Here is a 57,671-nt window from a genome sequence, read left to right on the forward strand (position 1 = left end):
GTCGGCGAGCTCCTGCGCGTCTTCACCTTCCTCAGCCGCGAGGAGATCGAGGCACTGGAGTCGCGGCACGCGGAGAAGCCGTTCCTGCGCGAGGCGCAGAAGACGCTCGCGGACGCCGTCACGACCTTCGTCCACGGAGCGGAGGAGACCGAGCAGGCCAAGGCCGCCGCGGGCGCCCTCTTCGGCGGGGGCGACCTGACCGCGCTGAGCCCCGCGACCCTGGCGGCCGCGCTCCGCGAGGCGGGGGTCGCCTCGGTCGAGCGGGGTGACGGACTTCCGACGGTGGGGGACCTCTTCGTCTCGACCGGTCTGGTCAAGAGCCGCAGCGAGGCCCGCCGCACGGTCACCGAGGGCGGTGCCTACCTCAACAACGTCCGGGTCGACGACGCCGAGGCGACCGTCACCGACGCCGACCTGCTCGGCGGGTCCTGGCTGGTGCTGCGCCGCGGCAAGAAGAAGTTCGCCGGGGTCGAGGTCCGCTGACGCGATGACCGACGCGCGCTGGGTGTCCGAGCTCGAGGAGCTGGCCCGCGCGCGTCTGTCGCCGCCGTTGTTCGCCTACCTCGCCCAGGGCGCGCGCGACGGACGCACCGCCTCCCGGGCCGTCGAGGCCTGGCGCGACGTCGTCCTGCACCCGCACGTGCTGCGCGACGTCACCGAGGTCGACACCTCCGTCGAGCTCCTGGGGCGACGACACCCCACCCCGGTCGGGGTCGCGCCGTCGACGTTGCAGCGCGTCGTCCACCCCGACGGCGAGCTCGCGATGGCGCGCGCGGTCGCTGCCTCCGACGGCCTCGTGGTCGTCTCGAGCAACGCCGGGACGCCGTTCGCCGAGATCGGCGCGACCGGCGTCACGTGGTGGGTGCAGTGCTACCTGCCCGAGGACCGCTCCCTCGCCGTCCCGCTGCTGCGCCGGGCGGTCGACGCCGGAGCCTCGGCCGTCGTGCTGACCGCCGACACCCCGGTCGTCGGCACGAAGTACCCGGGCTCGCCGGAGGCCGACGTGATCTGGGACGTCGTCGACCCCGCCGTGCTGCGCGTCAACTTCGACCCCGGGTACGAGAGCGCCCCGGGGGCCGGCAAGGCGCGCGACCTCGGCGTCCGCGACATGGAGTGGCTCGGGTCGCTGATCGGGCTGCCCGTGGTGGTCAAGGGAGTGCTGCGCCCCGACGACGCCGACCGCGTCGTCGAGGCGGGAGCGGCCGCGGTGTGGGTGTCCAACCACGGGGGCCGCCAGCTCGACCGCGCGCCGGCCACCGCGGCGGTGCTGCCCGCGGTCCGTGCTGTCGTCGCGGGCCGGGCGCAGGTCTACGTCGACGGGGGAGTCCGCGACGGGCTCGACGTCCTCACCGCACTGGCCCTCGGGGCCGACGCCGTCTTCCTGGGCCGACTGCCCCTCTACGCCCTCGTGGACGGAGAGCCCGGGGTGCGCCGGATGCTGGCCGAGATGACGGCCCAGACCACCGAGTCGATGCGCCTCGCCGGGGCCCGCGACGTCGGCGACACGCGGGACCTGACCGGCCCCTGATCGGCCAAACCGCCTCTGACCTGCGGAAACGTCGCAGGAAGGCCGGTGTGGCCCCCGTCACGCCGATTCGATTTGGCGTTCTCCCGGAAGTCCCCTAATGTTCTCTTTGTCGCCAGGGAGCGGCGGGAGGCAAGACCGAGAGGTCGGGCCACCGGCCCCCGAGCGGCCACCACTCTCTCACCGTCAGGTGATCGAAGGCCAGCAAGATCGAGGCCGACGAGAATCTGGCACGAAGGTGTGCTCGAGATGGTGCATCAGCTACCGGTACCAGACCCTGACCAGGGCGAGGCTGGTGTGCGTCTGATGTTTGAGAACTCAACAGTGTGTCATAGTCGACGGATTAGTTTGTATGTCCTGTCCTCTTTCTTGAGGGTTTGGATGGTTTTTTTCGGCAATGATTCTGGCGAAAGCTAGTGTCGTCGTCGGGTTTGAATTGTTTGTAGAGGTTTCTACGGAGAGTTTGATCCTGGCTCAGGACGAACGCTGGCGGCGTGCTTAACACATGCAAGTCGAGCGGTAAGGCACTTCGGTGTACACGAGCGGCGAACGGGTGAGTAACACGTGAGTAATCTGCCCCTCACTCTGGGATAAGCACTAGAAATGGTGTCTAATACCGGATACGACCGATCTCCGCATGGGGTGTTGGTGGAAACTTTTGTGGGTGGGGGATGTGCTCGCGGCCTATCAGCTTGTTGGTGGGGTAATGGCCTACCAAGGCTTCGACGGGTAGCCGGCCTGAGAGGGTGACCGGCCACACTGGGACTGAGACACGGCCCAGACTCCTACGGGAGGCAGCAGTGGGGAATATTGGACAATGGGCGGAAGCCTGATCCAGCAACGCCGCGTGAGGGATGACGGCCTTCGGGTTGTAAACCTCTTTCATCATCGACGAAGCTCGACGTTCAGTCGGGTGACGGTAGGTGGAGAAGAAGCACCGGCCAACTACGTGCCAGCAGCCGCGGTAATACGTAGGGTGCGAGCGTTGTCCGGAATTATTGGGCGTAAAGGGCTCGTAGGCGGTTTGTCGCGTCGGGAGTGAAAACACTGGGCTTAACCGAGTGCTTGCTTTCGATACGGGCAGACTTGAGGCATTGAGGGGAGAACGGAATTCCTGGTGTAGCGGTGAAATGCGCAGATATCAGGAGGAACACCGGTGGCGAAGGCGGTTCTCTGGCAATGTTCTGACGCTGAGGAGCGAAAGTGTGGGGAGCGAACAGGATTAGATACCCTGGTAGTCCACACCGTAAACGTTGGGCGCTAGGTGTGGGGCCTATTCCATGGGTTCCGTGCCGCAGCTAACGCATTAAGCGCCCCGCCTGGGGAGTACGGCCGCAAGGCTAAAACTCAAAGGAATTGACGGGGGCCCGCACAAGCGGCGGAGCATGCGGATTAATTCGATGCAACGCGAAGAACCTTACCTGGGTTTGACATACACCCTGCCGCTCCAGAGATGGGGCTTCTTTTGGGGGTGTACAGGTGGTGCATGGCTGTCGTCAGCTCGTGTCGTGAGATGTTGGGTTAAGTCCCGCAACGAGCGCAACCCTCGTCCTATGTTGCCAGCAAGCCCTTCGGGGTGTTGGGGACTCATAGGAGACTGCCGGGGTCAACTCGGAGGAAGGTGGGGATGACGTCAAGTCATCATGCCCCTTATGTCCAGGGCTTCACGCATGCTACAATGGCCGGTACAAAGGGCTGCGATCCCGTGAGGGGGAGCGAATCCCAAAAAGCCGGTCTCAGTTCGGATTGGGGTCTGCAACTCGACCCCATGAAGTCGGAGTCGCTAGTAATCGCAGATCAGCAACGCTGCGGTGAATACGTTCCCGGGCCTTGTACACACCGCCCGTCACGTCACGAAAGTCGGCAACACCCGAAGCCAGTGGCCTAACCACCTTGTGTGGGGGGAGCTGTCGAAGGTGGGGCTGGCGATTGGGACGAAGTCGTAACAAGGTAGCCGTACCGGAAGGTGCGGCTGGATCACCTCCTTTCTAAGGAGCACACACCCCGCACGTTCAACGAAGTCGCCGCGTCTTGTGGTGGTGGGTTTGGGTGGCATTGGTGGTGTCTCACTAGTGGAACCGTCGATGAATGTCCATCGGTGATGGATGCTGACCGTTAGTACTGCTTGCAGGTTCTCCTTCGGGAGGGTGTGTGGGTGTGGAAGGTGGTGGGTGTTCGGATCGGTTGGGTTTGGCACACTGTTGGGCCCTGAGACATCAGGCCCAGTCACCCGAGCAAGGCTCTCACCGGCAGTGGTTGGTGGGGGTGGGTGGTATGGCTGGTTGGTTTCTTGGTGTTTGACTTGTTGATAGTGGACGCGAGCATCCGCCCGCACGTGATCGCATCGGTGCCGGCCTCTTACGGGGGGTTGGGTTGTCGGTGGGATCTCATGGTGTGGGCGATGTTTTGTAGTGTTATGCGCTGATGCGTGCATGCAGGTTGTGTGCGTGTTGGTGTGTGTCTTTGTGTTGTGTTTGTTGAAGGTTTGTATTGGCAAGCATTGAAGGGCACATGGTGGATGCCTTGGCATCAAGAGCCGATGAAGGACGTTGGAGCCTGCGATAAGCCCTGGGGAGTTGGCAACCGAGCTGTGATCCGGGGGTGTCCGAATGGGGAAACCCGGCTGGAGTCATGTCCAGTCACCTGCACCTGAATAAAATAGGGTGTGTGGAGGGAACGTGGGGAAGTGAAACATCTCAGTACCCATAGGAAGAGAAAACAAAAGTGATTCCGAGAGTAGTGGCGAGCGAAATCGGATGAGGCCAAACCTATTCCGTGTGATACCCGGCAGGGGTTGCGGGATGGGGGTTGTGGGAGCATTCGTGGTCATCTGCCGGTGACTGGGACAGTAAGAAAATCGCGTGGAAGTTGAAGTCCGTTGGAAAGCGGCGCCGTAGAGGGTGATAGCCCCGTAGTCGTAAAACGTGATCTGTCTGTAGTGTTTCCCAAGTAACACGCCACTCCTGAAATGGTGTGTGAATCTGGCGGGACCACCCGTTAAGCCTAAATACTTCTTGATGACCGATAGCGGACAAGTACCGTGAGGGAAAGGTGAAAAGTACCCCTGGCGGGGAGTGAAATAGTACCTGAAACCGTGTGCCTACAATCCGTCAGAGCCCGGCCGTCCACCAGCCATGGTGGGTGTGGGGGTGATGGCGTGCCTTTTGAAGAATGAGCCTGCGAGTTTGCGTTGTGTTGCGAGGTTAACCCGTGTGGGGAAGCCGTAGCGAAAGCGAGTCCTAATAGGGCGTTTGAGTAGCATGATCAAGACCCGAAGCGGAGTGATCTATCCATGGGCAGGTTGAAGCGCGGGTAAGACCGCGTGGAGGACCGAACCCACTTAGGTTGAAAACTGAGGGGATGACCTGTGGATAGGGGTGAAAGGCCAATCAAACTCCGTGATAGCTGGTTCTCCCCGAAATGCATTTAGGTGCAGCGTTGCGTGTTTCTTGCCGGAGGTAGAGCACTGGATAGCCGATGGGCCCGACCAGGTTACTGACGTTAGCCAAACTCCGAATGCCGGTAAGTGAGAGCGCAGCAGTGAGACTGCGGGGGATAAGCTCCGTAGTCGAGAGGGAAACAGCCCAGACCATCAGCTAAGGCCCCTAAGCGGTGACTAAGTGGAAAAGGATGTGGAGTCGCAGTGACAACCAGGAGGTTGGCTTGGAAGCAGCCACCCTTGAAAGAGTGCGTAATAGCTCACTGGTCAAGTGATTCCGCGCCGACAATGTAGCGGGGCTCAAGTCATCCGCCGAAGCTATGGCATTCACACTCCCTTGGATGGGAACTCGGCCACTGGGTGGTTGGGTGTGTGGGTGGGTAGGGGAGCGTCGTGTCGCGAGTGAAGCTCCGGAGTGATCCAGGGGTGGACGCGACACGAGTGAGAATGCAGGCATGAGTAGCGAATCACGGGTGAGAAACCCGTGCGCCGAATGATCAAGGGTTCCAGGGTCAAGCTAATCTGCCCTGGGTAAGTCGGGACCTAAGGCGAGGCCGACAGGCGTAGTCGATGGACAACGGGTTGATATTCCCGTACCGGCAAAGTAGCGCCCATGACGAGCCCGGTGATGCTAACCATCTGAAGCCACATCGACCGATCCCTTCGGGGTGAGGAGGTGTGGTGGAGCGTGGGATCCGATCCGGTAGTAGTCAAGCGATGGGGTGACGCAGGAAGGTAGTCCAGCCCGGGCGATGGTTGTCCCGGGGTAAGCAGGTAGGGCGTGGTCCAGGCAAATCCGGTCCGCTGACTTTGATGTCGAGCTTGAGATGTGATGCCGAGCCATTATTGGTGAAGTGGATGATCCTATGCTGTCGAGAAAAACCTCTAGCGAGCTACGCGCCGCCCGTACCCCAAACCGACTCAGGTGATCAGGTAGAGAATACTAAGGCGATCGAGTGAACCATGGTTAAGGAACTCGGCAAAATGCCCCCGTAACTTCGGGAGAAGGGGGACCCGAACCGTCAACACCTTCGCGGTGGGTAGCGGGGAGGGTCGCAGAGACCAGGCCCAAGCGACTGTTTACTAAAAACACAGGTCCGTGCGAAGTTGTAAGACGATGTATACGGACTGACTCCTGCCCGGTGCTGGAAGGTTAAGAGGACCTGTTAGACCACGCAGTGGTTGAAGCGGAGAATTTAAGCCCCAGTAAACGGCGGTGGTAACTATAACCATCCTAAGGTAGCGAAATTCCTTGTCGGGTAAGTTCCGACCTGCACGAATGGAGTAACGACTTGGGCGCTGTCTCAACCATGGACTCGGCGAAATTGCACTACGAGTAAAGATGCTCGTTACGCGCGGCAGGACGGAAAGACCCCGGGACCTTTACTATAGTTTGGTATTGGTGTTTGGTTCGGCTTGTGTAGGATAGGTGGGAGACTTTGAAGCAGCCACGCCAGTGGTTGTGGAGTCATCGTTGAAATACCACTCTGGTCGTACTAGATGTCTAACCTAGGTCCATGATCTGGATCAGGGACAGTGCCTGATGGGTAGTTTAACTGGGGCGGTTGCCTCCTAAAAAGTAACGGAGGCGCTCAAAGGTTCCCTCAGCCTGGTTGGCAATCAGGTGGCGAGTGTAAGTGCACAAGGGAGCTTGACTGTGAGACAGACATGTCGAGCAGGGACGAAAGTCGGAACTAGTGATCCGGTGTCGGCATGTGGAAGCGACATCGCTCAACGGATAAAAGGTACCCCGGGGATAACAGGCTGATCTTCCCCAAGAGTCCATATCGACGGGATGGTTTGGCACCTCGATGTCGGCTCGTCGCATCCTGGGGCTGGAGTAGGTCCCAAGGGTTGGGCTGTTCGCCCATTAAAGCGGCACGCGAGCTGGGTTTAGAACGTCGTGAGACAGTTCGGTCCCTATCCGCCGCGCGCGTTGGAAACTTGAGAAAGGCTGTCCCTAGTACGAGAGGACCGGGATGGACGAACCTCTGGTGTGCCAGTTGTCCCGCCAGGGGCACGGCTGGTTGGCTACGTTCGGAAGTGATAACCGCTGAATGCATCTAAGCGGGAAGCACGTTTCAAGATAAGGTTTCCCACCCCCTTTGAGGGGTTAAGGCCCCCAACAGACTATTGGGTTGATAGGCCGGAGGTGTACAGCAGCAATGCCCAGCCGACCGGTACTAATAGGCCGAGGGCTTGCCTTACAAATCTTCAACCAACATCACACAAAGAACAACATCTGTTGTTGTCGTGTTCGCGTCCACTACACAAGTTTCCACACCACCCACTCCACGGGCTCCCAGGGAGCCGGCACGGGGTTTGGGAGGGTTGTGGACATAGAGTTACGGCGGCCATAGCGGCGGGGAAACACCCGGTCCCATACCGAACCCGGAAGTTAAGCCTGCCAGCGCCGATGGTACTGCAATCGCGAGGTTGTGGGAGAGTAGGACGCCGCCGGACAAGCATTGGGTAGGGGCCACCGAAAGGTGGCCCCTACTCTGTTTTCGGCACTCCCGTCGTGGGAGCATCGAGCAAGCACTGCACGACCGAACAGAAGAGGGTGACGAGATCGTGGCTGAGGACCGACGCGGACCGCGAGGCCAGGGCAAGCCCGCCGGCAGCGACCGGCGTGGTGCCCGCACGGACACCGGGCGAGGTGGCCAGTCCCGATCAGGGACCGGCCGCGGAGCGCCCGCCGCCGGCGGACAGCGCCGCGACGCGTGGAAGCGGCCCGCCGACAAGCAGGTCGAGCGCACCGTCGACCAGGCCGTCTACGACGGCCCCGAGCTCCCGCCCGGCGTCACCGGCGCCGAGCTGGACCGCGCCGTGGGCGCCCAGCTCAAGGGCCTGCCCGAGAAGCTCGCCGCTCGCGTCGCCCGTCACCTCGCCGCCGCCGGCATGCTGGTCGACGAGGACCCGGAGACCGCCTACCGGCACACCTTGGCCGCCAAGGCGCGCGCTCCCCGCCTCGCGGTGATCCGCGAGGCCGTGGGCGAGGCCGCCTACGCTGCCGGCCACTACGCCGAGGCACTCGCCGAGCTGCGGGCCGCCAAGCGGATGAACGGCGCCACCGCCTACCTCCCGATCATGGCCGACTGCCACCGCGCGCTCGGCAACCCCGAGCAGGCCATCAAGCTCGCGAAGAGCCCGTCGGTCGCGAACTTCGCGTCGCCGGCCAAGGCCGAGATGACGCTGGTCGAGGCGGGGGCCCGCCGGGACCAGGGCCAGCTGGACGCCGCCCTGCGCACGCTCGAGCTGGCACCGCTGGCGAGCAAGAGCCGTGAGTCGTGGGTCGTCCGACTCCGCTACGCCTACGCGGACACCCTCGTGGCCGCCGGCCGCGAGAAGGACGCGCTCGCCTGGTTCCACCGCACCCACGCGATCGACGCCGACGAGATCACCGACGCCGCCGCGCGGGCCGACGACCTCGAGCGTCGCATCGACGATCTCTGAGCCCCGTCCGGCGTTCCGCTGGTGCATTGCGGCCCCATGGGCCACAATGGGGTCACAACTACACACGTGTCACACGCGTTCGCGCGATGACCTGTTTCTCGACATCGAGCCCGCTGGGGAAGGCGTAGCTCGCGCCGGAGAAGAAGGAGATCGTCGTGACCGCTCGTTCCACCACCCGCGGCGTCGTGTTCGTTCACTCGGCGCCCTCCGCGTTGTGTCCCCACATCGAGTGGGCCGTCGGCGGGGTGCTCGGCTCTGCCGTCAACCCCTCCTGGTCGCCCCAGCCCGCCCAGTCCGGCTCCTACCGCTCCGAGCTCTCCTGGACCGGTCAGGCCGGCTCCGCCGCGGCGATCGCCTCAGCCCTGCGCGGCTGGAACCACCTCCGGTTCGAGGTGACCGAGGAGCCGACGAGCTCCACCGAGGGCTCGCGCTACTCCTACACCCCCGACCTGGGCGTCTTCCACGCGGTCGTCGGGCTGCACGGCGACATCATGATCCCCGAGGACCGGCTGAAGGCCGCGGTCGTCAAGGCGGCGCTCGGCGAGACGACCCTCGAGGTCGCGATCGACAAGCTCCTCGGCAAGCCCTGGGACGACGAGCTCGAGACCTTCCGCCACGCCGGCGAGGGCGCTCCGGTCCGCTGGCTGCACCAGGTGGTCTGAGGCTCCGGCTCAACGCCGCCGCGTGAGCCGGAAGTACGTCGGTCGTGTGAGCGCCCGGTGGTCCTCGCGTCCGTCGGTGTAGATGAGCTCGACCTGGATCTTGAAGCGACCCGGCGCCACCGTCACCCCGCAGATCTCGAAGCCGCGGTGCCCGACGAGGGGGTCGGGTCGGTTCGCGTCCAGGAGCAGGGTGCCGAGCCGTTGGTTGCGGGGTGTGTAGAGCTGCACCACCGCCGACCAGTCCGGGGTCGGCGGCCGGAGGCCGTACTCGACGCGGTAGGTGTGGCAGCCGCGACGCAGCCGCTGGTTGCGGACGTCGGCGGACCCGTAGTCCGGGTAGCCGGCCTGCGCCCGCGCGACCGGGCGGTCTCTCGTCGCCCCCACCGTCGACCCCGAGGACGGCGGCGCGAGAGTTCCCACGATCATCACGACGCCGGTGAGCACCCGGACGCCCCAGCTGGTGCGTGGTTGCATCGGCTCGTCCTCCCGCGCGTCGGTGGTGACCTACGTCACTCCAACGCGCGGGCCCCGGCGGGGTTACGCCCGGCCGTGCGGCACCCGGGTCAGAGCGGGATGTTGCCGTGGTGCCCGCGGCGGGCGCCGTCTCGCTGGATCGCCTCGTCGATGGCCTGGGCGATCGCGGAGCGGGTCCGGCCCGGCGTGACGATCTCGTCGACGACGCCGATCTCCACGGCCTTCTCGACCCCGCCGGCGATCCGCTCGTGCTCGGCGGCCAGCTCGGCCTCGACCTGGGCGCGGATGTCGGGGGCCACCTCGGCCAGCCGGCGACGGTGGAGCACGCGCACGGCCGCCACGGCGCCCATCACGGCCACCTCGGCGCCCGGCCAGGCGAAGACCTTGGTCGCGCCGAGGGAGCGGGCGTTCATCGCGATGTAGGCGCCGCCGTAGGTCTTGCGGGTGACCAGGGTGACGCGCGGGACGACGCACTCGCCGAAGGCGTGCAGCAGCTTGGCTCCGCGCCGGACGACGCCGTCCCACTCCTGACCGACGCCCGGCAGGTAGCCCGGGACGTCGACGAGGACGATGAGCGGGACCCCGAACGCGTCGCACATCCGCACGAAGCGGGACGCCTTCTCGGCCGAGAGCGAGTCGAGGCACCCGCCGAGCCGCAGCGGGTTGTTGGCCACGACCCCGACGGTGCGCCCGCCGAACCGGCCGAGCGCGGTGACGATGTTGGGCGCCCACCGGGCGTGCAGCTCCTGCATGGTGCCGTCGTCGAGCACCTGCTCGACGAGCGGGTGGACGTCGTAGGCGCGCTTCTTGGAGGCCGGGAGGACCTCCTCGAGCTCGCGGTCGTCGACGTCGGCGACCTTGAGGCTGCCCTGCGACCCGAGGAGCGCCGCCACGGTGCGGGCCTTGTCGAGGGCCTCGCGCTCGGAGTCGGTGAGGATGTGCACGACACCCGAGCGCCGACCGTGCGGCTCGGGGCCGCCGAGCCGCAGCATGTCGACGGCCTCGCCGGTGACCGAGCGGACGACGTCCGGCCCGGTGACGAAGATCCGTCCGTCCGGACCGAGGATGACGACGTCGGTGAGGGCCGGGCCGTAGGCCGCACCGCCGGCGGCCGGGCCGAGCACGACCGAGACCTGGGGGATGACCCCGGAGGCCTGGGTCATCACGTGGAAGATCCGGCCGACGGCGTGCAGGGACAGCACGCCCTCGGCCAGGCGGGCCCCGCCGGAGTGCCAGAGCCCGATGATCGGGATCCGGTCGGTCATCGCCCGGTGGTAGGCGTCGACGACCACCCGGCAGCCGAGGTCACCCATCGCGCCGCCCATGACGGTCGCGTCGGAGCAGAAGGCGACCACGCGGGTGCCGTCGACGGTGCCCACGGCCGCCAGCATGCCGCTGTCGTCGTCGGGGGTGATGAGCTCGAGCGACCCGTCGTCGAGGAGCGCCGCGAGCCGGGTGACCGGGTTGCGGGGATCCTCGGCGCGAGGCAGCTTCTCCTTGACGACGGCGGTCATGCGGGCTCCTGGGTGGTGGGTGTGGTGCTCAGACGCTGGCGAAGATGACGGCGACGTTGGCGCCGCCGAACCCGAACGAGTTGTTCAGGGCCGCGATGTCGCCCTGGGGCAGCTCACGGACCTTCGTGGCGATGTCGAGGTCGACCTGCGGGTCCTTGTCGTCGAGGTTGATCGTCGGCGGCGAGACCCGGTCCTGGATGGCCTTGACGACGGCGACGGCCTCGAGTGCGCCGGCCCCACCGAGCAGGTGCCCGGTCATCGACTTGGTGCTGGTGACGACGACGTCCTCGACGGCCGCGCCCAGCGTCGCGTGCAGCATCAGGCCCTCGGCGATGTCGCCCTGCGGGGTCGACGTGGCGTGGGCGTTGACGTGCTTGATCGACGACGGGTCGACGTCGGCCTCCTGCAGCGCGCGCCGGATGGCGCGGGTGCCGCCTCGGCCGCCCGGGTCGGGCTGGGCGATGTCGTGGCCGTCGGCGGTGATGCCGGCACCCAGGACCTCGGCGTAGATCGTCGCGCCCCGAGCCCGGGCGTGCGCCTCGGACTCGAGCACCAGCACGCCGGCGCCCTCGCCGAGCACGAAGCCGTCACGGGCGGTGTCCCACGGACGGCTGACCGTCGTGGGGTCGGCGTCGTTCTTGGACAGCGCCATCATGTTGCCGAACGCCGCCATCGGCAGCGGGTGGATCGCGGCCTCGGTGCCACCGGCGACCACGACGTCGGCCCGGCCGAGCCGGATCTGGTCGAGGGCCAGCGAGATCGCCTCGTTGCCGGAGGCGCACGCCGAGACGGGCGTGTTGACCGCGGCCCGGGCGCCGACGTACAGGCTGATGTTGGCGGCGGGGCCGTTGGCCATCAGCATCGGGACGGCGAGCGGGGAGACGCGCCGCGGGCCCTTGGCCAGCAGCGTGTCGTAGTTGGAGAGCAGCGTCGTGACGCCACCGATGCCGGTGGCCATCGCCACGCCGACCCGGTCGCCGTCGAGGTCGCCGGACTCCTGGAGCGCGTCGAGACCGCTGTCCTTCCAGGCCTCCATGGCCGCGACCATGGCGAGCTGGGAGCTGCGGTCGAGGCGGCGTGCCTTGACCCGCTCGAGGACGTCGGTCGGGTCGACCAGCGCCGGGGCGCCGATCTTGACCGGCAGGTCGGCGACGAGCTCCTCGTCGAGGTGTCGCACCCCCGAGCGGCCCTCGAGGAGGGCCGCCCAGGTGGACGCGACGTCCCCGCCGACCGGGCTGGTGGTGCCGAGCCCGGTGACGAAGACGCGGATACGGCCAGAGGCGTTCGGCATGCTCAGGCGGACGCGCGCTCGATGTAGGCGACGGCGTCACCGACGGTCTTGAGGTTCTTGACCTCGTCGTCGGGGATGGTGACGCCGAACTTCTCCTCGCACGCCACGACGACCTCGACCATCGACAGCGAGTCGACGTCCAGGTCGTCGGTGAACGACTTGTCGAGCTGGACGTCGTCGGGCTCGATACCCGCGACCTCGTTGACGATCTCGGCGAGGTCGGCGCGGATCTCTTCGGTGGTGGCCATCAGGCTGGTTCCTCTCGTGCGGGTGGGTCGTGCGGTCGGGTGGTGCTGGGCAGCGGGTGCCCGGGTGGTGCGATCAGGGGAGGACGACGACCTGGGCCGCGTAGGCCAGGCCGGCGCCGAAGGCGATCAGCAGGGCGAGGTCGCCGGACACGGCGTCGCCCTCCTGGATCATCCGGTGCAGGGCCAGCGGCACCGAGGCCGCGGAGGTGTTGCCCTGCTCGGCGACGTCGCGGGCGATCTTGACCCGCTCGGGCAGCTTCATCGAGCGCGCCATGGCGTCGGTGATGCGCATGTTGGCCTGGTGGGGCACGAAGACGTCGAGGTCGTCGGGGGTGATCCCGGCGCGCTCGATGGCCTCGGTGCCGACCTTGGCCATCGTGAACGACGCCCAGCGGAAGACCGAGCTGCCCTGCATGGTGAGCGGCGGCATCGCGGTGGACCCGACGGCGACCACGTCGCGCCAGTCCTCGCGCTGGCGGATGAGGTCGTACTGCTCGCCGTCGGAGCCCCAGACGACCGGGCCGATGCCCGGGGTCTCGCTGGGACCGACCACGACGGCGCCGGCGCCGTCGGCGAAGATGAACGCCGTGCCGCGGTCGGTGCGGTCGAGGATGTCGGAGAGCCGCTCGACGCCGATGACCAGCGCGTAGCGGGCGCTGCCGGAGCGGATCATGTCGGAGGCCAGGCCGACGCCGTGGCAGAAGCCGGCGCACGCGGCGGAGATGTCGAAGGCGACCGGGTGGTCGCAGCCCAGCTCGGTGGCGATCAGCGGCGCGACGGCCGGGGTCTGCATCATGTGGCTGACGGTGGCGACGATGACGGCGTCGACCTGGTCGGCCTCGATGCCGGCGGCCTCGAGCGCCTCCCGGGCGCACGCGACGCTCATCATCTGCACCGACTCCTCGGGCGTGGCGAAGCGGCGCTGCTTGATCCCGGAGCGCTGCTGGATCCACTCGTCGCTGCTGTCGATCGCCTCGACGAGCTCGGAGTTGGGGACGACGATCGAGGGGCGGTAGGCGCCGACGCCGAGGATGGCGGCGTGCGCCGCTCCGGTGGAGGTGCTCAGCACCTTGGTCTGGCTCACAGCTCGGCTCCCTCGGGGTGCAGTCGCAGCAGGGGCTGGCCGGGCGCGACGGGGTCGCCGTCCTCGACGAGCCACTCGACGACCTGGCCGCCGTGCATGGCCCGGACGAGGAGGCGGTCGCGCAGGCTCGCCACGCTGCCGATCTCGGCGCCGGCGGCGAGGAGGTCGGTCTCGAAGGCCCGGGGGTCGATGTGGAAGGTGCCCTTGGCGGGGGAGACGACCATCCGCCAGGTCGGGGTGACGTCGATGAGGGAGCCCTCGCCGTGCTTGTCGCAGAAGGCGCGGGCGTCGTCGAGCTGGTCGGGGGTCTTCAGGGCGAAGGTCTCGACGCCCTTGAGCGCCCGCTTCGCGATGCCGGTCAGGGTGCCGGCCGGCGGCATCTCGAGGATGCCGGTGACGCCGAGGTCGGCCATCGTGTCGAGGCACAGGTCCCAGCGCACGGGGCTGGCGATCTGTCCGACGATGCGGCGCAGCACGTCGCGGCCGTCGTGGACGACCTGGCCGTCCTTGTTGGAGATCATCGGGATGCGCGGGTCGTGGGTGGAGACCGAGAGCGCGAGCCGGGCGACGTGACCGACGGCCGGGGCCATGTGCTCGGTGTGGAACGCGCCGGCGACCGAGAGCGGGATCAGCCGGGCCTTCGCGGGCGGGTCGGCCTTGAGCGCCTCGAGCTGCTCCATCGTGCCGGCGGCGACGATCTGGCCGGGGCCGTTGTCGTTGGCCGGGGTCAGCCCGTGGCGGGCGAGGGTGGCCAGCACCTCGTCGCGGTCGCCGCCGAGGAGCGCGGTCATGCCGGTCGGCGTGGTCGCGGCGGCCTCGGCCATCGCGTTCCCGCGCTCGCGCACCAGGACCATCGCCTGCTCGGCGGTGATCGCCCGGGCGCCGACGGCGGCGGCCAGCTCGCCGACGCTGTGGCCGGCGACGGCCCCGACGCGGCTGTAGCCGTCGGAGGGGTGCGGGAAGAGCTCGAGGGTGGCCACGAGGGCCGTCGCGACGAGCAGGGGCTGCGCGACGCGGGTGTCGCGGATCGTGTCGGCGTCGGAGACCGTGCCGTGGTGGGCGAGGTCCATCCCGGCCACGGTCGAGAGCCAGTGCAGCCGCGAGGCGAAGACGTCGTCCTCGAGCCAGGGCGTGAGGAATCCGGGAGTCTGGGCTCCCTGACCGGGAGCGACGATGACCAGCACGATCCCCACTCTGCCGCGAGCAGCCGCCGGGAGCGCGTCAGGCGCGCACGAAACTAGTGGGGCCTTCTTTGTCGGGTTCCCACAAAAGCGTGATGCCTCCGGTGGTATCGGTGAACCCGACGCTCAGGGCCGCCGCCCGGACTGCCGGCCGAGGATCAACGCGATCTGCAGGGTCAGCGCGTCGCGGGGGTCGTTGGCGGCGAAGCCGGTCAGGTCGGCGACCTGGCGCAGGCGGTAGCGGACGGTGTTGGGGTGCACGTAGAGCGCCCGGGCGGTGCCCTCCACCGAGCCGCCGGTGGCGAGGTAGGCGGTGAGGGACTCCTCGAGCGTGCCGCGCGCGCCCACGATCGGCAGGTAGACCTCCTCGACGAGGTGGCGGCGGGCGTGACCGTCGCCGGCGAGGGCGCGTTCGGGGAGGAGCTCGGTGCTCAGCACCGGCCGCGGCGCCGCGGGCCACCCGGTGGCCGCGCGGTGGGCCGCCAGCGCGGCACGGGCGCTCAGGTGGGCGTGCTCCAGGTCCTCGGCGACGGGTCCGACGACCACCGGCCCGTGACCGAACAGCGCGGCGAGCGTGGCGCCGGCGGCGCGCGGGTCCTCCACGCCACCGGCCAGGACGACGAGCCGCTCGCCCTGCGCGGCGCACAGCGCGTCCATGCCGTGCGCCCGGGCCACCCGGCGCACGCCCTCGAAGACGTCGGTCTCGGTGCGTCGCTCCGGGAAGGCGCCGAGCACCACCGCGACGTCACCGCGGGCGGCCCAGCCGAGGGCGCTGGCGCGCGACAGCATCGTCTCGTCGGTCTCGGCGCGCAGGACGGCGTCGACGACGAGCGCCTCGAGACGGGCGTCCCAGGCGCCGCGCATCTCCGCGGCCCGGGCGTAGACCTCGGCGGTCGCGAACGCGATCTCGCGGGCGTAGCGCAGCACGGAGGCCCGCACGTGGGGGACGTCGTCGGGCTCGAGGATGCCGTCGACCTCGCTCTCGACGGCCTCGATCGACAGCCGGACCAGGTCGACGGTCTGCTGGAGGCTGATGGTGCCGGTGAGCGCCCGCGGGGCGACGCCGAAGACCGAGGTGGCGATCGCGAAGGACTCCGCCGCCCCGCCACCCTCCTCGGCGACCTCGTGGGTGTACCAGTCGACGAACTCCCGGACGCCGGACTGCACGATCTGGCCGACCCAGGCGCGCTCCTCGGCGCTGAGGTCGCGGAACCAGGGCAGCGCGACGTCCATCCGGGTCACCGCCGACGTGCTCAGGGCGCCGCTGGCGCGCACCAGCGTGGCCGCAGCGCGCTCGCGGGAGGTGCGCGGTCGTCGGGACACCCCGCGAGGTTACGGGACCGGCCCCGCCGCCGTGGTGCGGCGTGGTTGAATGCGGCTGCGCCGTCATGGGAGGCCGGAGATGAGCTCAGCGCAGCACGCCGTCGGTCGCGACGGCCGGCACGAGGTCCAGCACGTCGAGCTCCACGGCCACCGTCGGGCCTTCGTCAAGATCGGCTCGGGACCGGCACTGCTGCTGCTGCACGGGCTCGGCTGCGACCACACCACGTGGTCGCCGGTCCTCGACGACCTCGCCGAGCACTTCACCGTCGTCGCGCCCGACCTGCTCGGCCACGGCCGCTCGGCGAAACCGCGCGCCGACTACAGCGTCGGCGGCTACGCCAACGGGATGCGCGACCTGCTGACCGTGCTCGGGATCGACAAGGCCACCGTCGTCGGCCACAGCTTCGGCGGCGGGGTGGCCCTGCAGTTCGCCTACCAGTTCCCCGAGCGCACCGAGCGGCTGATGCTGGTCGCCTCCGGTGGCCTCGGCCCCGAGGTGTCGGCCGGGATCCGCGCGATCACCACGCCCGGCTTCCACCAGGCGATGGGCGTGCTGAGCCTGCCCGTCGTCCGGCACGCCGGCGTGGCCGGCCTGCGCCTGGCGGCCCGCACCGGGCTGGCCGGCACCCGCGACCTCGGCGAGGTCGCCGACATCTACGACAGCTTCAAGGACCCCCACGCCCGCGCCGCCGTCCGGCACGTCGTGCGGGCCGTCGTCGACTGGCGCGGCCAGATCATCACCATGTCCGACCGGGCCTACCTGACCGGGGCGATGCCGATGGCGGTGGTCTGGGGCCGCGACGACCGGGTGATCCCGGTCTGCCACGCCCGCAACGCCGCCGCCCTGGCGCCCGGGGCCCGGGTCGAGGTCATCGAGGACGCCGGGCACTTCCCGCACAAGGACCACCCGGAGCAGTTCGTCGGGATCCTCCACGACTGGGTCCGCGCCACCCGGCCGGCGACCTACTCCCGCGCCACCTGGCGCCGGCTGCTGCGCAACGGCAGCCGATCCCCGACGGTGCCGCCGTGCCCGAGGGCGTCACCTCCATCGCCTGAGACGACCGAGGCCGAGCCGGCGCAGGGTGCGCCGGCTCGGCCCGGTTCGTGCGGGTGGTGGCGGCCTGCTAGGCGTCGCCGCCCTCCTGCTTGACGTCGCTGACGGCGGTCGGGTCGTCGATGCGGTACTGCGCGGCCGCCTTGGCGACCAGGCCCGGGTCGATCTCGCCGGCGTCGGCGAGGGCCTGCAGCGACCGGACGACGACCGACTGCGCGTCGATCTTGAAGAACCGGCGAGCCGCGGGGCGGGTGTCGGCGAAGCCGAAGCCGTCGGCGCCCAGGACGCAGTAGTCGCCGGGGACCCAGCGCGCGATCTGCAGCGGGACGGCGGCCATGTAGTCGGAGACCGCGACGAACGGGCCGCCCGAGCCCTCGAGCTTGGAGGTCACGTACGGCACGCGCGGGGCGTCGTCGGGGTGCAGGAGGTTCTGGTCCTCCGAGGCCACGGCGTCGCGGGCCAGCTCGTTCCACGAGGTGACCGACCAGGTGTCGGCCTGGACGCCCCACTCGGTCGACAGCAGGCGCGCGGCCTCCTTGATCCACGGGAAGCCCACGCCGGAGGCCATCAGCTGGACCCGGGGGCCCTCACCGTCGGCCGTCGACACCTTGTGGACGCCGCGCAGGATGCCCTCGACGTCGACGTCCTCGGGCTGGGCCGGCTGCTCGACCGGCTCGTTGTAGACCGTGATGTAGAAGATCACGTTCTCGCCGTTGCCGTCGGGACCGCCGGTGCCGTACATCCGCTCCAGGCCCGAGCGCATCACGTGCGCCATCTCGTAGGCGAACGCCGGGTCGTAGTGCACGACCGCGGGGTTGGTCGCCGCGAGCAGGGGGGAGTGGCCGTCGGCGTGCTGGAGGCCCTCACCGGTCAGCGTGGTGCGACCGGCCGTGGCACCGATGAGGAAGCCGCGGGCGAGCTGGTCGGCCATCGCCCAGATCGAGTCGCCGGTGCGCTGGAACCCGAACATCGAGTAGAAGATGTAGAACGGGATCATGTGCTCGCCGTGCGTGGAGTACGCCGACCCGGCCGCCGTCGCCGAGGCCATCGCGCCGGCCTCGGAGATGCCCTCGTGCAGCATCTGGCCCTGGACGGACTCGGTGTACTTCAGCAGCAGCTTGCGGTCGACCGACTGGTAGGTCTGGCCGGCCGGGTTGTAGACCTTGGCGCTCGGGAACATCGAGTCCATGCCGAACGTGCGGTACTCGTCGGGAGCGATCGGGACGATCCGCTGGCCGATCTCGGGGTCCTTCATCCAGTCGCGCAGCAGCCGGACGGCGGCCATCGTGGTCGCCACCGGGTGCTTGCCGCCGCCCTTGGCCAGCTCGGTGTACATCGCGTCGCCGGGCAGCTTGAGCGCCTTGGCCCGCACCTCGCGCTTGGGCATCGACCCACCGAGCTCGTGGCGGCGCTGCATCATGTACTCGATCTCGGGGGAGTCGGCGCCCGGGTGGAAGAACGGCGCGGCGCCGGTCTCCTCGTAGGAGCGCTCGAGGTCGCGGTCGGAGATCGGCAGGTAGAGCCGGTCGCGGAACTTCTTGAGGTCGTCCGGCGTCAGCTTCTTCATCTGGTGGGTGGCGTTCTTGCCCTCGAGGGCGTCGATCGTCCAGCCCTTGACCGTCTTGGCCAGGATCACCGTCGGCTGCCCGACGTGCTTGGTGGCGGCGTCGAAGGCGGCGTAGACCTTGCGGTAGTCGTGCCCACCGCGCGGGAGCTTCTGGATCTGGCCGTCGGTCATGTGCTCGACCATCCGGCGCAGCCGCGGGTCGGGCCCGAAGAAGTTCTCCCGCACGTAGGCGCCGTCCTCGACCGAGAAGGTCTGGAAGTCGCCGTCGGGGGTGGAGTTCATCTTGTTGACCAGGACGCCGTCGACGTCGCGGGCGAGCAGGTCGTCCCAGCCCTGGCCCCAGATCACCTTGATGACGTTCCAGCCGGCGCCACGGAAGTTGGCCTCGAGCTCCTGGATGATCTTGCCGTTGCCGGTGACCGGCCCGTCGAGCTGCTGCAGGTTGCAGTTGACGACCCACACCAGGTTGTCGAGCTCCTCGCGGGCGGCGATGCGGATCGCGCCGAGCGACTCGGGCTCGGCCATCTCGCCGTCGCCGAGGAAGGCGAAGACGCGCTGCTCGGAGGTGTCCTTGACGCCGCGGTTCTGCAGGTAGCGGTTGAAGCGCGCCTGGTAGATGGAGTTGATGCCGGTCAGGCCCATCGAGACGGTCGGGAACTCCCAGAACTCCGGCATCAGCCGCGGGTGCGGGTACGACGACAGCCCGGCGCCGGGTCCGTGCTGGACCTCCTGGCGGAACCGGTAGAGCTGCTGCTCGTCGAGGCGGCCCTCGAGGAAGGCGCGGGCGTAGATGCCGGGGGAGGCGTGACCCTGGATGAAGATCTGGTCGCCACCGCCCGGGTGGTCCTGGCCGCGGAAGAAGTGGTTGAAGCCGACCTCGTAGAGGCTCGCCGAGGACTGGTAGGTGGCGATGTGGCCGCCGACCTCGAGTCCCTTGCGGTTGGCGCTCGAGACCATGACGGCGGCGTTCCAGCGCAGGAACGCGCGGATCCGCTGCTCGACGTGGTAGTCGCCGGGGAACCACGGCTCGCGCTCGGGCGGGATGGTGTTGATGTAGTCGGTGCTGCGCAGCGCCGGCACGCCGACCTGCGTCTCGCGGGCGCGCTCGAGCAGGCGCAGCATCACGTAGCGCGCGCGGTCGCGGCCGCGCTCGTCGAGCATGGCGTCGAACGAGTCGAGCCAGTCGCGGGTCTCGTCGGGATCGATGTCGGGCAGCTGGGTCGGCAGGCCTTCGTGGATCACCGCGGGGGTAGAGCCGGATCGCCGGCTGCTGGTGTCGCTACCGGTGCTGTCGCCGGTGTTGACGCTGTCTGGGGAGGTGGATGTCTCGCCGCTCACAGGTGCATCGTCGCACGCGCGCGGTGGCCGGAAAATCCGCGGGATGCCTACCGGTCGGTAGCACCCGGACCGGGTCCACGACTGTCCAGGGATCGGGCGCCCACCCGCCGGGCGCTTGCAGTGTGCGCCCTTCTCCGATGGACTACGGGCCAGCACCCGCGCGCCCGCCCACCCGCAGGCGCGTCCGGCAACCCCGATGGAGGACGTTCAGTGAGCTCGACCGCCGATGGCGGCACCACCCAGTCTGGCCAGACCGACCACGCCGAACGTCTCGGCCTCAGCGCCGGGATGGTCGTCCAGGAGCTCGGCTGGGACAACGACACCGACGACGACCTCCGGGTCGCGATCGAGAACACCTTCGACGCCGACATGGTCGACGGCGACTACGGCAACGTCGTCGACGCCGTCGTCCTCTGGTGGCGCGACGAGGACGGCGACCTGGTCGACGGGCTCGTCGAGGCGCTCACCGACCTCGTGGGCGGCGGCGCGATCTGGCTGCTGACCCCGAAGATCGGACGGCCCAACGCCGTCGACGCCGCCGACATCGCCGAGGCCGCCCCGATCGCCGGGCTCTCCCAGACCATCTCGGCCTCCGTCAGCAAGGACTGGGCCGCGACCCGCCTGGTGGCCCCCAAGACGCCCGCGTGAGCCAGCGACGACACCATCCCTAGGCTGGCCCCCGTGCTCCAGAAGCTGACGACCGGCGTCACCGCGGCCGGGACCTCCCTGAAGGTGCTGGGGCGGGCGGGGGTGATCCGTCCCTACTCGCCGCTGACCCTCGCGCGCCTGGCGCGCACGCTGCGGCAGTGGGGCACCGGACCGGCGGGCGGCTTCGCCTCGCTGGCGCTGCGGATGCCCGAGCGCGTCGGCCTGGTCGACGAGCTCGGGGAGCTCACCTTCGGCGAGCTGCACGCCCGCTCCAACGCCCTGGCCCACGCCCTGCGCGAGCGGGGCGTCGGCGAGGGCGACGCCGTCGCGCTGATGTGCCGCAACCACCGCGGCTTCATCGACGCGAGCATCGCCGTCGCCAAGCTCGGCGCCGACCTCATCCTGCTCAACACCGCCTTCGCGGGTCCGCAGCTGGTGGAGGTGCTCGAGCGCGACCGCCCCACGGTGCTCGTCCACGACCAGGAGTTCACGGCCCTGGTCGAGGAGGCCCCGGTCGGGCTGCGCGTGCTCGCCTGGGTCGACGACGACGCCGCGCGGGGCGACCTGCCGACGCTCGAGTCGCTCATCGAGGGCCGCGACGGCACCGACCTGGGCGCGCCGGCCCACCACGGCCGGATCGTCATCCTCACCTCCGGCACCACCGGTACGCCCAAGGGCGCCCCGCGCAGCGAGGCCGGGGTCGAGGCCGCGGTGTCGCTGCTCGGCTCGATCCCGTTGCGGCACGGCTGGCGCACCCACGTCGCCGCCCCGCTGTTCCACACCTGGGGGTTCGCCCACCTGGCGCTGGCGATGCTGCTCGGCTCCACCGTGGTGCTGCGCCGCCGCTTCGACCCCGAGGACTTCCTGCGCACCGTGCAGGACGCTCGCTGCGAGTCGGCCGCGGTGATCCCGGTGATGCTGCAGCGCGTGCTCGCGCTCCCGGCCGAGACCCTCGACCGCCACGACCTCCGCACGCTCCAGGTGGTCGCGAGCTCCGGCTCGGCGCTGCCCGGCGACCTCGCGACGACGTGGATGGACCGCTTCGGCGACCACCTCTACTCCACCTACGGCTCGACCGAGGTGGCCTACGCCGCCGTCGCGAGCCCCGCCGACCTGCGCGGCAACCCCGGCACCGCGGGTCGCCCGCCCTACGCCACGGTGGTGAGGATCCTCGACGACGACGGCCGGGAGGTCCCGACCGGCACGGCGGGCCGGATCTTCGTCGGCAACGGACTGCTCTTCGAGGGCTACACCGGGGGCGGCCACAAGGAGGTCGTCGACGGCCTGATGTCCTCGGGCGACGTCGGCCGCCTCGACGACGACGGCCTGCTGTTCATCGAGGGCCGCGACGACGAGATGATCGTCTCCGGCGGCGAGAACGTCTTCCCGAAGGAGGTCGAGGACTGCCTCGCCCGCCACGACGCCGTCACCGAGGTGGCCGCGATCGGGGTCGACGACGAGGACTTCGGCACCCGGCTGCGCGCGTTCGTCGTGCGCACCGCCGACGCGGGTGACGACCTCGGCGAGGACGACCTGAAGGACTGGGTCCGGCAGAACCTCGCCCGCTACAAGGTGCCCCGCGAGATCGTGTTCCTCGACGAGCTGCCGCGCAACGCCACGGGCAAGGTGCTCAAGCGCGACCTGGTCCACCACGGCGAGGACGAGCCCGCCGCCGACCGGGACGAGCAGGCGTGACCGGGCTCCTCATGGGCGACACGGCCCCCGACTTCACCTTGCGCGACCAGTTCGGCCAGGACGTCACGCTGTCGGCGTTCCGGGGTCGCAAGGCGGTCGCGATCCTGTTCTACCCGTTCGCGTTCTCGGGCGTGTGCACCGGCGAGATGGCCGGCATCCGCGACCGGCTCGACGAGTTCCTCACCTTCGACACCGAGGTCCTCGGCATCTCCTGCGACCCGGTCTACGCCCAGCGCGCCTTCGCCGACCAGGACGGCCTCAACTTCCCGCTCCTGAGCGACTTCTGGCCGCACGGCGCGGTCACCGCCGCCTACGACGTCCTCGACGAGGAGCGGGGGTGCCCGCGGCGCTCGTCCTACGTCGTGGACCGCGAGGGCGTGCTGCGCTGGGCGGTCCACAACGCCATGCCGGAGGGCCGGGACCTCGACGAGCACCTCCGCCAGCTGCTCGCCGTCGTGGCCTGACCGGTCTGGACCGGTGCGCCGGCTCCGCGCCAGGAGGTTGACCACCGGCGCGTCACGGGTACAGTTTTCCCGTTGAACCGCTGGCGACCCGAGACGCCGGCGGTTCATCTCTTTTTTCCTCGGCTCCCGGTCGCCACTTGTAGGCTCACCGGCGCGGGCGTGTAGCTCAGCGGTAGAGCGCTTCGCTTACAACGAAGTGGTCGGGGGTTCGATCCCCTCCGCGCCCACCACCCCGGCTCCGACCGGGCCCGCGCCCCGTGGCCCCGGCCGACGCGGACCCGGGCCCGCGCCGGCCCGGTCGGCTCAGGACTGACGTCGCTCGGGGTGCTCGGACTCCCACTGCCCGAGCTGGGTCTGCAGGGCCTTCATGACCTCCCACACCTGGGCGGCCGGGATGCGGACCCGGGTCACGACCTGGGCGTCGACCCGGGCCACCGAGGTGCCGTCGTCGTTGCGGGTCGGCACCGGCGGCCGGCTCATCGAGACGAAGTCGAGGATGAAGGTCTCGTTGTTGTGCCACACGCTCGCGAAGTCGGCGTAGTGCCCCTCGACGTGCTCCGGGGGGACGGTGATGTTGAAGGCGGTCGGCAGGTCGTCGCTCATGACCACATCATGCCGACCGGAGGTGAGCGACCTCGGTGAGAGACCTCTCATCACGACCTCACGGACACCTCACCGCGGCCCAGCAGAGTTCTCGGCATCGGGGCCGGACCGCGGCCTCCACCGGAAAGGCACCACCACCATGAAGCTCTCCACGCTCTCCTTCGGCACCCTCGGCGTCGCGGGTCTCGTCGCCGCCGGCCTGATGTCCCTGCCCACCTCGGGCGCGACGGCCGGCGCGGTGAACGACGGCCCCGCCGACGTCGTCAAGCGCGACGAGGACACCGTCGAGGTCGTCCTGGTCGCCGACGACGACGACGACGACACCAACGCCCGCGACAACACCCGGACCGGGGCGGACGACACCAACACCCGCGGCGGCACCAACACCAACTCGCGCAGCCGCAACGACGGCACCGGCACCGGCACCCGCACCGGCAAGGACGACAGCCGCGAGCGCCGGGTCAAGGACTGGACGCGTGACGGCGGCGACCGGACCCGCGACTGGTCGGCCAACCAGACCAACGACCGCTCGCGCCACAACACCCGCCGTTGACCGCCGGCTGGCGGCTCCGTGAGGGAGACGCGATCACCTCCGAGCTGACCGCCATGCGGCTGCTCGGGGGTGGGTCGGCCTACGAGGCCTACCTCGCCTTCGACGAGATCACCCTCGCCCCGGTCGTGGTGAAGATCGTCCGTCCCGACCAGGTCGAGGACCCGAGCAGCCTGCGCGGCCTCGACCGGGAGGTCCGGGCCCTGGCCCGGGCCAACCACCCGGTCGTCGTCCGCGGGCTGCGGCACCAGCTCGACGGCGACCGGCCGCACGTCGTCCTGGAGAACATCGACGGCCCGCGGCTCTCGAGCCTGATCCGGCGCACCGGCCGGCTCTCCGAGCAGCAGTACCTGCCGCTGGCGATCGACCTGGCCTCGGCGCTGCACTACTTCCGCCACGTCGACGTGTGCCACCTCGACATCAAGCCCAGCAACGTGATCATGGGCGCCCCGGCGCGGCTGATCGACCTCTCGGTCGCGCGGCCGGGGGAGCGGGCGGCGCGGCTGGAGGTGCCCATCGGCACCGACTTCTACATGGCGCCCGAGCAGTGCCTGCCCGGCGACGGGCCCGGAGCGCGCGGGCTGCCCGGCCACGCCAGCGACGTCTGGGGGCTCGGGGCCACCCTGTTCCACGCGGTGGCCGGCTACCGGCCCTTCGACGAGGGCGACGCCGACGCCGCCGACCCCGGCGTCCGGTTCCCGCAGCTCGTCGACGAGCCCTACACGCTGCCCGCCGGCGTCCCGGCGGCCGTGGCCGAGGTGCTCCACGCCACGCTCCAGCCCGACCCGGCCGACCGTCCCGAGCCGCGCGACGTCGCCGACGCGCTCGAGCCCGTGCTCGCCGCCCAGCCGGCGGCCCGGCTCACCTTCAAGGTCAACGGCGGCCGCTGACGTCGCCGGCGGCCGCCCGCCGACGACCCGCACGACCCGCACGACCCGCCCGGCCCGACTCCTGCTCGGGCCGGGCGTCGTCGTCCCCGGACCGGGTGGCGACTCATGCGTTGAAGCGGTAGCCCATCCCACGCACCGTCGTGATGGTCTGGGGACCGAACTTCCGGCGCAGGTAGCCGACGTAGACGTCGACCACGTTGGACCCGGGGTCGAAGTCGAGGCCCCACACGTGGTCGAGGAGCTGCTCGCGCGAGAGCACGTTGCCGGCGTTGAGCATGAACGTCTCGGCGAGGGTGAACTCGCGTGCCGACAGGTCGACGTCGCGCCCGTCGGTGGTGGCCCGGCGGGTGCGCAGGTCGAGCCGGACGCCGCCGGCCTCGAGGACCTCGCGGACGCCGGCCCCGCCGCCCTCCCCGGCGCCGTGCTGGCGCAGACGGAGCCGGATCCGGGCGAGCAGCTCGGCGAAGCGGAACGGCTTGGGCATGTAGTCGTCGGCGCCTCCCTCCAGCGCGAGCACGGTGTCGCTCACCGAGTCGCGGGCGGTGAGCACGATGACCGGGATGCGGGAGCCCTGCGCCCGCAGCTGCTCGAGGACGTCGAAGCCGTCGATGCCCGGCAGCCCGATGTCGAGCACGACCAGGTCGTGGGCGCCGCTGAGCACCTCGTCGAGCCCGGTGGGCCCGTCGGTGGCGATCGTGGCGACGTGGCCCTCCGAGCGCAGACCCTTGGCGACGAACGACGCGATCCGCGCCTCGTCCTCCACGATGAGGATGCGGGCCATCAGGTCTCCTGCCGGGTCGGGACGTCGTCGGGTGGGCCGGAGCCGTGGGTCCGGGGCAGCTGCGGGGGCGGGGGCGCCTGGGGCACCGAGAACACGAACCGGGCCCCGCCGTCGTACTCGGCGTCCAGCCACGCGTCGCCGCCGTGGGCGCGGGCGATGGCGGTGACGATGGCCAGCCCCAGCCCGAAGCCGTCGGTGGTGGTGTCGTGGCCGCGACCGAACCGCTCGAAGATCCGTTCCCGGTCCTCGGGCGCCACCCCGACGCCGGTGTCGCGGACCCAGAAGAGGACCGAGCCCGAGTCGAGCGCCGAGCCGAGCGCGACGACGTCGCCGGGGACGGTGTGCTTGACGGCGTTGTGGGCGAGCTGGAGCAGGGCCTGGGTGATCCGCTGCGGGTCGGCCGACACGGTGGCGCCGGCGGTGCCGTCGACCGACCAGGCCCGCTCGCCCAGCCCGGCGGCCTTCGCGGCGGCCGCGTCGGTCAGCGCGGCGGCGTCGACCGGGGAGAGCTTGAGGAACCCGGGCCGGTCGGTCTTGGCCAGCAGGATCAGGTCGTCGACCAGGCGCCGCATCCGGTCGATCTCGTCGAGGAGCAGGTCGCGGGTCTCGGCGACCTCCCGGGGGTCGTCGCTGTCGAGCAGCTCGAGGTGGCCCTGGAGGATCGTCAGCGGCGTCCGCAGCTCGTGGCCGGCGTCGTCGAGGAGCTGTCGCTGGCCGAGGAACGCCGACTCGAGCCGGTCGAGCATGCCGTTGATGGTGCGGGTCAGCGCGGTGATGTCGTCGTTGCCGGTGACCGGGAGCCGCCGCGACAGGTCGGTCTCGGTGATCTCCTCGGCGGTGTCGCGCACCACGCGCAGCGGGGCCAGTGCCCGCCCGGCCTGCCAGAAGGCGATCGCGATGATGAGGAACAGCGAGAGGGTGCTGACGATCGCGTAGGTGCGCATCGTGCCGCGGATCTCGTCGCGGTCCTCCTCGAGGAAGTTGATGACGACGAGCGCGCCGGCCTCGCCGTCGATCAGCACGGTCTGCGAGGACAGCAGCACCTCGCCGACGTCGGTGGAGATCCGCGTGGAGCCGTCGGAGTCCAGCAGCGGCTCGACCGCGTCGAGGAAGACCTGCTGCTCGAACAGGTCGTTGGCGGCGTTCGGGGTCGGGATGAACTCCCGCTCGCCCACCCGGCCGTAGAGGAGCTCGTCGTCGTCGGGCACGTTGCGGGCCAGGAACGTCGACAGCAGCGGCACCGCGCCGTTCCACGTCTCGGTGGTGGCCAGGTTCTCGAACTCCTGGAACTCCTGGTCGACCTCGTTGATGGTGTTGGCCTCGAGGCGCTGCATCTCGATGACGTACACGATCAGCCCGGACCCGCCGAGGGCGGAGGCCACGAGCAGGGCGACGGCGGCGGTGATGCGCAGGCGCACCGAGGCGCCCGGCCGTCGTGGCCGGGCGCCGGTGGTGGCGGTCGAGGTGGTCAGTCGTCGTCCTGGTCGTCGTCGCGGTCGTCGTCCCGGTCGTCGTCGTCGCCGTCGCCGTCGTCGTCGCCGTCGCGGGTGCGGTCGTCATCGTCGCGCGTCCGGTCGTCGTCGCCCTGGGCGGCCTGCCCGGACGGCGCCGCCGGGGCCGGCTGCGCGTCGTCGCGGGGTGGGCGGGCCTCGCGGGTGCGGGTCCGCGCGTCGTCCCCACCGGCACCGTCGTCGCCACCGTCGTCGCCACCGCCGGCGTAGGTGTCGTCGTCGTCCTCGTCGTCGTCGTCGGTGTCGTCGTCCTCCGGCACCGCCTCGGGACGCGGCGGCACCACGGTGGGCTCGTCGGAACGGGCGTCGCGGGAGGGGCGCTCGGACGGCGTCGGGTCGCCGCCGGAGTCGCCGCCGGAGTCACCGCCGGAGTCGCTGCGGTCGATCACGATCGTGTCGCGGTCGTCGGGCTGGGCGACGCCGGAGGCGATCAGGGATCCGACGACGTAGCCGCCGACCGGGAGCACGACGACCAGCGCGACCACGATCTTCCACAGCGGGCTCATGAGGGTCACGCTGCCCCGCGCGGGTGGGGTCCGCGTGAGACGACCATGAGAGGTCTCTCATGGACCAGCCTGCCGGCAACGTCGGGCTCACTACAGTGACGAGGGTCACCGATGCTCCAGGAGGGCCCATGTTCGTCCCGCTCACCGTCCGTGACTTCCTCGACCGCGCCGTGCAGGTCTACGGCGACCGGGTCGGCGCCGTCGACGAGCCCGACCAGCCGGCGCCGTCGCTGGGCGAGGTCACCTACGCCGAGATCGGCGACCTCGCGAGGCGCCAGGCCGCCCGCCTCGACGAGCTCGGCATCGGCGTGGGGGAGCGGGTCGCGGTCGTCAGCCACAACAGCGCGCGGCTCCTGACGTCGTTCTTCGGCGTGGCCGGGTCGGGCCGGGTGCTGGTGCCGGTGAACTTCCGGCTCCGCCCCGACGAGGTGCGCTACATCATCGAGCACTCCGGGGCCCGGGTCGTCTACCTCGACCCCGAGCTCGACGAGGCCCTGGCCGACGTCACCGCCGAGCACCGCTTCGTGCTCGGTGACGACGCCGACCTCTACGGCCCGGCCGGCGTCGAGCCCACGCCGTGGGAGCCCGACGAGGGCGCCACCGCGTGCATCAACTACACCTCCGGCACCACCGCCCGTCCCAAGGGCGTGCAGATCACCCACCGCAACATCTGGGTCAACGCCGTCACGTTCGCGATGCACACCACGGTCAGCGACCGCGACGTCTACCTGCACACCCTGCCGATGTTCCACGCCAACGGCTGGGGCATGCCGTTCGCGATGACCGGCCTCGGGGTGAAGCAGGTCGTGCTGCGCAAGATCGACGGCGCGGAGATCCTGCGCCGGGTGCGCGACCACGGGGTGACGGTGATGTGTGCCGCGCCGGCGGTGGCGGCCGCCGTCCTCGAGGCCGCGCAGACGTGGGAGGGCGAGATCCCCGGTCGCGACCGGGTGCGGATCATCATGGCGGGCGCCCCGCCGCCGACGAGGACCGTGGCGCGGGTCGAGGCCGAGCTGGGCTGGGAGTTCATCCAGATCTACGGCCTCACCGAGACCTCGCCGCTGCTCACCATCAACCGCAGCCGCGCCGAGTGGGACGACCTGCCCGCCGAGGAGCGGGCCACGCTGCTCACCCGGGCCGGGGCGCCCGCGCTCGGCGTCCGGCTCAGCGTGAGCGAGCCCGACGAGGACGGCGGCCCCTCCGGTGAGCTGCTGGCCCGGTCGAACGTCGTCCTCGAGGGCTACTGGGAGCAGCCCGAGGAGTCCGCGACGGCCCTTGCCGGGGGGTGGTTCCACACCGGCGACGGCGCCTCGATCGGCGACGACGGCTACGTGACGATCCAGGACCGCAAGAAGGACGTCATCATCACCGGCGGCGAGAACGTGTCCTCGATCGAGGTGGAGGACGTGCTCTTCTCGCACCCGGCGGTGGAGGAGGTCGCGGTGATCGGCGTCCCGAGCGAGAAGTGGGGCGAGACGATCAAGGCGCTCGTCGTCCTCGCCGACGGCGAGCAGCCGGGTCCCGAGAAGGAGGCCGAGCTGATCGCCTGGTGCAAGGAGCGCGCGGCCGGCTACAAGGCGCCGACCTCGATCGAGTTCCGCGACGAGCTGGCCCGCACGGCCACCGGGAAGCTGCAGAAGTTCAAGCTCCGCGCGCCGTACTGGGAGGGCCGCGAGCGCCAGGTGAACTGAGACCGGCCGCCGCGGTCCCGTCCCCGCGCGCGGGTCAGTGCTTCGGCGGGGTCTGCCCGTACGGCGGCGGTGCCTGCTGCCCGTACGGCGGCGGTGCCTGCTGCCCGTAGGGCGGCGGGCCGGGCTGCTGGGGCGCCGCGGAGGCGTTGAGCTGGGCGGTGCACCGCTCGGCGTCCTGCTCGGTCAGCGTCGACTGGAGACCGCAGAAGGTGCAGTCCAGGTAGTACCGGGTCGAGGTGGTGAACAGCGGGATCCAGAAGAGGGTGAACTTCTTGCGCAGCCGGTGCAGCCGGTGCGCGGCTGGGTTGTGGCAGCGCGCGCAGACGAGGTTGCCGGTGGCGAGCAGGGTGAGGTACGGCTTCCAGCCCCAGATCAGGATCATGCGGGCAGCGTAGGCCCGCTCGGCCCCTCTAGGGTGAGGCAGTGCCTTCCCTCCACGACGTCGTCGACCTGGTCCACACCTGGTACCCACCGCACACCGCCGAGGGATGGGACGCCGTCGGGCTCGTCTGGGGCGACCCGGACCGCGCGGTCGCCAAGGTGATGCTCGCCATCGACGTGACGCCGGAGGTCGCGACCGAGGCCGCCGAGTGGGGGGCCGACCTGCTGCTCGTGCACCACCCGCTGTTCCTCAAGCCCGTGCACGGGTTCCCCGCGACCACGCCCAAGGGCCGCTCGCTGAGCACCCTGGTCGGCGCCGGCTGCGCGCTGCTCACCGCCCACACCAACGCCGACCAGGCCGCCGGGGGAGTCTCCGAGGCCCTCGCCACGGCGCTCGGGATCGCCGACCAGGAGCCGATCCTCCCGGCCGCGGGCGAGCCGATCGACAAGCTCACCTTCTACGTCCCGGCCGACGCCGCCTCGATCGTGCGGGCCGCGGTGGCCGAGGCGGGGGCCGGCACCATCGGCAACTACGACTTCGCCTCGTTCTCCTCGCCCGGGCACGGCCGGTTCCGTCCGCTCGACGGGGCCGAGCCGATGATCGGCACGGTCGGTGCGATCTCGGAGGTGGAGGAGGTGCGGGTCGAGGTCGTCCTCCCGCGCGGTCGCCGGCGCCAGGTGGTGGCGGCGATGCTGGCCGCCCACCCCTACGAGGAGCCGGCCCACGACGTCGTCCAGGTCGCCGACAGCGGGGCCGCGAGCACCGGCACCGGCCGGATCGGGACGATCACCCCGGTGACCCTGGGGGAGTTCGCCGCCCAGGTCGCCGCGGCGCTGCCCGAGACCCACCACGGCGTCCGGGTCGCCGGCGACCCCGCCCGCCGGGTCCGCCGCGTCGCGGTGTGCGGCGGCGCCGGCGACTTCCTGCTCGACGACGTCCTGCGCACCGACGCCGACGTCTACGTCACCAGCGACCTGCGCCACCACCCGGCGGCCGAGTTCCTCGAGAAGGGCGGCCCGGCGCTGGTCGACGTCGCCCACTGGGCGGCGGAGTCGACCTGGCTCCCGGTGGTGGCCGAGCGGCTCGGCGCGAGCCTCGGCGAGGCCGTCGAGACCCGGGTCAGCACCCGGGTGACGGACCCGTGGACAATGCGGCTGTGAGGACATCGTCGTGAAGGCAGACCCGAAGGACCAGCTCCGTCTCCTGGACGTGCAGGCGCTCGACTCGCGCGCCGACCAGCTGCGTCACCAGCGCTCGCACCTGCCCGAGCTGGCCGAGATGGCGACCCTCCAGGCGAGCCGGAACGAGGTCGAGGACCAGCGCCGCGACGCCCAGATCGTCGTCGACGACCTGGTCGCGGCGCAGCGCAAGGCCGACCAGGACGTCGAGGCCGTCAAGGCCCGCCGCGCCCGCGATCGCGACCGGATGGACCAGGGGCTGATCAAGAACCCCAAGGACCTCGAGCGGATGCAGCACGAGCTGGAGTCGCTCGAGCGCCGGATCGGCACCCTCGAGGACGAGGAGATCGAGATCATGGAGCAGCTCGAGGAGGCGCAGGCCGCCCTCGGCGAGCTGGTCCAGCGCGTCGCCGCGAGCGACGAGCGCCTCGCCGAGCTCGCCGAGCTGCGCGACCGCAAGACCGCGGAGGTCGACGTCCAGCTCGCGCAGGTCGAGGCCGACCGCGGACCGGCGGCCGAGGGGCTGCCCGCCGACCTGGTCGCGCTCTACGACAAGCTCCGCGCCAGCAAGGGCGGGGTCGGCGCCGCCGCGCTGTCCCAGCGCCGCTGCACCGGCTGCCAGCTGGGCATCGACAACGCCGAGCTCGGCGTCATCCGCGCCACCCCGGTCGACACCGTGGTGCGGTGCGAGGAGTGCTCACGGATCCTCGTGCGCACCCCCGAGTCCGGGGTCTAGGCCCACCGGTGGGTGCGACGGGCCCGCGCGCGGTCGTCATCGAGGCCGACGGCGGGTCGCGGGGCAACCCGGGGCCGGCCGGGTACGGCGCGGTGCTCACCGACGCCGACACCGGGGCGGTGATCGCCGAGGACGGCTCCGTGATCGGGCGCGCCACGAACAACGTGGCCGAGTACTCCGGGCTGATCGCCGGCCTGCGGATGGCCGCCGACCTGGCCCCGGACGCCGTCGTCGAGGTCCGGATGGACTCCAAGCTCGTCGTCGAGCAGATGTCGGGCCGCTGGAAGGTCAAGCACCCCGACATGCGCCCGCTGCACGCCGAGGCGACCCGCCTGGCACCGCCCGGGACGACGTACACGTGGGTGCCGCGGGCTCGCAACGCCCACGCCGACCGGCTCGCCAACGAGGCGCTGGACGGCGAGCGGTCGGGCGTCACGGTCACCGGCATCGACCCGGAACCCGCGGACTCCCTCCTCGAGGAGGTGCAGGAGGCCGCCGAGCCCCCCGCGCGCGGATGGGGCGGCCCCGGCGTCGCCACCACGGTGATCCTCGTGCGGCACGGCGTCACCCGGCACACCCAGGCCAAGCGGTTCTCCGGCGGTCTCGGCGGCGACAACCCGCCGCTGAGCGAGGAGGGTCGCGACCAGGTCCGGGCGGCGGGCGAGTGGCTGCTGCCGATGGCCGACCGGGTCGACGCGATCGTCGCCTCGCCGGTGCGGCGGACCCGCGAGTCCGCCGACCTCCTCGGCGAGCTGCTCGGCGTCGCGGTCACCGAGGAGCCCGGCTTCGCCGAGATGGAGTTCGGCCACTGGGACGGCCTGACCTTCGCCGAGGTGGGCGAGCGGCACGGCGAGGAGCTGGGCGCCTGGCTCGGCGCGCTCGACGTCGCGCCCCGCGGCGGGGAGTCGTTCCGCGTCGTCCAGGAGCGGGTGCTGGCCGGGCTGGAGCGGCTGCGGTCCGAGCACGCCGGCCGCACGGTGGTCGTCGTGAGCCACGTGACCCCGATCAAGACCCTCGTCGCGCACGCCCTGGACGCGCCGCTCGAGGCGGTCTTCCGCATGGAGCTGTCGCCGGCGTCGGTCACGGTGCTGTCGTGGTACGACGACGGCCGCGCCTCGATGCGTCTCTACAACGCCCTGCCGCCGGCCCGCGACGCGTTCGCCGGCGCCTCCTGGTAGCGCCGGCCCGGCGCCCGCGGCGCCGGTCGCCGTGCGCCGGGATGTCGGTGCCGGGTGCCACGATCAGCCCGACGGTTCGCGTAGGCTGACGTCCTTCCCTCAGGATCGACGCTCTTCCCCCGCCGGCCTGTCAGCACCACCGTCCACGGCCGGTCCGCCGCGCCCGCACGACAGTCCACGATCCTTCCCTGAGGAGCGCCCCACCCGATGTCGAACGGCTCGAGCCAGGACTCCTTCGTCCACCTGCACGTCCACACCGAGTACTCGATGCTCGACGGCGCGGCGCGGCTCGGTGCCCTGACCGAGCGGGCCGCCGAGCTCGGCATGCCGGCGGTCGCGATGACCGACCACGGCAACGTCTTCGGCGCCTTCGAGTTCTACAAGAAGGCCAAGAGCGCCGGGGTCAAGCCGATCATCGGCATCGAGGCCTACTTCACCCCCAACATCAGCCGGCACGAGCGCAAGCGCGTCAACTTCTACGGCGGCGGACCCGACGACGTCTCGAGCCGGGGCGCCTACACCCACATGACGCTGCTCTCGGAGTCGACGCAGGGCATGCACAACCTGTTCCGGCTCTCCACCGGGGCGTGGCGCGACGGCTTCTTCCAGCACCCGCGCATGGACCGCGAGCTGCTCTCCCAGCACGGCGCCGGCCTGATCGGCACGACCGGGTGCCCCTCGGGCGAGGTCCAGGTGCACCTGCGCCACGACGCCTACGACGCCGCCCGCCAGACCGCGGCCGACTTCCAGGACATCCTCGGCAAGGAGAACTACTTCCTCGAGCTGATGGACCACGGGCTCGACATCGAGAAGCGGGTCCGCGACGGCCTGCTCCGCCTCGCCAAGGACCTGCAGATCCCGCTGCTGGCGACCAACGACTCCCACTACGTCAACAAGGAGGACGCGCTGTCGCAGGAGCACCTCCTGTGCATCAACTCCGGGTCGACGATGGACATCCCGGCCGGCGACGGGCCGGGGCAGCGCTTCGCGTTCTCCGGCGACGGCTACTACCTCAAGACGGCCGAGGAGATGCGCCACCTGTGGCGCGACCTGCCCGAGGCGTGCGACAACACCCTGCTCATCGCCGAGCGCTGCGACGTCGCCTTCACCGAGGGCAGCGGCACCTTCATGCCGAAGTTCCCGTGCCCGCCGGGGGAGAACGAGGACTCCTGGCTGGTCAAGGAGGTCGAGACCGGGCTCGCCGTGCGCTACCCGAACGGCGTCCCGGAGGCCTCGCGCAAGCAGGCCGAGTTCGAGATCGACGTCATCACCCGGATGGGCTTCTCCGGCTACTTCCTCGTCGTCGCCGACTTCATCAACTGGGCCAAGAAGAACGGCATCCGGGTCGGCCCCGGCCGCGGCTCCGGTGCCGGCTCGATGGTCGCCTACGCGATGCGGATCACCGACCTCGACCCGCTCGTCCACGGCCTGATCTTCGAGCGGTTCCTCAACCCCGACCGCGTCTCGATGCCCGACTTCGACATCGACTTCGACGAGCGCCGGCGCGGGGAGGTGATCCGCTACGTCACCGACAAGTACGGCGACGAGCGCGTCTCCTACATCGTCACCTACGGCACCATCAAGGCCAAGCAGGCCGTCAAGGACTCCAGCCGGATCCTGGCCTACCCCTTCGCGATGGGCGACCGGATCACCAAGGCCATGCCGGCGGCGGTGATGGGCAAGGACGTCCCGCTGCAGGAGATCTTCAACCCCGAGCACAAGCGCTACGGCGAGGGCGGCGAGTTCCGCGCCCTCTACGACGGCGACAACGACGTCAAGCGGGTCGTCGACACCGCGATGGGCATCGAGGGCCTCAAGCGGCAGTGGGGCGTGCACGCGGCCGGCGTGATCATGTCCAGCGAGCCGCTGCTCGACATCATCCCGATGCTCAAGCGGCCCTCCGACGGCGCCATGATCACGCAGTTCGACTACCCGACCTGCGAGAGCCTCGGGCTCATCAAGATGGACTTCCTGGGGCTGCGCAACCTCACCGTCCTCGACGACGCGGTGAAGAACATCCAGGCCAACCGCGGCGAGACCATCGTCCTGGAGGACCTCGAGCTCACCGACGAGGCCACCTACGCGCTGCTCCAGCGCGGCGACACCCTCGGCGTCTTCCAGCTCGACGGCGGCCCGATGCGCGCCCTGCTCCGCTCGATGCGGCCCGACACCTTCGAGGACATCTCGGCCGTCGGCGCGCTCTACCGGCCGGGGCCGATGGGCGCCGACTCGCACAACAAGTACGCGCGCCGCAAGACCGGTCGCGAGCCGGTCGAGGCGATCCACCCCGAGCTGAAGGACGCCCTCGAGGACGTGCTCGGCGAGACCTACGGCCTGATCGTGTACCAGGAGCAGGTGATGGCGATCGCGCAGAAGCTCGCGGGCTACACGCTGGGCCAGGCCGACATCCTGCGTCGCGCGATGGGCAAGAAGAAGAAGGAGGAGCTGGACAAGCAGTTCGCCGGCTTCTCGGCCGGCATGACCGCCAACGGCTACTCCGGCGCCGCGATCAAGACCCTGTGGGACATCCTGCTGCCGTTCTCCGACTACGCCTTCAACAAGGCGCACTCGGCGGCGTACGGGATGGTCTCCTACTGGACGGCCTACCTCAAGGCCAACTACCCGGCCGAGTACATGGCCGCGCTGCTGACCTCGACGCGCGACGACAAGGACAAGTCCGCGATCTACCTCAACGAGTGCCGGCGGATGAAGATCCAGGTGCTCCCGCCCGACGTCAACGAGTCCTCGGCCAACTTCACCCCGGTCGGGCGCGACATCCGCTTCGGCCTCACCGCGGTCCGCAACGTCGGCGCGAACGTCGTCGACGGCATCGTGGCCGGGCGCGAGGAGAAGGGGCGCTACGCCGACTTCAACGACTTCATGGGCAAGGTCCCGGCCCTGGTCTGCAACAAGCGGGTCCTGGAGTCGCTGATCAAGGCCGGCGCGTTCGACGAGATGAAGCTCAAGCGCAAGGCGCTGGTCGCCATCCACGAGACCGCCGTCGACCAGTACGTCGACATCAAGCGCAACGAGGCGATCGGCCAGGACTCGCTGTTCGCCGGGCTCGACGACGACGAGGGCGGCGGGGGCTTCGGCATCACCGTCGTCGTCCCCGAGATCGACGAGTGGGACAAGATGACCCTGCTCGGCCACGAGCGCGACATGCTCGGGCTCTACGTCTCCGACCACCCGCTGCTCGGTCTCGAGCACGTGCTGTCCACCGGCACCGACTGCACGATCGGGCAGCTGATGCTCGACGAGGAGCGCTCCGACGGATCGCCCATCACCATCAGCGGCCTGATCACCTCGGTCCAGCGCAAGATCACCAAGCGCGGCGACGCCTGGGCGATGATCACCCTGGAGGACCTCGACGGCGCCATCGACGTGCTGCTCTTCCCCAGCGCCTACCAGCTGGCGAGCCCGCACCTGGTCGAGGACGCGATCGTCACCGTCAAGGGCCGGCTCTCCAAGAGCAAGGACCAGCCCGAGATCCACGGGCAGGAGATCTCGGTGCCCGACCTCTCCGAGGGTCCCAGCGGACCGGTGACGATCAGCCTGCCGTCGACGCGCTGCACCGCCCCGGTCATCGAGCAGCTGCGCGACGTCCTCGGCACCCACCCCGGCATGACCGAGGTGCGGCTGAAGCTGCTGTCGCGGCAGTCGACGAAGCTGATGCGCCTCGACGACCGGCTGCGGGTCACCCCGACCCCGGCGCTGTTCGCCGACTTGAAGCAGCTCCTCGGACCGGGTTGTCTGACCGGGTGACCACCGACCTGCCCGCGCCCCGGATCCCGGCGCCGCCCTCGCACCCCGGCCCGCGGACGCCCGTGCCGTGGCGCGGCATCGCGGTCGAGGGTGCGCTGGTGCTCGCGGTCTTCGCGCTGGCCGGCGCGGTCGTCGGGTGGCTCTGGGAGCGGTGGGTCACCCCGCCCGAGGGGGTCGTGTTCGAGGGCAGGTGGCGCCTCGGGTACCGGATCGAGGGTGACTTCTTCGTGGGCGACTTCGACAGCCTGGGACACGGCTTCGGCGTCATCGGCACCTTCGTGGTCCTCGGCCTGGTCGGTGGCCTCGTGGTCGGCACCGCGGCCGCGCTGCTGTGCCGTCGCTCCGAGCTGGCCACCCTGGCCTTCGTGGCCGTCGGTGCCGTGCTGGCCGGGGTCGTCAGCTACCGGCTCGGCCTCGCGCTCGGACCGCCCGACCCGGGCTCGGCCGCGGCGTCCGCCGCCGACGGCACCATGCTCACCGGCAGCCTCGGGATCGACGGGCCCAGCCCGTTCGTGGCCTGGCCCCTCGCCGCGCTCGTGGGCCTGACCTTCACCTACTTCCTCACCTCGCCGCGCGATTCGGGCGGAACCACCGCGGGTAGACACCCGTCGTAGACGAGAATGTCGCGTCAGGCGCCCCGTGCGCCGGCCCGACGCCCCACCGTGCCTGAAAGCGGGTCGCCTCATGTCCAGCCAGCTCCCTCCGTCCGGTCCCCCCGTGGGCCCGCCGTCCGGCCCCCCGGTGGGTCCGCCGCCCTCGGGTCCGCCGGAGTTCCTCGACAGCGGCCGGTCCTCCGGCCCCGTCCCGTCGTCGCCGGCGGACGGCGCGCGTCGCCCCGCCGGCCGCCGGCGCGCGGTCATCGCGGGCGGCGCGATCGCCGGGATCGCCGCGGTCGGCACGGGCGGCTACTTCGCGTGGAGCGCCTACCTCGCCACCGGCCCGCAGCCGGCCGAGGCGCTGCCGGCGAGCACGGTCGCCTACGTGAGCGTCGACCTCGACCCCAGCGGCAAGCAGAAGCTGGCCGCGCTCGACGCCCTCGAGAAGTTCCCGGCGTTCGAGGAGAACGTCGACGTCGACCGCGACGACGACCTGCGCCAGAGCCTGGTCGAGCTGGTCCAGCGCGAGGAGGGGGTCTGCCCCGACATCGACTACGCCGACGACATTGAGCCGTGGCTCGGCGACCGGTTCGCGATGGCCGCCGTCGACCTCGGTGACGGGGGCGGCGACGTCGACCCCGACGACGTGACGCCCGTCGGCGTCCTGCAGGTGACCGACGCCGACGCCGCCGAGGAGGGCCTCGAGAAGCTGCTGGGCTGCCTCGCCGAGGGTGGCGACGACCTGGGCGGCTGGGCCGTCCAGGGTGACTGGGTCGTGCTCGCCGAGACCGACGAGCTCGCCCAGGAGGTCACCGACGCCGCCACCGACGCGCCGCTGTCCGACGACGACGACTTCCAGCGGTGGACCGACGCCGCCGGCGACGAGGGCATCCTCACCGCCTACGCCGCACCCGCGGCCGGACCCCTGCTGGCCGAGGCGGTCGGGTCGTTCGGCGGCCTGGCCGCGGCGGTGCCCAGCTGTCCCGCGCCCGCGCCGGGCGCCTCGGTCGACCCCGGGACCGACGTCGACCCCGTCGTGCCGCCGTGCGGTGACGTCGAGGTGCCCGAGCCCGACGCCGCGGCGTCCGCGCTGCGCGAGCAGCTCGAGGACTTCCAGGGGATGGCCCTCAAGGTGCGCTTCGACGACGGCGGCCTCGAGGTCGAGGCGGCGACCGGTGCCGCCGTCAGCGGCCTCGACACCCTCCCGGCGTCCGAGCGCGGCGGCGACGTCGTGGCGACGCTGCCCGACGACACCGCGATGGCCCTCGGCCTCGGGTTCGAGGAGGGCTGGTTCGACTCCTTCGTCGGCGGCATGGCCGCGGGCAGCGGCGGCCTGCTCGACGTCGACGAGCTGATTGCGACGATCGAGCAGGAGACCGGCCTCCAGCTGCCCGAGGACGCCGAGGCGCTGCTCGGAGAGTCGGCCGCCCTGGCGGTGGGCGGCGACATCGACCTCACCGAGGTCGCGGGGATGCCCGACCCGACCGGCCTGCCGGTCGGGATCAAGGTCCGGGGCGACACCGACCGGATCGAGTCGCTCCTGGAGCAGCTCGACGCCGCCGCGGCCGGGGTCGAGCACCGCGGCGACGGCGACCACGTCGCCGCCGGGTTCTCCGCCGACTACGTCGACTCCCTCCTCGGCGACGGCGACCTCGGCGACACCGACGCCTACCGGGACGTCATCCCCGAGTCCGACGACGCCGCGGCGGTGCTCTTCGTGAACTTCGACGCCGGCTCCTGGCTCGACCGGCTCGCGGAGGGCGACGACGAGGTCGCCGCCAACGTCGAGCCGCTCAGCGCCGCCGGCCTGTCGGCCTGGGTCGACGACGACGTCGCGCACAGCCTGCTGCGGATCACCGTCGACTGAGGCGCCGGCCGGTTCCTCAGCTCCGGCCGATCGGGGCCGTGGTCGCGCCGGTGACGGCGACCAGGTCGGCCGGGGCGAGCTCGAGGTCGAGCCCCCGGCGGCCGCCGGAGACCAGGACGGTGTCGTGGTCGAGGGCGCCGGCGTCGACGACGGTGAGGTGAGAGCGCTTCTGCCCGATCGGGGAGATGCCGCCGACGACGTAGCCGGTGGCGCGCTCGGCCGCCGCCGGGTCGGCCATCTGGGCCTTGCGGCCCCCGGCCACGCGGGCCAGGGCCTTGAGGTCAAGTTGCCCGGTCACCGGGACGACGCCCACCACGAGCCGGCCGTCGACGTCGGCCAGCAGCGTCTTGTAGACCCGTGCCGGGTCGACGCCGAGCGCCTCGGCGGCCTCCAGCCCGTAGGACCCCGCGCGCGGGTCGTGGTGGTACTCGCGCAGGACGAAGCCGATGCCGGCCGCCGCCAGGGCGACGGTGGCCGGGGTGGCGCCGCTGCCGGCGCCCTTGCGCCCGGCCATCAGTTCGGCGACCAGCGGGTCCGGGCCACCTCCGTGGCCGGCAGCGAGGGGATGACGTTCATCGCGCGCAGCTCGGAGCGCAGCAGGTCGGTGACCAGCACGAGGCGCTCGCCGGCGTCGTCGGCCTCGAGGAGCGCCTGCCGGTCGTGCAGGGGCAGCGGCGCGCACGCGGCCAGCGTCCACGACAGGTAGGACGCGTCGCGCGGCAGCATGCCCTCGTAGGGGTCGGCGCGGATCTCCGACAGCGCCTGGCGGTAGGCGGTGAACGTCGACCGCGCCCGGTCGAGGATCTCGGGGGCGACGTCGGAGGTGGGCTCCGGGAGCTCCTCGACGTGGCCGACCGGGAACGGGCCGGTGGTGTCGAGGCGGTCGAGCTGGATCCGCTCCAGCCCGACGGCGACCACGTCGAAGGTGCCGTCGGCGTGCGCCTCGATCTCGGTGAGCAGCGCCTTGCAGCCGACCCGGAACAGCGACTGCGCTCCGTGGTCGCCGACCTCGTAGCCCTCGCGGACACCGACGGAGCCGAAGAGCCGCTCGGTGGGGTCCTCGATCCGGAGCAGGTGGTGGACCAGGGCGCGGTAGCGGTCCTCGAAGACGTGCAGCGGCACGCTGAGCCCCGGGAACAGCACCGCGTTCAGTGGGAACATCGGCAGCTGCTCGGTCACGTGCCCAACCTAACGGGCCCCGGCCACCCCTGCGGGCCACCCGGCGCCCACGCAGCGCCCACCCAGCGCCCACCCAGCGCCACCGCGTCCGGGCGCGGCGGGCGCCCCGCCTAGAATCGAGCCATGATCCGCCGCATCGACCTCCGTGGAGTTCTCGCCTCCGGCACTCCCGTCGACTACCGCGCCGCCGTGCCGCGCGCGGACTTCGACGTCGAGGCGGCGATCCCGGCCGTCCACGACATCTGCGAGGCCGTCCGCACCCGCGGGCTCGAGGCCATCCTCGAGCTCAACGCGCGCTTCGACGGCGGCACCGCCGACGACGACATCCGCGTCCCGGCCGCCACCATCAGCGCCGCGCTGGAGACCCTCGACCCCGACATCCGCGCCGGGCTGGAGGAGTCGATCCGGCGGCTGCGCGCCACCTGCGCCCGCGAGCTCGAGCACGACGTCACCACCGAGCTCGGACCCGGCGCCACCGTCACCCACCGCAAGATCCCGGTCGACCGCGTCGGCCTCTACGTGCCCGGCGGCCTGGCGCCGCTCGTGTCGAGCGTGCTGATGAACGTCGTCCCGGCCCAGACAGCGGGCGTCGGCTCGATCGCGCTGGCCAGCCCGCCGCAGCGCGACCACGGCGGCCTCCCGCACCCCACCATCCTGGCCGCCTGCGCGCTGCTCGGCATCGACGAGGTCTACGCCGTCGGGGGCGCGCAGGCGATCGCGATGTTCGCCCACGGCACCGGACCGTGCCGCCGCGTCGACCTGGTCACCGGTCCCGGCAACATCTACGTCGTCACCGCCAAGCGGATCCTCAAGGGCCTGGTCGGCATCGACTCGGAGGCCGGGCCGACCGAGATCGTCGTGCTCGCCGACGACACCGCCGTGCCCGCGCACGTCGCCGCCGACCTGGTCAGCCAGGCCGAGCACGACCCCCTCGCGGCCGCGGTGCTCGTGACGCCGTCGGAGACCCTGGCCGCCGCGGTCGCCGCCGAGCTCGAGGTGCAGGTGCCGGCCACCAAGCACGTCGAGCGGATCCGCACCGCGCTCGCCGGCGCGCAGTCGGGCGTCGTCCTGGTCGACGACCTCGAGCAGGGCCTCGACGTCGTCAACGCCTACGGCGCCGAGCACCTCGAGATCCAGACCGCCGACGCCGCCGCCTGGGCCGCGCGGGTGCGCAACGCCGGCGCGATCTTCGTCGGTCCGCACGCCCCGGTGAGCCTCGGCGACTACTGCGCCGGCTCCAACCACGTGCTGCCCACCGGCGGTTGTGCCTGCCACTCCTCGGGCCTCTCGGTGCGTGCGTTCCTCAAGTCCGTGCACGTCGTCGACTACAGCCGCGAGGCGCTCGCCGAGGTCGCCGACCACGTGGTCACCCTCGCCGAGGCCGAGGACCTGCCCGGGCACGGCCAGGCCGTGCGGGTCCGGTTCGCCGACGTCGCGGCCGACGAGCAGCCATGACCTTCCCGCCGATCCGGGAGGAGCTGCGCGGCATCGAGCCGTACGGCGCTCCCCAGCTCTCCGCCGCCCTGGCGCCGGTCCAGCTCAACGTCAACGAGAACCCGTACCCGCCGTCGGCCGCGGTCGTCGCGGACGTCGCGACCGCGGTGGCGCAGGCGACGACGTCGCTGAACCGCTACCCCGACCGCGAGCTCACCGACCTCCGGGCCGCGCTGGCCGCCTACCTGTCGGGCGACAGCGGCGGGGTGCCCATCGGGCCGGAGCAGGTCTGGGCGGCCAACGGCTCCAACGAGGTCATGCTGCAGCTCCTGCAGGCCTTCGGCGGACCCGGGCGGACCGCGATCAGCTTCGCGCCGACGTACTCGATGTATCCCGAGTACGCCCGCGACACCCACACCCGCTGGCTGACCGGACGCCGCGAGAGCGACTTCAGCCTCGACCTCGACGCCGCCCGCGCGCTCGTCGAGGCCGAGCGGCCCTCGGTCGTCCTGCTGCCCTCGCCCAACAACCCCACCGGCACCGCGCTGCCGCCCGAGGCCGTCACCGCGCTGTGCGAGGCCGTCGGCGACGGGGGAGTGGTCGTGGTCGACGAGGCCTACGGCGAGTTCCGGCGCGCCGGCACCCAGAGCGCCCTCGAGCTGCTGCCGGTGCACCGCAACCTCGTCGTGTCGCGCACGATGAGCAAGGCCTTCGCGCTCGCCGGCGCCCGCCTCGGCTACCTCGCCGCCGCCGCGGAGATCTGCGACGCCATCCGCGTCGTCCGGCTCCCGTACCACCTCTCGGCGGTCACCCAGGCCGTCGCGCTGGCCGCGCTGAGGCACGCCCCCGAGCTGCTCGGCCGCGTCGACGACCTGCGCACCGAGCGCGACGCCACCGTCGGGTGGCTGCGCGATCAGGGGCTCGACGTCGCGGAGTCCGACGCGAACTTCGTGCTGTTCGGGACCTTCGCCGACCGGCACGCGGTGTGGCAGGCCCTGCTCGACCAGGGGGTGCTGATCCGCGAGACTGGCCCCGACGGCTGGCTCCGGGTCTCGGTCGGCACCGCCGAGGAGATGACGTCGTTCAAGCACGCCCTCACCAGGGCCCTGAAGGAGATCGCATGACCCGCACCGCACGCATCGAGCGCCAGACCAGCGAGTCGAAGGTGCTCGTCGAGGTCGACCTCGACGGCTCGGGCCGACACGACATCTCCACCGGCGTCGGGTTCTACGACCACATGCTCACCGCGTTCGCCCGCCACAGCCTGGTCGACCTCGTCGCGCGCACCGAGGGCGACGTCCACATCGACGGCCACCACACCGTCGAGGACACCGCCATCGCGCTCGGCCAGGCCCTGCGCCAGGCCCTCGGCGACAAGTCCGGCATCCGCCGCTTCGGCGACGCCACCGTGCCGCTCGACGAGGCGCTCGTCCAGGCCGTCGTCGACGTGTCCGGGCGGCCCTACTGCGTGCACACCGGCGAGCCCGAGGGCCAGCAGTACGTCGCCCTCGGCGGCGGCGTCCCCGGCAGCGTCGCCTACCTCGGCTCGCTGACGCGCCACGTCTTCGAGACCATCGCGTTCCACGGCCACCTCGCCCTGCACGTGCGGGTGCTGGCCGGTCGCGAGCCGCACCACATCGTGGAGACGCAGTTCAAGGCGTTCGCCCGCGCGTTCCGCGACGCCGTCGCGATCGACCCGCGCGAGACGGGCATCCCCTCGACCAAGGGCGCGCTGTGAGCCAGCCCTCCGTCGTCGTCCTCGACTACGGCTCGGGCAACCTCCGCTCCGTCGTGCGCGCGGTCGAGCGCGCCGGCGCCGACGTCACCCTGACCGGCGACTTCGCGACCGCCCTGGACGCCGACGGGCTGCTGGTCCCCGGTGTCGGCGCGTACGCGGCCTGCATGGCCGGGCTGCGCGAGATCAAGGGCGACCGGCTCATCGGGCGCCGCCTCGCCGGTGGCCGCCCGGTGCTCGGCATCTGCGTGGGCATGCAGGTCCTCTTCGAGCGCGGCGTCGAGCACGGCGTCGAGACCGCCGGGTGCGACGAGTGGCCCGGCACGGTCTCGCGGCTCGAGGCCGACGTCGTCCCGCACATGGGCTGGAACACCGTCGACGTGCCGGAGGGCACCACCCTGTTCGCCGGCATCGAGGACGAGCGGTTCTACTTCGTCCACTCCTACGCCGCCCGCACCTGGGACCTCGTCACGACCGGGCACACCCGGGCACCGCTGGTCACCTGGGCCGAGACCGGGCCGAGCGAGCAGCGCGGCGACCGGTTCGTGGCGGCCGTCGAGAACGGTCCCCTGAGCGCGACCCAGTTCCACCCCGAGAAGTCGGGCGACGCCGGGGCCGCGCTGCTGCGGAACTGGGTGCTGAGCCTGTGAGCAAGGAGCGGGCCCGACGCCGCGAGGCCCGTGAGCAGGAGCTCGCCGCCGCGGCCGCCGTCCGGGCCGCCGAGGCCGAGAGGCGACGCCGTCGCGAGGCGCGGCGGGCCACGCTCACCCGCCTGGTCCCGACCCCGGCAGCCGGCCAGAGCGGCACCCTGGCCGCCCGCCGGCGCCAGGCCACCGGGCTCGTCGTCGCCGGCGTCGTCTGCCTCAACGTGCTGGTCTTCCTCGGCACCAGCTCGTGGGAGCCGCGGGCACTGTTCCTGCTGCTCTGCCTCCTCGTCGGCCCCATCGCCGCCGCCCTGATCACCCGGAAGTGAGAACCACCCCATGAGCGACTACCTCCAGCTGCTGCCCGCCGTCGACATCACCGAGGGCCGCGCCGTCCAGCTCGCCCAGGGCGTCGCCGGCTCCGAGCGCGCCTACGGCGACCCGGTGGCCGCCGCCCTGCGCTGGCAGGACGCCGGCTCCGAGTGGCTGCACCTGGTCGACCTCGACGCCGCCTTCGGCCGGGGGAGCAACCGCGAGCTGCAGGCCGAGATCGTCGGCACCCTCGACATCGACGTGGAGATGAGCGGCGGCATCCGCGACGACGAGTCGCTCGCCGCCGCGCTCGCCACGGGGTGCCGCCGGGTCAACATCGGCACCGCGGCGCTGGAGCAGCCGGAGTGGTGCGCCCGGATCATCGCCGAGCACGGCGACCGGATCGCGATCGGCCTCGACGTGCGGGGCCGCACCCTCGCCGCGCGCGGCTGGACCCGGGAGGGCGGCGACCTCTACGAGGTGCTGGCCCGCCTCGACGCCGAGGGCTGTGCGCGCTACGTCGTCACCGACGTCAACAAGGACGGCATGCTCGCCGGCCCGAACCTCCAGCTGCTGCAGGACGTGTGCGCGGCCACCGACCGCCCGGTCATCGCCTCCGGCGGCGTCACCACGCTCGACGACGTCCGGGCCCTGATGGGGCTGGTGGAGGTCGGGGTGGAGGGCGCGATCGCCGGCACCGCCCTCTACGAGGGCCGCTTCACCCTCGAGGACGCGCTGGCCCTCACCCTGCCCGAGCGCGCCGGCGGGACGCCGTCGTGAGCCTGGCCGTCCGCGTCATCCCCTGCCTCGACGTCGACGCGGGCCGGGTCGTCAAGGGCATCAACTTCCTCGACCTGCGCGACGCCGGCGACCCCGTCGAGCTCGCCCGCAGCTACGACGCCGAGGGCGCCGACGAGCTGACCTTCCTCGACATCTCCGCCTCCCACGAGGGCCGGGCGACCACGATGGACATCGTCTCCCGCACCGCCGAGGAGGTCTTCATCCCGCTGACCGTGGGCGGCGGCATCTCCTCGGTCCAGGACGTCGACCGGTTGCTGCGCGCGGGCGCCGACAAGGTCGCCGTCAACACCGCGGCGATCCGGCGCCCCGAGCTGGTCGCCGAGATCGCCGACCGCTTCGGCAACCAGGTGCTGGTGCTCTCGGTCGACGCCCGCCGCGTCGCCGGTGACGAGGACCGCACCGACTCCGGCTTCGAGGTCACCACGCACGGCGGGCGCCGGTCGGCCGGCCTGGACGCCGTCGCGTGGGCCGCGCGCGCGGCCGAGCTGGGCGCCGGCGAGATCCTGCTCAACGCGATGGACGCCGACGGCACCCAGGACGGTTTTGACCTCGAGCTGATCCGCATGGTCCGGGCCGCCGTCTCGGTCCCGGTCATCGCCTCCGGCGGCGCCGGTGCCGTCGACCACTTCGCCCCCGCGGTCGACGCCGGCGCCGACGCCGTCCTGGCCGCGACGGTCTTCCACTTCGGCACGCTGCGGATCGGCGACGTCAAGGGCGCGCTCGGCGCCGCCGGGCACCCGGTGCGCTGAGGCTCCGGGCGGACCCCGCCCGACCCGCCGGCCGACCGTGTCGGCCGGTCACCCGTCTCGCGTCGGTGCCGGCCCCTAGGGTCGGGGCCATGAGCTACGAGGTCTACGACGCCGCAGCGGCACCGGACGGCGAGGAGGCGGCCTGGCAGGTCGTCGTCGAGTACTCCAACAAGGGGGAGGCGAAGCCGTCGACCCTGCTCGACGTGCTTCCCCAGACCTACGGCGACGTCGAGGCGGCCGAGGCGGCCGCGCTCGAGGTCGCCCGGACCTTCTCGCCGCCCGACCCGTGGTCACCACAGGGGCGGACCGTCTTCCGGGAGAGCGCGGGCTTCCTCACCCAGGTCCGGGGCGCCACCAAGACCTTCCACTTCAGCACCCGCGTCGTGCGCCGGGTCTGAGGCGGCCCGGTGGCGCCGACTTGACCTCGGGTGCGGTCGAGGTTGCACCCTGAACCCGGACACCACCGAGGAATAGCCGCCGCCCGGCCGAGGTTGCCGCAGGCTGTGCGCCCCGGCACCCCGACCGCAGGAGAATCGTGACCGACACCGCCGTACCGCCGTCCCGACTCGGGCGCGGCTCGACGAGCGCGGGCTTCGCGGTCCTGTGGGTCGCGATCAAGCAGGAGCCGTGGATCTTCACCCTCTCCACGGTGGGGAGCCTGCTCTTCGGCGCGCTGACCGTCGCCGACGCCTGGGTGCTCGGGTGGGCCACCGACCACGTCGTGCTGCCGGCGTTCCGCGACGGCGAGATCGGCGCGGACATGCTGTGGGCGGTGCTCGCCCTCTTCGTGGGCGTCGCCATCCTGCGCGCGGTCGGCATCGTCGCGCGCCGTCTCGGCGCCGGGATCATGCAGTACCGGATGCAGGCCCGCTACCGCCGCGACGTGACCCGCCGCTACCTGGCCCTGCCCATGCGGTGGCACCAGCAGCACCCGACCGGTGAGCTGCTGAGCAACGCCAACGCCGACGTCGAGGCCGCGTGGGGACCGATCGCGCCGCTGCCGATGGCGGTCGGCACCCTCGCGATGATGGTGATCGCCGTCGGCCAGATGTTCTTCGCCGACGTCGTCCTGGCCACCGTCGGCCTGCTGGTCTTCCCGGCCGTCATCGCCACCAACATCGTCTACCAGTCCCGCGCCCAGGGCTGGGCCACCCGCGCCCAGCAGCTGCGCGCCGAGGTCAGCGAGATCGCGCACGAGTCCTTCGACGGGGCGATGGTCGTCAAGACCCTGGGCCGCGAGGTCGAGGAGACCGAGCGGTTCGCCCGCAAGGCCCGCGAGCTGCGCGACGTCAACATCCGCGTCGGCCGGATCCGCGCCGCCTTCGACCCGGTGCTCGCGGCGCTGCCCAACGTCGGCGTCCTCGTCGTGCTCGCCGTCGGCGTCCAGCGCGTCACCAGCGGCGCCACCGACCCCGGCGACGTGGTCACCGTCGCCTACCTGCTCACGATCGTCTCCTTCCCGATCCGCTCCATCGGCTGGCTGCTGGGCGAGTTCCCCCGCAGCGTGGTCGGCTTCCGCCGCGTCGACGCCGTGCTGCGCGCCACCGGCGAGATGCCCTACGGCGAGGCGGTCGTCCCGGCCCCGCCCGGGGGCGGGGGAGCCCGGCTCGAGGTCTCCGACCTCGCCTACGCCCACACCCCCGCGCAGCCGCTGCTGCACGACCTGTCCTTCACCGTCGACCCCGGCCGCACGGTCGCCCTGGTCGGGGCGACCGCCTCGGGCAAGAGCACGCTCACCACGCTGCTGACCCGCCTGGTCGACCCCGACGGCGGCGCCGTGCTCGTCGACGGGGTCGACGTCCGCGACCTGGCCCGCGGCGCGCTCGCCGACGCCGTCTCGATCGTCCCGCAGACGCCGTTCCTCTTCGACGACACCGTCCGCGGCAACGTCGCGCTCGGCGCCGACGTCAGCGACGAGGAGGTGTGGGCGGCCCTGCGGGTGGCCCAGGCCGACGGCTTCGTCGCCGCCCTGCCCGACGGGCTCTCCGCCCGCCTCGGCGAGCGCGGCACGTCGCTCTCCGGCGGCCAGCGCCAGCGGCTGTCGCTGGCCCGGGCGCTGGTCCGGCGTCCGCGCCTGCTGATCCTCGACGACGCCACCTCGGCGGTCGACCCCGAGGTCGAGGCCCGGATCCTCGCCGGCCTCAAGAACGGCGGTCCCGACGGCCGCCACGACACCACGCTGGTCGTGGTGGCCTACCGCAAGGCCACCATCGGCCTGGCCGACGAGGTCCTGCACCTCGAGGACGGCCGGATCGCCGACCGGGGCACGCACCGCGAGCTGCTCGACCGGTCGCCGGCCTACGCGCGCCTGGTCAACGCCTACGAGCAGGAGCGCGAGACCGAGGAGGCCGCCCGATGAGCACCACCGACACCGACACCGCCGGCGAGCCCACGGGCGGGACCACGGGCGGGAGCACGGGCGACACGGGTGGCCCGGCGGGTGCGGCCCGGGGGGCGTCGGCGTCCGGCACCTCGATGACCACCGGGGAGGAGCTCGGGGCGATCGAGACGATCCGGCGCGGCATCCGGCACTCACCCGAGCTGACCCACGGCATCCGCGGCACGCTGGCGCTCGCCGTCCTCGCCTCGGTCGGGCAGGTCGTCGTCCCGATCGCCGTGCAGCAGACCCTCGACCGCGGGCTCAACGGCCCCGACGGCCCGGACCTCTCCTACACCGTCCTGATGGGGGTGCTCGCCGGGCTCGCGGTGGTGGTCACCAGCGTCGCGTCCTACCTGATGACGACGCGGCTCTTCACCGTCGCCGAGCACGGCCTGGCGACCCTGCGGGTCAAGGCGTTCCGCCACGTGCACGACCTGCCGCTGCTCACCCAGAACACCGAGCGCCGCGGCGCGCTCGTCTCGCGCGTCACCAGCGACGTCGACCAGGTCAGCCAGTTCCTCGTCTTCGGCGGGCTGCTCTTCGTCATCAGCATCGGCCAGGTCCTGATCGCGACCCTCGTGATGCTCTTCTACTCCTGGCAGCTCGCGCTCGTGGTCTGGGTCTGCTTCGCGCCGCTGTTCCTGTCGCTGCGCTACTTTCAGCGCAAGCTGTCCGACGCCTACAGCCTGGTCCGCCGCCAGGTCGGGTCGATGCTCTCGGCGATCTCCGAGCCGGTCGTCGGCGCGGCCGTCGTGAAGTCCTACGCCGTCGAGGCCCGCACCCAGGCCCGCATCGACGAGGCCGTCGCGATCCACCAGCGCGCCAGCACCCGCGCGCAGGGCTTCACCGCCGTCTCGTTCTCGCTGGGCGGGCTGTCCGCCGGCCTCGCGAACGCCGGTGTGCTCGTCGTCGGCATCTGGCTCGGCCAGGGCCGGTTCTGGAGCGCCGGCAACATCACCGCCGGCGAGGTGCTCGCCTTCGCCTTCCTCGTCACCCTCTTCGTCGGACCGGTCCAGATGGGCACCCAGATCCTCACCGACGCCCAGAACGCGATCGCCGGCTGGCGGCGCGTCATCGGCATCCTCGACACCCCCGCCGACCTCGTCGACCCCGGCGAGGACGGCCACGTGCTGCCGCGCGGGCCGATCGACGTCCACTTCGCCGACGTCGGGTTCGCCTACCCGGGCGGCCCGCCGGTGCTGCGCGACGTGACCCTCGACATCGACGCCGGACGCCGCGTCGCGATCGTCGGCGAGACCGGCTCCGGCAAGTCCACCTTCGCCAAGCTGCTCACCCGGCTGATGGACCCCAGCAGCGGTGCCGTCCTGCTCGACGGGATCGACGTCCGCGACGTCGGGCAGGCATCGCTGCGCTCGAGCGTCGTGCTCGTGCCGCAGGAGGGCTTCCTCTTCGACGACACCATCACCGCCAACGTCCGCTACGGCAAGCTCGACGCCACCGAGGACGACGTCCGCGCCAGTGCCGAGGAGCTCGGCCTCGGCGACTGGCTCGCCGGCCTGCCCGCCGGCCTCGACACCCGGGTCGGGCAGCGCGGTGAGTCGCTGTCGGCAGGGGAGCGCCAGCTCGTCGCCCTCCTGCGCGCCCACCTGGCCGACCCCGACCTGCTCGTCCTCGACGAGGCCACCAGCGCCGTCGACCCCCAGCTCGAGATGCGGATCGGGCGCGCCCTCGAGCGGCTCATGTCCGGCCGCACCAGCGTCACGATCGCCCACCGCCTCTCGACCGCCGAGAACGCCGACGAGGTCGTCGTCGTCGACCGCGGCCGCGTCGTCCAGCGCGGCCCGCACGCCGTCCTCGTCGCCGAGCCCGGCAGCGTCTACGCCGGCCTGCACCGCAGCTGGGTCGCCCAGCAGTCCTGACCCCCGCCGAGTCGGCGCGGAGGTCAAGTCGGATCCCGCCGAGTCGGCGCAGAGGTGAAGTGGGATCCCGCCGAGTCGGCGTTCGTGCTGAGCGCGAGCGCCGACTCGGCTCCCACTACGCTGGCGGGGGTGAGCTCCAGGATGATGATCGCGTCGCCCGAGGGGCACGCCGGCAAGTCGATCGTGGCGCTCGGGCTGGTGGACGCGTTGAGCCGGCGGGTGGGCAGGGTCGGGGTGTTCCGGCCGGTGTCGCGCTCGAGCGTGGCGCGCGACAGCGTGCTCGAGCTGCTGCTGAGGCACGACGCGGTCGACCTCGACTACGACGAGGCGGTCGGGACGACGTACGAGGCCGTCCACGAGGACGCCGACGCGGCGCTCGGCACGATCGTGACGCGCTTCCACGCCCTGGAGGACCGCTTCGACGCCATCGTGGTCGTCGGCACCGACTACACCGACGTCGGCAGCCCGGCCGAGCTGGGCTTCAACGCCCGGGTGGCGGCGAACCTCGGCGCGCCCGTGGTGCTCGTGCTCGGGGGGCGCGACCCCGAGACCGGCGCCGTGCGGACGGCGGGCGACCTGCACCAGCTCGCGGACGTGACCCTGCCCGAGCTGCGCACCGCCCACGCCCACCTGGCCGCGGTCGTCGTCAACCGCAGCGACGTGCCGGCGACCGAGATCACCGGCCTCGCCGACGTCCCGGTGTGGGCGATCCCGGAGGACCCGATCCTGTCGGCGCCGACCGTGCACCAGCTCTTCGAGGCCACCGACGCCGAGCTCGTCGGCGGCGACCCCGCGCTGCTCGAGCGGGAGTCGCTCGGCACGGTGGTGGCCGGCATGTCGATGGACCACGTCCTCGACCGGCTCATCGACGGCGGCATCGTGGTCGTCCCCGGCGACCGGTCCGACGTCGTGGTGGCCACCCTCCTGGCGCAGCGCTCGGAGGGGTTCCCGACGGTGGCCGGGATCATCCTCAACGGCGGCTTCGACCTGGCCCCACCGGTGCAGCGACTGATCGACGGCCTCGACGTCGCGATGCCGATCGGGCGCTCGCCGCACGGCACCTACGAGACCGCGCGGCGCGTCGCGGGCACCCGCGGCATGCTCTCGACCGGCACGCAGCGCAAGCGCGACACCGCCCTGGCGGTCTTCGAGAAGCACGTCGAGGTCGACCGGCTGCTCGACGTCCTCCAGCTCCAGCACTCCGACGTCGTGACGCCGCTGATGTTCGAGCAGGGGCTCATCGAGCGGGCCCGCGCCGACGTCCGCCACATCGTGCTGCCCGAGGGCGACGACGACCGGGTCCTGCGCGCCGCCTCCACGATCCTGCAGCGGGGCGTCGCCCGGCTGACGGTCCTCGGCGACGAGACGGCGGTGCGCGGCCGCGCGGCCCAGCTCGGTCTCGACCTGACCGACGCCACCGTCGTCGCGACCACCGACGAGACGCTGCGGCACCGCTACGCCGAGGCCTACCGCGCCGCCCGCGCGCACAAGGGGACGACGTTCGAGGAGGCCTGGGAGCGGGTCACCGACGTGTCCTACTTCGGCACCATGATGGTGCACCTCGGCGACGCCGACGGGATGGTCTCCGGCGCCGCCCACACCACCGCCCACACCATCCGCCCCTCGTTCGAGGTGGTGAAGACCAAGCCCGGCGTCTCGGTCGTCTCCTCGGTGTTCCTGATGGCGCTGGCGGACCGGGTGCTGGTCTACGGCGACTGCGCCGTCGTGCCGGAGCCGACGGCGACCGAGCTGGCCGACATCGCGATCTCCTCGGCCCGCACCGCGCTCGACTTCGACATCGAGCCGCGGGTCGCGATGCTGTCGTACTCGACGGGGGAGTCCGGCGCCGGCGCCGACGTCGACAAGGTGCGCGAGGCGACGCGGCTGGTCCGCGAGCGGGCGCCCGAGCTGGCGGTCGAGGGCCCGATCCAGTACGACGCCGCGGCCGACCCGACCGTGGCCGCGGCCAAGATGCCCGACAGCGAGGTCGCCGGCCGCGCGACGGTCTTCGTCTTCCCGGACCTGAACACCGGCAACAACACCTACAAGGCGGTGCAGCGCTCCGCGGGCGCGCTCGCCATCGGACCGGTGCTGCAGGGGCTGAACAAGCCGGTCAACGACCTCTCCCGCGGCGCGCTGGTGGCCGACATCGTCAACACCGTGGCCATCACCGCCATCCAGGCCCAGGCCCAGGCACCGGCCCAGTCACGGGCCCAGACCCCGGGGACGCCGGCGTGAGCAGCGTCTTCGTCGTCAACGCCGGCTCGTCGAGCCTGAAGTACCAGCTCGTCGACGTGGCGTCGGGTGCCGCCCTGGCCAGCGGGCTCGTCGAGCGGATCGGCGAGGCACGCAGCCCGGCCCGGCACGTCGCCGGCGACGTCCGCTCGGAGCGGGAGGTGGAGGCCGGCGACCACGAGGCGGCCTTCGCCCACGTGCTCGCCGCCTTCGCCGAGCACGGCCCGGCCCTCGACGACGCGCAGGTCGTCGCCGTCGGCCACCGGGTCGTCCAGGGTGGTGACCGGTTCGACGCCGCCGTCGTGATCGACGACGACGTCGTCGCCGCCATCACCGACGTCGCCCCGCTGGCCCCGCTGCACAACCCCGCCAACCTCCTCGGCATCACCGCCGCGCGGGCGGCGTTCCCGACGCTGCCGCACGTGGCCGTCTTCGACACCGCCTTCCACCGCACCCTGCCGCGCGCGGCGTGGCGCTACGCGATCGACCGGGCCGTCGCCGACGAGCACCAGGTGCGCAAGTACGGCTTCCACGGCACCAGCCACCAGTTCGTCGCCCGTCGCACCGCCGAGCTCCTCGGCCGGCCGCTCGAGCAGACCCGCACCGTCGTGCTGCACCTGGGCAACGGCGCCAGCGCGTGCGCGGTCGACGGCGGCCGGTCGGTCGAGACGTCGATGGGCCTGACGCCGCTCGCCGGGCTCGTGATGGGCACCCGCTCGGGCGACGTCGACCCCGGCGTCCTCATCCACCTGCACCGGGTGGCCGGGATGAGCATCGACGACCTCGACCGGCTGCTCAACCAGCGCTCCGGCCTGCTCGGGCTCACCGGCACCGGCGACCTGCGCGACGTCGTCCGGGCGGCCGGGGCCGGCGACGACCACGCCGTCGAGGCGCTCGAGGTGCTGGCCCACCGGCTGCGCTCCACCATCGGTGCCTACCTCGCGGTGCTCGGCGGCGCCGACGCGATCGCGTTCACCGCGGGGGTCGGTGAGAACTCGGCACCGGTCCGGGCCGCCGCGCTCGCCGGGCTGGAGGGTCTCGGCATCGAGCTGGACGCCGCCCGCAACGAGTCCGGCCCCGCCGAGCGGCGGATCTCCACCGACGCCTCGCGCGTGGCGGTGTGGGTGGTGCCGACCGCCGAGGAGCTCGAGATCGCCCGGCAGTCGGCGGCCGTCGTCGAGGCCGCCCGGCCGCCCGCGATACTGGACCCGTGACCTCGCTGGACCCCGCCATCGCCGCCCGCCTCAAGCGCACCCCCGACGACTCCGGACGCGGGCTGGTCGCGGCCGTGGCCCAGCAGCACGACACCGGTGAGGTGCTGATGCTCGGCTGGATGGACGACGAGGCGCTGCACCGCACCCTGACCACCGGGCGGGCGACGTACTGGAGCCGCTCGCGCCAGGAGTACTGGGTCAAGGGCGACACCTCCGGGCACGTGCAGCACGTCAAGGAGGTCCGGCTCGACTGCGACGGCGACACCGTGTTGGTCAGCGTCGACCAGGTCGGCGCGGCCTGCCACACCGGCGACCGCACCTGCTTCGACGCCGGGCTCCTGCGTGGCTGAGCGCTCCCGCTTCGGCGTCGTCGTGCTCGGCGGCCTGGTCGCCGGGGGCGCCGCCGCGGTCGTCGGGGCCCGCGACTGGGTCTCGCTCGACGACGGCGGCTCGGGCGACCTGGCCTTCGCCAGTACCGGCGGCGTCGACCTCACCGCGCCGCCGGTCACCGCGACCGCGCTGGTGCTGCTGGCGTCGTGGGGCGTCGTGCTGGTCACCCGCGGCCGGTTCCGTCGCGCCGTGGCGTGGCTCGGGCTGGTCGCCGCGCTCGCCGTCCTCGGGTTCGCGGTGGCGTCGTGGCTCGTGCGTCCCGACGAGGTCGCCCAGGACCTCCCGACCCTCGACCTCGACGTGGGCCGCACCGCCTGGGCCCACCTCGGCGTCCTCGCCGGCGTCCTGGCCGTGGCGACGTCGGTGCTCGCCGTGCGCGGGGTCGGGCGGTGGCCGGAGATGGGCCGTCGCTACGACTCGCCCGTCGAGGCGACCGCCGCGCCGCCGTCCGACGACGCCGAGCAGGCCAGCCTCGACCTCTGGAGGGCGATGGACGACGGACGCGACCCGACCGACCTCCCGGCCGACCTCCCAGCCGACGAGACGGCCGACGGGACGGCCGACTCCCCGGGTGAGGAGCGGGGCCACTAGGATCGGGGTACCGCCCGTACGCACGACCGAGGAGCCCTGCATGTCTGACAACCACGGCAACACCCCCGCTGCGTGGACGGCGGTCGTGGTCGCCCTGGTCGGGTTCGTGGTCGGCGGCGCGGGCCTGATGCTCTCCCCGATCAACTACGCGGTGTTCTGGGTCGGCGTGGGCCTCAACGTCGTCGCCGGCGTCCTGTTCGTGGTGATGGCCAAGCTCGGCTACCACGAGTCGACCCACTGACCGTCGACCCGCAGACGGTCGACCCGGTGCTCGCGACCCGCACCCGGCAGGTCCTCTGGCCGGCCGCGACGATCGGCGGCCTCGCGGCCGCCACGGTCGCGCTGGCGCTGCGCGACCCGCACGCCCAGGGCTCCTGGGGGGCCTGCCCCAGCGCCGCGCTGGGGTTCGCGTGCCCCGGCTGCGGCGGCCTGCGCGCCGTCAACGACCTGACCCACGGCCGGTTCCTGGACGCCGCCTCGAGCAACGTCCTGCTCGTCGCGATGATCCCGGTCGCGGTCTTCCTGCTCGGCCGCTGGGCGCTCGACGCCTGGCGCGGCACGGACCGCCCGGCGTCGGCCCTGACGACGCCGCTGGTGGTGCTCCTGCTGGTCGCGCTCGCGGTCTTCACCGTGGCGCGCAACCTGCCCTTCGGGACGTGGCTGGCGCCCTGACCCACGAGGGGTCAGGGCGCCGTCCCAGCGAGTCGGTCAGCTGCCGGCGAGGCCGGCGCCCGCCGCGAGCAGGATGATGTTGAGCACGATGCCGAGCACCGACAGCGCGGTGCCGATGATGCCGCAGATGTAGCCGGCCTTGATGTTGCCGCGGTTGTTGTACGACTGCGGGGCCCGGTCGATCTCCTCGAGCGCCTTCTTGCCCATGATGATCGCCGGGATACCGGTGAACAGGCCACAGCAGACCAGGCTCAGGATGCCCAGGATCAGGACCGTGGTGCCCTTGGGGTGGTCCTGCGGCGCGCCGCCGTAACCACCGGGGGAGCCGTAGGGGTTGGACGGGGGCGGAGCTCCGTAGCTCATGTGATCTCTCTTTCCATCTGCTCGAGCGGCTCGAGACGACGTGGGGTCGCGCCAGACCTTAGGGGGTCGCGTGCCAGACTGCTTCGAAAGGCCTCGCCGCAAACCTCGATCCGAACATCGGTCCAGTCCACCACCGGAGATCAGCAAATGTCCGTGCTCGACGACATCGTCGCCGGCGTCCGGCTCGACCTCGCCGTCCGTGAGGCGCGGACGCCGCTCGCGGGCGTCCGGGCCGCCCTGGCCGACGCCCCGCCCCCGCGTGACCCGATGCCGCACCTGCGCGCCGCCGGGTCGAGCGTCATCGCCGAGGTCAAGCGGCGCAGCCCCAGCAAGGGCGACCTCGCCGCCATCCCCGACCCGGCCTCGCTCGCCGGCGAGTACGCCGCCGGGGGAGCGGCCGCGATCAGCGTGCTCACCGAGGAGCGACGCTTCGGCGGGAGCCTCGCCGACCTGGTCGCCGTCCGCGCCGCCGTCGACGTGCCGCTGCTGCGCAAGGACTTCATCGTCGAGGGCTACCAGCTCGTCGAGGCCCGCGCGGCGGGCGCCGACCTGGCCCTGCTCATCGTCGCGGCCCTCGACGACGACACCCTGCGCCGGCTGCACGACCAGGCCCGCGAGCTCGGCCTCACCGTGCTGGTCGAGGTGCACGACGAGCCCGAGACCGAGCGCGCCGTGGCCCTCGGCGCCGAGCTGATCGGCGTCAACGCCCGCAACCTGAAGACCCTCGCCGTCGACGCCGACACCTTCGGGCGGCTCGCGCCGCTGGTGCCGGCCGACCGCGTGCTGGTGGCCGAGTCGGGCATCGGCGACGAGACCGACGTGAAGCGCTTCGTCGCCGAGGGCGCCCGCGCGGTCCTCGTCGGCGAGGCGCTCGTCAAGGACGGCGCACCGCGCGAGGCGGTCGCCCGGATGACCGGAGTCACTGCATGAGCACCACGACCGGCACGACCCCCACGACCCGCTGGGCCGCCGACGAGCAGGGCTGGTTCGGCGACACCGCCGGGCAGTGGGGCGGCCGGTTCATGCCGGAGGCCCTGATCGCGGCCCTCGACGAGCTCGACGCCGCCTGGCAGGACGCGCTCGCCGACCCGGCCTTCGGCCGCGAGTTCGAGCAGCTGCTGCAGAACTACGCCGGCGTGCCGAGCATGCTCTACGAGGCCCACCGGCTCTCCGAGCTCGCCGGGGCCCGCATCCTGCTCAAGCGCGAGGACCTCAACCACACCGGCGCCCACAAGATCCGCAACGTGCTCGGCCAGGCGCTGCTCACCCGGCGGATGGGCAAGAAGCGGGTCATCGCCGAGACCGGCGCCGGCCAGCACGGCGTCGCCTCCGCCACGGCGGCGGCCTACCTCGGGCTCGACTGCACCGTCTACATGGGCGAGGTCGACACCGAGCGCCAGGCGCTCAACGTCGCCCGGATGCAGCTGCTCGGCGCCGAGGTGGTCCCGGTCGCCAGCGGCTCGCGCACCCTCAAGGACGCCATCAACGAGGCGATGCGCGACTGGGTCTCCTCGGTCGACCACACCGCCTACCTCTTCGGCACCGCCGCCGGCCCGCACCCGTTCCCGAGCCTGGTGCTGTCGTTCGTGCGCAGCATCGGCGACGAGGCCCGCCGGCAGTGCCTCGAGCTCACCGGCGCCCTGCCGGACGTCGTCGCGGCGTGCGTCGGCGGCGGCTCCAACGCGATCGGGCTGTTCGCGGGCTTCCTCGACGACCCCGACGTCGCGATCTACGGCTACGAGCCGGGCGGCGACGGCGTCGAGACCGGCCGGCACGCCGCCACCATCAACGCCGGCGAGGTCGGCGTCCTGCACGGTGCCCGCACCTACGTCCTCCAGGACGACGACGGCCAGACCGTCGAGTCCCACTCGATCTCGGCCGGGCTCGACTACCCC

At 71.7% G+C, this 57,671-nt stretch carries 51 protein-coding genes, 1 tRNA gene and 3 rRNA genes (2 of these 55 running past the window's edge); 39 read left to right on the forward strand and 16 right to left on the reverse strand.

Annotation, left to right across the window (positions count from 1 at the left end):
- From tyrS to FE634_RS08115, 7 genes are all read left to right on the forward strand, one after another.
- Positions 1-483 carry the 3' end of a tyrosine--tRNA ligase gene (gene tyrS / locus FE634_RS08085; RefSeq protein WP_246060852.1) on the forward strand. Its footprint begins 789 nt before the window's first position, so 483 of the gene's 1,272 nt are visible here — the last part of the coding sequence; its start codon lies beyond the left edge, outside the window; the stop codon is at positions 481-483.
- 4 nt (positions 484-487) lie between these two features.
- On the forward strand, positions 488-1,528 hold the full coding sequence (locus FE634_RS08090) for an alpha-hydroxy acid oxidase (protein ID WP_138875587.1): 1,041 nt from the start codon (positions 488-490) through the stop codon (positions 1,526-1,528).
- Between the two features lie 448 nt (positions 1,529-1,976).
- Positions 1,977-3,513 (forward strand): 16S ribosomal RNA (locus FE634_RS08095).
- 503 nt (positions 3,514-4,016) lie between these two features.
- Positions 4,017-7,171, forward strand: a 23S ribosomal RNA gene (locus FE634_RS08100).
- Between the two features lie 139 nt (positions 7,172-7,310).
- Positions 7,311-7,427 (forward strand): 5S ribosomal RNA (gene rrf, locus FE634_RS08105).
- Together the 16S, 23S and 5S rRNA genes form the textbook arrangement of a ribosomal RNA operon.
- A 111-nt stretch (positions 7,428-7,538) precedes the next feature.
- Entirely contained in the window at positions 7,539-8,420 is an 882-nt protein-coding gene (locus tag FE634_RS08110) for a tetratricopeptide repeat protein (RefSeq protein ID WP_138875588.1), read from the forward strand.
- Positions 8,421-8,575: 155 nt separating this feature from the next.
- Positions 8,576-9,082, forward strand: coding sequence for a DUF3145 domain-containing protein (locus FE634_RS08115; protein WP_138875589.1), 507 nt, complete (start codon positions 8,576-8,578; stop codon positions 9,080-9,082).
- A gap of 9 nt (positions 9,083-9,091) precedes the next feature.
- Here the strand turns inward: FE634_RS08115 and FE634_RS08120 are convergent, their stop codons facing one another.
- The 7 genes from FE634_RS08120 to FE634_RS08150 form a co-directional block, all read right to left on the reverse strand.
- Positions 9,092-9,556: a hypothetical protein gene (locus tag FE634_RS08120; RefSeq protein WP_138875590.1), complete on the reverse strand. Its 465-nt coding sequence runs from the start codon at positions 9,554-9,556 to the stop codon at positions 9,092-9,094.
- An 89-nt stretch (positions 9,557-9,645) separates the two neighbouring features.
- The gene (locus tag FE634_RS08125) at positions 9,646-11,070 is read right to left on the reverse strand and encodes an acyl-CoA carboxylase subunit beta (protein WP_148240502.1); all 1,425 of its coding nucleotides are present in this window, start codon (positions 11,068-11,070) and stop codon (positions 9,646-9,648) included.
- Between the two features lie 28 nt (positions 11,071-11,098).
- Complete coding sequence (locus FE634_RS08130) at positions 11,099-12,361, reverse strand: beta-ketoacyl-[acyl-carrier-protein] synthase family protein (RefSeq protein WP_137292229.1); 1,263 nt, start codon at positions 12,359-12,361, stop codon at positions 11,099-11,101.
- Positions 12,362-12,363: 2 nt separating this feature from the next.
- Positions 12,364-12,609 carry an acyl carrier protein gene (locus tag FE634_RS08135; RefSeq protein WP_134766389.1) on the reverse strand — a complete coding sequence of 82 codons (246 nt, stop codon included), beginning with the start codon at positions 12,607-12,609 and terminating at the stop codon, positions 12,364-12,366.
- Positions 12,610-12,682: 73 nt separating this feature from the next.
- A complete protein-coding gene (locus FE634_RS08140) occupies positions 12,683-13,678 on the reverse strand; it encodes a beta-ketoacyl-ACP synthase III (RefSeq protein ID WP_138877106.1) in 996 nt (331 codons plus the stop codon).
- A gap of 11 nt (positions 13,679-13,689) precedes the next feature.
- The gene (locus tag FE634_RS08145) at positions 13,690-14,877 is read right to left on the reverse strand and encodes an acyltransferase domain-containing protein (protein ID WP_138875592.1); all 1,188 of its coding nucleotides are present in this window, start codon (positions 14,875-14,877) and stop codon (positions 13,690-13,692) included.
- Between the two features lie 123 nt (positions 14,878-15,000).
- Positions 15,001-16,197, reverse strand: coding sequence for a PucR family transcriptional regulator (locus tag FE634_RS08150; RefSeq protein ID WP_262347622.1), 1,197 nt, complete (start codon positions 16,195-16,197; stop codon positions 15,001-15,003).
- Positions 16,198-16,276: 79 nt separating this feature from the next.
- Between FE634_RS08150 and FE634_RS08155 the strand changes: the two genes are divergently transcribed.
- On the forward strand, positions 16,277-17,347 hold the full coding sequence (locus FE634_RS08155) for an alpha/beta fold hydrolase (protein WP_138875593.1): 1,071 nt from the start codon (positions 16,277-16,279) through the stop codon (positions 17,345-17,347).
- On the opposite strand, the gene aceE is transcribed toward FE634_RS08155, so the two are convergent.
- Entirely contained in the window at positions 17,322-20,060 is a 2,739-nt protein-coding gene (gene aceE / locus FE634_RS08160; RefSeq protein ID WP_137292226.1) for a pyruvate dehydrogenase (acetyl-transferring), homodimeric type, read from the reverse strand. The genes FE634_RS08155 and aceE overlap by 26 nt on opposite strands.
- A 306-nt stretch (positions 20,061-20,366) precedes the next feature.
- Between aceE and FE634_RS08165 the strand changes: the two genes are divergently transcribed.
- The 4 genes from FE634_RS08165 to FE634_RS08180 all read left to right on the forward strand — a co-directional run bounded on the left by FE634_RS08165 (position 20,367) and on the right by FE634_RS08180 (position 23,193).
- Complete coding sequence (locus FE634_RS08165) at positions 20,367-20,804, forward strand: DUF3052 domain-containing protein (RefSeq protein ID WP_138875594.1); 438 nt, start codon at positions 20,367-20,369, stop codon at positions 20,802-20,804.
- 33 nt (positions 20,805-20,837) lie between these two features.
- The gene (locus tag FE634_RS08170) at positions 20,838-22,499 is read left to right on the forward strand and encodes an AMP-binding protein (protein WP_148240503.1); all 1,662 of its coding nucleotides are present in this window, start codon (positions 20,838-20,840) and stop codon (positions 22,497-22,499) included.
- Complete coding sequence (locus FE634_RS08175) at positions 22,496-22,963, forward strand: peroxiredoxin (protein ID WP_137292223.1); 468 nt, start codon at positions 22,496-22,498, stop codon at positions 22,961-22,963. The genes FE634_RS08170 and FE634_RS08175 overlap by 4 nt, the downstream gene beginning before the upstream one ends.
- A 155-nt stretch (positions 22,964-23,118) precedes the next feature.
- A tRNA-Val gene (locus tag FE634_RS08180) sits at positions 23,119-23,193 on the forward strand.
- Between the two features lie 73 nt (positions 23,194-23,266).
- On the opposite strand, the gene FE634_RS08185 is transcribed toward FE634_RS08180, so the two are convergent.
- On the reverse strand, positions 23,267-23,566 hold the full coding sequence (locus FE634_RS08185; RefSeq protein WP_137292222.1) for a DUF3467 domain-containing protein: 300 nt from the start codon (positions 23,564-23,566) through the stop codon (positions 23,267-23,269).
- Positions 23,567-23,705: 139 nt separating this feature from the next.
- On the opposite strand from FE634_RS08185, the gene FE634_RS08190 reads away from it, so the two are divergent.
- Positions 23,706-24,119: a hypothetical protein gene (locus FE634_RS08190; RefSeq protein ID WP_138875595.1), complete on the forward strand. Its 414-nt coding sequence runs from the start codon at positions 23,706-23,708 to the stop codon at positions 24,117-24,119.
- A complete protein-coding gene (locus tag FE634_RS08195) occupies positions 24,116-25,006 on the forward strand; it encodes a serine/threonine-protein kinase (RefSeq protein ID WP_246060506.1) in 891 nt (296 codons plus the stop codon). Before FE634_RS08190 ends, FE634_RS08195 begins: the two co-directional genes overlap by 4 nt.
- A gap of 103 nt (positions 25,007-25,109) precedes the next feature.
- Here FE634_RS08195 and FE634_RS08200 read toward each other — a convergent pair whose 3' ends face one another.
- Genes FE634_RS08200 through FE634_RS08210 form a run of 3 tightly spaced genes read right to left on the reverse strand, consistent with a single transcriptional unit; the run spans position 25,110 to position 27,804 of the window.
- Positions 25,110-25,787, reverse strand: a complete 678-nt coding sequence (locus FE634_RS08200; protein WP_138875596.1) for a response regulator transcription factor — start codon at positions 25,785-25,787, stop codon at positions 25,110-25,112.
- Positions 25,787-27,205, reverse strand: a complete 1,419-nt coding sequence (locus FE634_RS08205; RefSeq protein WP_222847692.1) for a sensor histidine kinase — start codon at positions 27,203-27,205, stop codon at positions 25,787-25,789. The genes FE634_RS08200 and FE634_RS08205 overlap by 1 nt, the downstream gene beginning before the upstream one ends.
- Positions 27,206-27,255: 50 nt before the next feature.
- Positions 27,256-27,804 carry a hypothetical protein gene (locus tag FE634_RS08210; protein ID WP_138875597.1) on the reverse strand — a complete coding sequence of 183 codons (549 nt, stop codon included), beginning with the start codon at positions 27,802-27,804 and terminating at the stop codon, positions 27,256-27,258.
- 128 nt (positions 27,805-27,932) lie between these two features.
- Between FE634_RS08210 and FE634_RS08215 the strand changes: the two genes are divergently transcribed.
- Positions 27,933-29,495 (forward strand): AMP-binding protein, encoded by a 1,563-nt coding sequence (locus tag FE634_RS08215; RefSeq protein WP_138875598.1) that lies wholly within the window; start codon positions 27,933-27,935, stop codon positions 29,493-29,495.
- A gap of 34 nt (positions 29,496-29,529) precedes the next feature.
- Here the strand turns inward: FE634_RS08215 and FE634_RS08220 are convergent, their stop codons facing one another.
- On the reverse strand, positions 29,530-29,877 hold the full coding sequence (locus FE634_RS08220) for a zinc-ribbon domain-containing protein (RefSeq protein WP_138875599.1): 348 nt from the start codon (positions 29,875-29,877) through the stop codon (positions 29,530-29,532).
- A gap of 41 nt (positions 29,878-29,918) precedes the next feature.
- Between FE634_RS08220 and FE634_RS08225 the strand changes: the two genes are divergently transcribed.
- The 6 genes from FE634_RS08225 (at position 29,919) to FE634_RS08250 (ending at position 39,197) form a co-directional block, all read left to right on the forward strand.
- Positions 29,919-31,037, forward strand: a complete 1,119-nt coding sequence (locus tag FE634_RS08225) for a Nif3-like dinuclear metal center hexameric protein (RefSeq protein WP_138875600.1) — start codon at positions 29,919-29,921, stop codon at positions 31,035-31,037.
- 10 nt (positions 31,038-31,047) lie between these two features.
- A complete protein-coding gene (locus tag FE634_RS08230) occupies positions 31,048-31,791 on the forward strand; it encodes a zinc ribbon domain-containing protein (RefSeq protein WP_246060505.1) in 744 nt (247 codons plus the stop codon).
- An 8-nt stretch (positions 31,792-31,799) separates the two neighbouring features.
- Positions 31,800-32,969 carry a bifunctional RNase H/acid phosphatase gene (locus tag FE634_RS08235; protein ID WP_187366857.1) on the forward strand — a complete coding sequence of 390 codons (1,170 nt, stop codon included), beginning with the start codon at positions 31,800-31,802 and terminating at the stop codon, positions 32,967-32,969.
- Positions 32,970-33,176: 207 nt separating this feature from the next.
- Positions 33,177-36,734: a DNA polymerase III subunit alpha gene (dnaE, locus tag FE634_RS08240; protein ID WP_138875602.1), complete on the forward strand. Its 3,558-nt coding sequence runs from the start codon at positions 33,177-33,179 to the stop codon at positions 36,732-36,734.
- The gene (locus FE634_RS08245) at positions 36,731-37,348 is read left to right on the forward strand and encodes a hypothetical protein (RefSeq protein ID WP_137292215.1); all 618 of its coding nucleotides are present in this window, start codon (positions 36,731-36,733) and stop codon (positions 37,346-37,348) included. The genes dnaE and FE634_RS08245 overlap by 4 nt, the downstream gene beginning before the upstream one ends.
- 127 nt (positions 37,349-37,475) lie before the next feature.
- Positions 37,476-39,197 carry a DUF3352 domain-containing protein gene (locus tag FE634_RS08250; RefSeq protein ID WP_187366858.1) on the forward strand — a complete coding sequence of 574 codons (1,722 nt, stop codon included), beginning with the start codon at positions 37,476-37,478 and terminating at the stop codon, positions 39,195-39,197.
- Positions 39,198-39,213: 16 nt separating this feature from the next.
- On the opposite strand, the gene ybaK is transcribed toward FE634_RS08250, so the two are convergent.
- Together ybaK and FE634_RS08260 are read right to left on the reverse strand one after the other, a co-directional pair.
- Positions 39,214-39,711, reverse strand: a complete 498-nt coding sequence (gene ybaK, locus FE634_RS08255; protein WP_138875604.1) for a Cys-tRNA(Pro) deacylase — start codon at positions 39,709-39,711, stop codon at positions 39,214-39,216.
- A complete protein-coding gene (locus tag FE634_RS08260) occupies positions 39,711-40,376 on the reverse strand; it encodes an LON peptidase substrate-binding domain-containing protein (protein ID WP_137292212.1) in 666 nt (221 codons plus the stop codon). Before FE634_RS08260 ends, ybaK begins: the two co-directional genes overlap by 1 nt.
- Positions 40,377-40,499: 123 nt before the next feature.
- Between FE634_RS08260 and hisD the strand changes: the two genes are divergently transcribed.
- The 16 genes from hisD to FE634_RS08335 all read left to right on the forward strand — a co-directional run bounded on the left by hisD (position 40,500) and on the right by FE634_RS08335 (position 55,413).
- Positions 40,500-41,831 carry a histidinol dehydrogenase gene (hisD, locus tag FE634_RS08265; RefSeq protein ID WP_137292211.1) on the forward strand — a complete coding sequence of 444 codons (1,332 nt, stop codon included), beginning with the start codon at positions 40,500-40,502 and terminating at the stop codon, positions 41,829-41,831.
- Entirely contained in the window at positions 41,828-42,934 is a 1,107-nt protein-coding gene (locus tag FE634_RS08270) for a histidinol-phosphate transaminase (protein WP_148240504.1), read from the forward strand. The genes hisD and FE634_RS08270 overlap by 4 nt, the downstream gene beginning before the upstream one ends.
- Complete coding sequence (hisB, locus tag FE634_RS08275; RefSeq protein WP_134766370.1) at positions 42,931-43,548, forward strand: imidazoleglycerol-phosphate dehydratase HisB; 618 nt, start codon at positions 42,931-42,933, stop codon at positions 43,546-43,548. The genes FE634_RS08270 and hisB overlap by 4 nt, the downstream gene beginning before the upstream one ends.
- Positions 43,545-44,195 carry an imidazole glycerol phosphate synthase subunit HisH gene (gene hisH, locus FE634_RS08280; RefSeq protein WP_148240505.1) on the forward strand — a complete coding sequence of 217 codons (651 nt, stop codon included), beginning with the start codon at positions 43,545-43,547 and terminating at the stop codon, positions 44,193-44,195. Before hisB ends, hisH begins: the two co-directional genes overlap by 4 nt.
- Complete coding sequence (locus FE634_RS08285; RefSeq protein WP_137292207.1) at positions 44,192-44,518, forward strand: hypothetical protein; 327 nt, start codon at positions 44,192-44,194, stop codon at positions 44,516-44,518. Before hisH ends, FE634_RS08285 begins: the two co-directional genes overlap by 4 nt.
- Before the next feature lie 10 nt (positions 44,519-44,528).
- A complete protein-coding gene (priA, locus tag FE634_RS08290) occupies positions 44,529-45,281 on the forward strand; it encodes a bifunctional 1-(5-phosphoribosyl)-5-((5-phosphoribosylamino)methylideneamino)imidazole-4-carboxamide isomerase/phosphoribosylanthranilate isomerase PriA (protein WP_137292206.1) in 753 nt (250 codons plus the stop codon).
- Complete coding sequence (gene hisF, locus FE634_RS08295) at positions 45,278-46,051, forward strand: imidazole glycerol phosphate synthase subunit HisF (protein WP_148240506.1); 774 nt, start codon at positions 45,278-45,280, stop codon at positions 46,049-46,051. The genes priA and hisF overlap by 4 nt, the downstream gene beginning before the upstream one ends.
- An 89-nt stretch (positions 46,052-46,140) precedes the next feature.
- Positions 46,141-46,449, forward strand: coding sequence for a hypothetical protein (locus FE634_RS08300; RefSeq protein ID WP_137292204.1), 309 nt, complete (start codon positions 46,141-46,143; stop codon positions 46,447-46,449).
- Between the two features lie 137 nt (positions 46,450-46,586).
- Positions 46,587-48,410 (forward strand): ABC transporter ATP-binding protein, encoded by a 1,824-nt coding sequence (locus FE634_RS08305; protein ID WP_138875606.1) that lies wholly within the window; start codon positions 46,587-46,589, stop codon positions 48,408-48,410.
- Entirely contained in the window at positions 48,407-50,311 is a 1,905-nt protein-coding gene (locus FE634_RS08310; protein ID WP_316043826.1) for an ABC transporter ATP-binding protein, read from the forward strand. Before FE634_RS08305 ends, FE634_RS08310 begins: the two co-directional genes overlap by 4 nt.
- A gap of 129 nt (positions 50,312-50,440) precedes the next feature.
- Positions 50,441-52,549 (forward strand): phosphate acetyltransferase, encoded by a 2,109-nt coding sequence (gene pta, locus FE634_RS08315; protein ID WP_137292202.1) that lies wholly within the window; start codon positions 50,441-50,443, stop codon positions 52,547-52,549.
- Complete coding sequence (locus FE634_RS08320) at positions 52,546-53,760, forward strand: acetate/propionate family kinase (protein ID WP_138875607.1); 1,215 nt, start codon at positions 52,546-52,548, stop codon at positions 53,758-53,760. Before pta ends, FE634_RS08320 begins: the two co-directional genes overlap by 4 nt.
- A complete protein-coding gene (gene hisI, locus FE634_RS08325; protein ID WP_137292200.1) occupies positions 53,757-54,110 on the forward strand; it encodes a phosphoribosyl-AMP cyclohydrolase in 354 nt (117 codons plus the stop codon). Before FE634_RS08320 ends, hisI begins: the two co-directional genes overlap by 4 nt.
- Entirely contained in the window at positions 54,103-54,741 is a 639-nt protein-coding gene (locus tag FE634_RS08330) for a Trp biosynthesis-associated membrane protein (protein WP_138875608.1), read from the forward strand. Before hisI ends, FE634_RS08330 begins: the two co-directional genes overlap by 8 nt.
- 40 nt (positions 54,742-54,781) lie before the next feature.
- The gene (locus FE634_RS20970) at positions 54,782-54,982 is read left to right on the forward strand and encodes an HGxxPAAW family protein (protein ID WP_170981428.1); all 201 of its coding nucleotides are present in this window, start codon (positions 54,782-54,784) and stop codon (positions 54,980-54,982) included.
- 26 nt (positions 54,983-55,008) lie between these two features.
- Positions 55,009-55,413: a DUF2752 domain-containing protein gene (locus tag FE634_RS08335; protein WP_187366859.1), complete on the forward strand. Its 405-nt coding sequence runs from the start codon at positions 55,009-55,011 to the stop codon at positions 55,411-55,413.
- Positions 55,414-55,449: 36 nt separating this feature from the next.
- Here the strand turns inward: FE634_RS08335 and FE634_RS08340 are convergent, their stop codons facing one another.
- Positions 55,450-55,776 carry a DUF4190 domain-containing protein gene (locus FE634_RS08340; RefSeq protein WP_137292197.1) on the reverse strand — a complete coding sequence of 109 codons (327 nt, stop codon included), beginning with the start codon at positions 55,774-55,776 and terminating at the stop codon, positions 55,450-55,452.
- 147 nt (positions 55,777-55,923) lie between these two features.
- On the opposite strand from FE634_RS08340, the gene trpC reads away from it, so the two are divergent.
- Both trpC and trpB read left to right on the forward strand, forming a co-directional pair.
- Positions 55,924-56,706 carry an indole-3-glycerol phosphate synthase TrpC gene (gene trpC / locus FE634_RS08345; protein ID WP_138875610.1) on the forward strand — a complete coding sequence of 261 codons (783 nt, stop codon included), beginning with the start codon at positions 55,924-55,926 and terminating at the stop codon, positions 56,704-56,706.
- On the forward strand, positions 56,703-57,671 hold the 5' portion of the coding sequence (trpB, locus tag FE634_RS08350) for a tryptophan synthase subunit beta (RefSeq protein WP_138875611.1). 306 nt of this gene lie beyond the right edge of the window; 969 of the gene's 1,275 nt are visible here — the first part of the coding sequence; it begins with the start codon at positions 56,703-56,705; its stop codon lies beyond the right edge, outside the window. Before trpC ends, trpB begins: the two co-directional genes overlap by 4 nt.

This window comes from Nocardioides sp. S-1144, assembly GCF_005954645.2.
Lineage (GTDB): Bacteria > Actinomycetota > Actinomycetes > Propionibacteriales > Nocardioidaceae > Nocardioides > Nocardioides dongxiaopingii.

Coding starts and splice junctions, on each gene's coding strand:
- FE634_RS08090 (WP_138875587.1), top strand. CDS start 488: ATGACCGACGCGCGCTGGGTGTCCGAGCTCGAGGAGCTGGCCCGCGCG.
- FE634_RS08120 (WP_138875590.1), bottom strand. CDS start 9,556: ATGCAACCACGCACCAGCTGGGGCGTCCGGGTGCTCACCGGCGTCGTG.
- FE634_RS08125 (WP_148240502.1), bottom strand. CDS start 11,070: ATGACCGCCGTCGTCAAGGAGAAGCTGCCTCGCGCCGAGGATCCCCGC.
- FE634_RS08130 (WP_137292229.1), bottom strand. CDS start 12,361: ATGCCGAACGCCTCTGGCCGTATCCGCGTCTTCGTCACCGGGCTCGGC.
- FE634_RS08135 (WP_134766389.1), bottom strand. CDS start 12,609: ATGGCCACCACCGAAGAGATCCGCGCCGACCTCGCCGAGATCGTCAAC.
- FE634_RS08155 (WP_138875593.1), top strand. CDS start 16,277: ATGAGCTCAGCGCAGCACGCCGTCGGTCGCGACGGCCGGCACGAGGTC.
- FE634_RS08185 (WP_137292222.1), bottom strand. CDS start 23,566: ATGAGCGACGACCTGCCGACCGCCTTCAACATCACCGTCCCCCCGGAG.
- FE634_RS08190 (WP_138875595.1), top strand. CDS start 23,706: ATGAAGCTCTCCACGCTCTCCTTCGGCACCCTCGGCGTCGCGGGTCTC.
- FE634_RS08200 (WP_138875596.1), bottom strand. CDS start 25,787: ATGGCCCGCATCCTCATCGTGGAGGACGAGGCGCGGATCGCGTCGTTC.
- FE634_RS08210 (WP_138875597.1), bottom strand. CDS start 27,804: ATGAGCCCGCTGTGGAAGATCGTGGTCGCGCTGGTCGTCGTGCTCCCG.
- FE634_RS08215 (WP_138875598.1), top strand. CDS start 27,933: ATGTTCGTCCCGCTCACCGTCCGTGACTTCCTCGACCGCGCCGTGCAG.
- FE634_RS08220 (WP_138875599.1), bottom strand. CDS start 29,877: ATGATCCTGATCTGGGGCTGGAAGCCGTACCTCACCCTGCTCGCCACC.
- dnaE (WP_138875602.1), top strand. CDS start 33,177: ATGTCGAACGGCTCGAGCCAGGACTCCTTCGTCCACCTGCACGTCCAC.
- ybaK (WP_138875604.1), bottom strand. CDS start 39,711: ATGGCCGGGCGCAAGGGCGCCGGCAGCGGCGCCACCCCGGCCACCGTC.
- hisD (WP_137292211.1), top strand. CDS start 40,500: ATGATCCGCCGCATCGACCTCCGTGGAGTTCTCGCCTCCGGCACTCCC.
- FE634_RS08270 (WP_148240504.1), top strand. CDS start 41,828: ATGACCTTCCCGCCGATCCGGGAGGAGCTGCGCGGCATCGAGCCGTAC.
- hisB (WP_134766370.1), top strand. CDS start 42,931: ATGACCCGCACCGCACGCATCGAGCGCCAGACCAGCGAGTCGAAGGTG.
- priA (WP_137292206.1), top strand. CDS start 44,529: ATGAGCGACTACCTCCAGCTGCTGCCCGCCGTCGACATCACCGAGGGC.
- FE634_RS08300 (WP_137292204.1), top strand. CDS start 46,141: ATGAGCTACGAGGTCTACGACGCCGCAGCGGCACCGGACGGCGAGGAG.
- FE634_RS08310 (WP_316043826.1), top strand. CDS start 48,407: ATGAGCACCACCGACACCGACACCGCCGGCGAGCCCACGGGCGGGACC.
- FE634_RS20970 (WP_170981428.1), top strand. CDS start 54,782: ATGTCTGACAACCACGGCAACACCCCCGCTGCGTGGACGGCGGTCGTG.
- FE634_RS08340 (WP_137292197.1), bottom strand. CDS start 55,776: ATGAGCTACGGAGCTCCGCCCCCGTCCAACCCCTACGGCTCCCCCGGT.
- trpC (WP_138875610.1), top strand. CDS start 55,924: ATGTCCGTGCTCGACGACATCGTCGCCGGCGTCCGGCTCGACCTCGCC.